The sequence below is a fragment of the Aquimarina sp. AU58 genome (genome assembly GCF_900312745.1).
Classification (GTDB): Bacteria; Bacteroidota; Bacteroidia; order Flavobacteriales; family Flavobacteriaceae; genus Aquimarina; species Aquimarina spinulae.
The window spans coordinates 1-57,671 of the sequence record NZ_OMPD01000011.1 but is presented as its reverse complement, the minus strand read 5'-3'; the positions used below and the strand labels follow the sequence as shown (position 1 = coordinate 57,671).

51 protein-coding genes (1 of these 51 running past the window's edge) are annotated in these 57,671 nt (G+C 32.4%); 30 read left to right on the top strand and 21 right to left on the bottom strand.

Annotated features, from left to right (window positions below; translation table 11 throughout):
- The 3 genes from DK441_RS10195 to mazG all read right to left on the bottom strand — a co-directional run.
- Positions 1-1,520, bottom strand: the 5' portion of a protein-coding gene (locus DK441_RS10195) for a TonB-dependent receptor (protein WP_109098646.1). It extends 1,519 nt beyond the left edge of the window; 1,520 of the gene's 3,039 nt are visible here — the first part of the coding sequence; it begins with the start codon at positions 1,518-1,520; the stop codon falls past the left edge of the window.
- A 571-nt stretch (positions 1,521-2,091) separates the two neighbouring features.
- The gene (locus tag DK441_RS10190; protein WP_160112034.1) at positions 2,092-3,591 is read right to left on the bottom strand and encodes a helix-turn-helix domain-containing protein; all 1,500 of its coding nucleotides are present in this window, start codon (positions 3,589-3,591) and stop codon (positions 2,092-2,094) included.
- Between the two features lie 305 nt (positions 3,592-3,896).
- Positions 3,897-4,670, bottom strand: coding sequence for a nucleoside triphosphate pyrophosphohydrolase (mazG, locus tag DK441_RS10185; RefSeq protein WP_109098644.1), 774 nt, complete (start codon positions 4,668-4,670; stop codon positions 3,897-3,899).
- 90 nt (positions 4,671-4,760) lie between these two features.
- Between mazG and DK441_RS10180 the strand changes: the two genes are divergently transcribed.
- A complete protein-coding gene (locus tag DK441_RS10180) occupies positions 4,761-6,062 on the top strand; it encodes a glycosyltransferase (RefSeq protein ID WP_109098643.1) in 1,302 nt (433 codons plus the stop codon).
- 10 nt (positions 6,063-6,072) lie between these two features.
- Here the strand turns inward: DK441_RS10180 and DK441_RS10175 are convergent, their stop codons facing one another.
- From DK441_RS10175 to ruvX, 8 genes are all read right to left on the bottom strand, one after another.
- Positions 6,073-7,017: a nitronate monooxygenase family protein gene (locus DK441_RS10175; protein ID WP_109098642.1), complete on the bottom strand. Its 945-nt coding sequence runs from the start codon at positions 7,015-7,017 to the stop codon at positions 6,073-6,075.
- A gap of 27 nt (positions 7,018-7,044) precedes the next feature.
- Positions 7,045-8,232, bottom strand: a complete 1,188-nt coding sequence (gene mnmA, locus DK441_RS10170) for a tRNA 2-thiouridine(34) synthase MnmA (RefSeq protein WP_109098641.1) — start codon at positions 8,230-8,232, stop codon at positions 7,045-7,047.
- Positions 8,233-8,344: 112 nt separating this feature from the next.
- On the bottom strand, positions 8,345-9,034 hold the full coding sequence (locus tag DK441_RS10165; RefSeq protein ID WP_109098640.1) for a toxin-antitoxin system YwqK family antitoxin: 690 nt from the start codon (positions 9,032-9,034) through the stop codon (positions 8,345-8,347).
- A 147-nt stretch (positions 9,035-9,181) separates the two neighbouring features.
- Complete coding sequence (gene yidC, locus DK441_RS10160; RefSeq protein WP_074408628.1) at positions 9,182-11,068, bottom strand: membrane protein insertase YidC; 1,887 nt, start codon at positions 11,066-11,068, stop codon at positions 9,182-9,184.
- Positions 11,069-11,159: 91 nt separating this feature from the next.
- Entirely contained in the window at positions 11,160-12,800 is a 1,641-nt protein-coding gene (locus tag DK441_RS10155; protein WP_109098639.1) for a CTP synthase, read from the bottom strand.
- Between the two features lie 205 nt (positions 12,801-13,005).
- Positions 13,006-13,428 carry a DUF5606 domain-containing protein gene (locus DK441_RS10150; protein ID WP_074408630.1) on the bottom strand — a complete coding sequence of 141 codons (423 nt, stop codon included), beginning with the start codon at positions 13,426-13,428 and terminating at the stop codon, positions 13,006-13,008.
- A 206-nt stretch (positions 13,429-13,634) separates the two neighbouring features.
- On the bottom strand, positions 13,635-14,225 hold the full coding sequence (gene def, locus DK441_RS10145; RefSeq protein ID WP_109098638.1) for a peptide deformylase: 591 nt from the start codon (positions 14,223-14,225) through the stop codon (positions 13,635-13,637).
- A 24-nt stretch (positions 14,226-14,249) separates the two neighbouring features.
- Positions 14,250-14,660, bottom strand: coding sequence for a Holliday junction resolvase RuvX (gene ruvX, locus DK441_RS10140; RefSeq protein WP_025667265.1), 411 nt, complete (start codon positions 14,658-14,660; stop codon positions 14,250-14,252).
- A gap of 127 nt (positions 14,661-14,787) precedes the next feature.
- Here ruvX and DK441_RS10135 point away from each other — a divergent pair, with 127 nt between their 5' ends.
- The 7 genes from DK441_RS10135 to DK441_RS10105 all read left to right on the top strand — a co-directional run bounded on the left by DK441_RS10135 (position 14,788) and on the right by DK441_RS10105 (position 22,750).
- A complete protein-coding gene (locus tag DK441_RS10135) occupies positions 14,788-15,603 on the top strand; it encodes a 2,3,4,5-tetrahydropyridine-2,6-dicarboxylate N-succinyltransferase (RefSeq protein WP_109098637.1) in 816 nt (271 codons plus the stop codon).
- A gap of 76 nt (positions 15,604-15,679) precedes the next feature.
- On the top strand, positions 15,680-16,741 hold the full coding sequence (locus DK441_RS10130; protein WP_109098636.1) for a glycosyltransferase family 9 protein: 1,062 nt from the start codon (positions 15,680-15,682) through the stop codon (positions 16,739-16,741).
- Between the two features lie 37 nt (positions 16,742-16,778).
- Positions 16,779-17,546, top strand: a complete 768-nt coding sequence (locus DK441_RS10125) for a glycosyltransferase family 2 protein (RefSeq protein ID WP_109098635.1) — start codon at positions 16,779-16,781, stop codon at positions 17,544-17,546.
- Between the two features lie 154 nt (positions 17,547-17,700).
- A complete protein-coding gene (locus DK441_RS10120; protein WP_109098634.1) occupies positions 17,701-20,076 on the top strand; it encodes a TonB-dependent receptor in 2,376 nt (791 codons plus the stop codon).
- A 12-nt stretch (positions 20,077-20,088) separates the two neighbouring features.
- Positions 20,089-20,958, top strand: a complete 870-nt coding sequence (locus tag DK441_RS10115) for a DUF4249 domain-containing protein (RefSeq protein ID WP_109098633.1) — start codon at positions 20,089-20,091, stop codon at positions 20,956-20,958.
- 11 nt (positions 20,959-20,969) lie between these two features.
- Positions 20,970-22,007 carry a sensor histidine kinase gene (locus DK441_RS10110; protein ID WP_109098632.1) on the top strand — a complete coding sequence of 346 codons (1,038 nt, stop codon included), beginning with the start codon at positions 20,970-20,972 and terminating at the stop codon, positions 22,005-22,007.
- A complete protein-coding gene (locus tag DK441_RS10105; RefSeq protein ID WP_109098631.1) occupies positions 22,004-22,750 on the top strand; it encodes a LytTR family DNA-binding domain-containing protein in 747 nt (248 codons plus the stop codon). The genes DK441_RS10110 and DK441_RS10105 overlap by 4 nt, the downstream gene beginning before the upstream one ends.
- Positions 22,751-22,766: 16 nt before the next feature.
- Here the strand turns inward: DK441_RS10105 and DK441_RS10100 are convergent, their stop codons facing one another.
- The 3 genes from DK441_RS10100 to DK441_RS10090 form a co-directional block, all read right to left on the bottom strand.
- Positions 22,767-23,546, bottom strand: coding sequence for a lipopolysaccharide kinase InaA family protein (locus DK441_RS10100; RefSeq protein ID WP_109098630.1), 780 nt, complete (start codon positions 23,544-23,546; stop codon positions 22,767-22,769).
- A gap of 97 nt (positions 23,547-23,643) precedes the next feature.
- Positions 23,644-24,699 (bottom strand): glycosyltransferase family 1 protein, encoded by a 1,056-nt coding sequence (locus DK441_RS10095; RefSeq protein WP_109098629.1) that lies wholly within the window; start codon positions 24,697-24,699, stop codon positions 23,644-23,646.
- Positions 24,700-24,703: 4 nt separating this feature from the next.
- A complete protein-coding gene (locus DK441_RS10090; RefSeq protein WP_109098628.1) occupies positions 24,704-25,645 on the bottom strand; it encodes a hypothetical protein in 942 nt (313 codons plus the stop codon).
- A gap of 108 nt (positions 25,646-25,753) precedes the next feature.
- Between DK441_RS10090 and DK441_RS10085 the strand changes: the two genes are divergently transcribed.
- Both DK441_RS10085 and DK441_RS10080 read left to right on the top strand, forming a co-directional pair.
- Positions 25,754-26,416, top strand: a complete 663-nt coding sequence (locus DK441_RS10085; RefSeq protein ID WP_109098627.1) for a class I SAM-dependent methyltransferase — start codon at positions 25,754-25,756, stop codon at positions 26,414-26,416.
- Between the two features lie 180 nt (positions 26,417-26,596).
- Entirely contained in the window at positions 26,597-27,238 is a 642-nt protein-coding gene (locus DK441_RS10080; protein ID WP_074408642.1) for a class I SAM-dependent methyltransferase, read from the top strand.
- A 168-nt stretch (positions 27,239-27,406) separates the two neighbouring features.
- Here DK441_RS10080 and DK441_RS10075 read toward each other — a convergent pair whose 3' ends face one another.
- Entirely contained in the window at positions 27,407-28,357 is a 951-nt protein-coding gene (locus tag DK441_RS10075) for a hypothetical protein (RefSeq protein WP_109098626.1), read from the bottom strand.
- Positions 28,358-28,565: 208 nt separating this feature from the next.
- Between DK441_RS10075 and DK441_RS10070 the strand changes: the two genes are divergently transcribed.
- Genes DK441_RS10070 through DK441_RS10045 form a run of 7 tightly spaced genes read left to right on the top strand, consistent with a single transcriptional unit; the run spans position 28,566 to position 34,495 of the window.
- Entirely contained in the window at positions 28,566-29,135 is a 570-nt protein-coding gene (locus DK441_RS10070; protein WP_109098625.1) for an L-threonylcarbamoyladenylate synthase, read from the top strand.
- 7 nt (positions 29,136-29,142) lie between these two features.
- Positions 29,143-30,567 (top strand): CCA tRNA nucleotidyltransferase, encoded by a 1,425-nt coding sequence (locus tag DK441_RS10065; protein ID WP_109098624.1) that lies wholly within the window; start codon positions 29,143-29,145, stop codon positions 30,565-30,567.
- A gap of 35 nt (positions 30,568-30,602) precedes the next feature.
- Entirely contained in the window at positions 30,603-31,619 is a 1,017-nt protein-coding gene (locus tag DK441_RS10060; RefSeq protein WP_109098623.1) for a COX15/CtaA family protein, read from the top strand.
- Between the two features lie 51 nt (positions 31,620-31,670).
- Positions 31,671-32,189 (top strand): hypothetical protein, encoded by a 519-nt coding sequence (locus tag DK441_RS10055; protein WP_109098622.1) that lies wholly within the window; start codon positions 31,671-31,673, stop codon positions 32,187-32,189.
- A 43-nt stretch (positions 32,190-32,232) separates the two neighbouring features.
- Positions 32,233-32,616, top strand: coding sequence for a four helix bundle protein (locus tag DK441_RS26890; protein ID WP_199915413.1), 384 nt, complete (start codon positions 32,233-32,235; stop codon positions 32,614-32,616).
- Between the two features lie 18 nt (positions 32,617-32,634).
- Positions 32,635-33,693: a nucleoid-associated protein gene (locus DK441_RS10050; RefSeq protein WP_109098621.1), complete on the top strand. Its 1,059-nt coding sequence runs from the start codon at positions 32,635-32,637 to the stop codon at positions 33,691-33,693.
- A 28-nt stretch (positions 33,694-33,721) separates the two neighbouring features.
- Complete coding sequence (locus DK441_RS10045; RefSeq protein ID WP_109098620.1) at positions 33,722-34,495, top strand: sulfite exporter TauE/SafE family protein; 774 nt, start codon at positions 33,722-33,724, stop codon at positions 34,493-34,495.
- A 201-nt stretch (positions 34,496-34,696) separates the two neighbouring features.
- Here DK441_RS10045 and DK441_RS10040 read toward each other — a convergent pair whose 3' ends face one another.
- The gene (locus tag DK441_RS10040) at positions 34,697-35,572 is read right to left on the bottom strand and encodes a hypothetical protein (RefSeq protein WP_160112033.1); all 876 of its coding nucleotides are present in this window, start codon (positions 35,570-35,572) and stop codon (positions 34,697-34,699) included.
- A 387-nt stretch (positions 35,573-35,959) separates the two neighbouring features.
- Between DK441_RS10040 and DK441_RS10035 the strand changes: the two genes are divergently transcribed.
- The gene (locus tag DK441_RS10035; RefSeq protein WP_109098618.1) at positions 35,960-36,202 is read left to right on the top strand and encodes a hypothetical protein; all 243 of its coding nucleotides are present in this window, start codon (positions 35,960-35,962) and stop codon (positions 36,200-36,202) included.
- Here the strand turns inward: DK441_RS10035 and DK441_RS10030 are convergent.
- Positions 36,194-37,258 (bottom strand): hypothetical protein, encoded by a 1,065-nt coding sequence (locus tag DK441_RS10030; RefSeq protein WP_109098617.1) that lies wholly within the window; start codon positions 37,256-37,258, stop codon positions 36,194-36,196. The genes DK441_RS10035 and DK441_RS10030 overlap by 9 nt on opposite strands.
- A 250-nt stretch (positions 37,259-37,508) precedes the next feature.
- Between DK441_RS10030 and DK441_RS10025 the strand changes: the two genes are divergently transcribed.
- From DK441_RS10025 to DK441_RS09985, 9 genes are all read left to right on the top strand, one after another.
- The gene (locus DK441_RS10025) at positions 37,509-38,408 is read left to right on the top strand and encodes an ABC transporter ATP-binding protein (RefSeq protein ID WP_109098664.1); all 900 of its coding nucleotides are present in this window, start codon (positions 37,509-37,511) and stop codon (positions 38,406-38,408) included.
- A 4-nt stretch (positions 38,409-38,412) separates the two neighbouring features.
- Positions 38,413-39,249: an ABC transporter permease gene (locus DK441_RS10020; RefSeq protein ID WP_074408654.1), complete on the top strand. Its 837-nt coding sequence runs from the start codon at positions 38,413-38,415 to the stop codon at positions 39,247-39,249.
- Positions 39,250-39,274: 25 nt separating this feature from the next.
- The gene (locus tag DK441_RS10015) at positions 39,275-42,100 is read left to right on the top strand and encodes a T9SS type B sorting domain-containing protein (protein ID WP_160112032.1); all 2,826 of its coding nucleotides are present in this window, start codon (positions 39,275-39,277) and stop codon (positions 42,098-42,100) included.
- 83 nt (positions 42,101-42,183) lie between these two features.
- The gene (locus DK441_RS10010) at positions 42,184-44,667 is read left to right on the top strand and encodes a T9SS type B sorting domain-containing protein (protein WP_109098615.1); all 2,484 of its coding nucleotides are present in this window, start codon (positions 42,184-42,186) and stop codon (positions 44,665-44,667) included.
- A 420-nt stretch (positions 44,668-45,087) separates the two neighbouring features.
- Positions 45,088-45,546, top strand: a complete 459-nt coding sequence (locus tag DK441_RS10005) for a DUF6438 domain-containing protein (RefSeq protein ID WP_109098614.1) — start codon at positions 45,088-45,090, stop codon at positions 45,544-45,546.
- 179 nt (positions 45,547-45,725) lie between these two features.
- Positions 45,726-47,732, top strand: a complete 2,007-nt coding sequence (gene uvrB / locus DK441_RS10000) for an excinuclease ABC subunit UvrB (RefSeq protein WP_109098613.1) — start codon at positions 45,726-45,728, stop codon at positions 47,730-47,732.
- 229 nt (positions 47,733-47,961) lie between these two features.
- Positions 47,962-48,981 carry an adenosine deaminase gene (locus tag DK441_RS09995; protein WP_200822844.1) on the top strand — a complete coding sequence of 340 codons (1,020 nt, stop codon included), beginning with the start codon at positions 47,962-47,964 and terminating at the stop codon, positions 48,979-48,981.
- A gap of 51 nt (positions 48,982-49,032) precedes the next feature.
- On the top strand, positions 49,033-49,377 hold the full coding sequence (locus tag DK441_RS09990) for a 5-carboxymethyl-2-hydroxymuconate Delta-isomerase (protein ID WP_109098612.1): 345 nt from the start codon (positions 49,033-49,035) through the stop codon (positions 49,375-49,377).
- A 131-nt stretch (positions 49,378-49,508) separates the two neighbouring features.
- Positions 49,509-50,024, top strand: a complete 516-nt coding sequence (locus DK441_RS09985) for a flavodoxin family protein (RefSeq protein WP_109098611.1) — start codon at positions 49,509-49,511, stop codon at positions 50,022-50,024.
- A 175-nt stretch (positions 50,025-50,199) separates the two neighbouring features.
- Here DK441_RS09985 and DK441_RS09980 read toward each other — a convergent pair whose 3' ends face one another.
- Positions 50,200-52,584 carry a TonB-dependent receptor gene (locus DK441_RS09980; protein WP_109098610.1) on the bottom strand — a complete coding sequence of 795 codons (2,385 nt, stop codon included), beginning with the start codon at positions 52,582-52,584 and terminating at the stop codon, positions 50,200-50,202.
- Positions 52,585-52,855: 271 nt separating this feature from the next.
- On the opposite strand from DK441_RS09980, the gene DK441_RS09975 reads away from it, so the two are divergent.
- From DK441_RS09975 to DK441_RS09965, 3 genes are read left to right on the top strand one after another with little or no spacing between them, the layout of a single operon-like run.
- Positions 52,856-53,935 carry a sensor histidine kinase gene (locus DK441_RS09975; RefSeq protein ID WP_109098609.1) on the top strand — a complete coding sequence of 360 codons (1,080 nt, stop codon included), beginning with the start codon at positions 52,856-52,858 and terminating at the stop codon, positions 53,933-53,935.
- Position 53,936: 1 nt separating this feature from the next.
- Positions 53,937-54,695, top strand: coding sequence for a LytTR family DNA-binding domain-containing protein (locus DK441_RS09970; protein WP_109098608.1), 759 nt, complete (start codon positions 53,937-53,939; stop codon positions 54,693-54,695).
- A gap of 11 nt (positions 54,696-54,706) precedes the next feature.
- Positions 54,707-55,330, top strand: coding sequence for a DUF2306 domain-containing protein (locus tag DK441_RS09965; RefSeq protein WP_200822843.1), 624 nt, complete (start codon positions 54,707-54,709; stop codon positions 55,328-55,330).
- A gap of 71 nt (positions 55,331-55,401) precedes the next feature.
- On the opposite strand, the gene DK441_RS09960 is transcribed toward DK441_RS09965, so the two are convergent.
- From DK441_RS09960 to DK441_RS09950, 3 genes are all read right to left on the bottom strand, one after another.
- Positions 55,402-55,581, bottom strand: coding sequence for an Arc family DNA binding domain-containing protein (locus DK441_RS09960; RefSeq protein ID WP_074408664.1), 180 nt, complete (start codon positions 55,579-55,581; stop codon positions 55,402-55,404).
- Between the two features lie 3 nt (positions 55,582-55,584).
- On the bottom strand, positions 55,585-56,439 hold the full coding sequence (locus DK441_RS09955) for an SPFH domain-containing protein (protein WP_109098606.1): 855 nt from the start codon (positions 56,437-56,439) through the stop codon (positions 55,585-55,587).
- A gap of 198 nt (positions 56,440-56,637) precedes the next feature.
- Complete coding sequence (locus DK441_RS09950) at positions 56,638-57,075, bottom strand: Hsp20/alpha crystallin family protein (RefSeq protein WP_025667553.1); 438 nt, start codon at positions 57,073-57,075, stop codon at positions 56,638-56,640.
- Positions 57,076-57,671: the final 596 nt, after the last annotated feature.

Below are 57,671 nucleotides of genomic sequence, written 5' to 3'. Positions count from 1 at the left end.
TTATTTGTAGACAGTATTTCTGTACCATCATCTGAAGCAAAACTTTGACCATTTGTAGATTGAAATGGTGCTAATCTACCTGTATTTCTATCTACTGTCTGATATAAATAGTCATAACCAAACTCTGATCTTAAAGTTAGGGATGGCAAAATATCTATATCCCCAAATACTTTGGCTAAAATCCTTCTAATCGAAGTTTTACGAAATGAGTGTTTATCTTGCAGTAAGAAATTAGCATATAACGTTCTGGTACCTGTACCAACAGTACCATTTGGTTCACCATTTAATAGATGAGTTGGTGAGGTAGGCACTTGCGCAATAACTTGTAAAGGCGTAACAAATGCATTATCCCCTGCTATTCTATTAATCACAGTGCTAGAGTAACTTGCATTCACACCAACGCTAAGGCTTTTACTTACATTGTGATCAATATTTGCTCTCATACTATAACGTTTTAAACCGTTACCTCTAATAATACCTTCTGAATCATTAGTTGATCCGGATATAAAACTTACTGTCTTTTCATTTCCACCAGAAATAGACACATTAAGATCATTAATGTAGCTATCCTGAAAAGCCTCTTCTTGCCAATCTGTATCAAGAGTTCTCCAATCCTGATCTCCTTCATATCTTGGCAATCTATTATCTACCCAATCATCGGCAGCAACCTGATCCCCAAATCTGTTGAATGCAGATTCTCGAAGTAATTCTTCATACTGGCTAGCATTTAACCAATCTCTTTTATTCGTTGGTTTTCCAAATGCGGTAGAAAGATCAACAGAAACTTGTGATTTTCCTTCCTTACCTCTTTTGGTTGTAATCAGTATAACTCCATTCGTTCCTTTTGCACCATAAATAGCCGTAGCAGATGCATCTTTCAAAATATCAATTGATGCTATGTCATTTGGATTTACCGTTAATAAAGGGTTCAAATTCGCACCAATCGAGGACGAATTTCTATTATTCATCTCAATTCCATCAATAACATATAATGGTTCCTGAGAAGCCGATATTGAAGAAAGTCCTCTAATAATTACCTTTACTCCCCCTTCTAGCTTACCATTAATTTGTGTAATTTGTACACCTGGCGCCTTGGCTATTAATGCATTTTGCACACTAGGTGTAGAAATACCCCCTATTTGGGCTGCTTCAATTTTCGATACATTACCTGTTAGCAATCGTTTTGATTGTGTACCGAATCCAACCACAACTACTTCTTCTAATACTCCTACATCTTCCTTCAGCACTACATTAATTTCATTTTGCCCCGATACAGTTACCTGCTGGGTAACAAAACCTAAATATGAATACACAAGCACTTCGCCCGTAGCGGCATTAATTGTGTATTGCCCGTCAAAATCTGTTTGTGTACCTGTAGATTTACCTTGTATTATAATATTAACCCCAGGTAATGGTAGCCCTCCTTCTCCCTGAACAGTTCCAGAGATTTGTTGTTGGGCAGACATCATGCCCGATATCAAAAAAGCGAGCACAAATAGTTTGTAATGATGTAACCTCATAAATAGAATTTTTAAAAAAGATTAAACTTAAATAGTTAGTTTTATCACAAAAGGAAGAAAAGAGTCACATGTATAATTACGCTTACATTTTTACGAATTGATATAAAATTTCATAAAAAAACAACATATACTTAATTTATCCATTCTTTTATTTATGATATCATAAATATAAGCATTGTTTACTAACAATCCTCAAGTTTTTGAAAATACACCATATATTGAAAGTGATTTGAGTACTAAAATCAACTTGGTAGATTACATTTTTAATACAAAAAAGATGTTTTTTTACAAGTAAAAAATCAATATTTTTAAAAAAAATCAAAAAAATAAATCATTTGATCTAAAAAAACGCAGAAAAGAGCATATTCTAAAAAATAAATATGAACACTCAAGCCTATTAAAGAGAACTAATACCGATAATAGGGCTATTATTTTCTTTTTTTTGATTCTAAATATCTTTTTTTCAACAGCATATCTTACTGGTTTTCAAACAAATGAACTAGTAAAAATAAGGATAAAAAACGCATCTCAGAAAAGAAAAGAATTCATCTTTTACCTAAGATTTCTTGCACTATGCTACAAATCGTTTTAAATATTCTGAGGGAGTAATTTGGTTGTATTTTTTAAACGATTTGTTAAAAGTAACTTTATTATTAAAGCCTACTTCATAAGCCACATCAATAATATTAAAACCTTTATGCTTCTCTCCTTTTAAAATCTCTTTAGCTTCTTCTATTCTATATTTATTGATTAATTCAAAAAAATTAAGTTCGAAATGTTCATTTATAATCTGAGAAGTATTGTGTCTTGTAGTATCTAGTAATAGTGAAACTTTATGAAGAGTAATATCATTTTGTTTATAAATTTTCTCTTCTTTGAGTAAATACAACAACTTTACTTTAAGTTCTAGTGACAAACTTGGTGTTAGTCCTGATTTTTCGTATTTACTATTTGTATTTTTTAGTATTTTTTCTTCTTTTTCATCTTCCGATTTTACTATTCTTAATTTCCCAAATAGTGAAGGTTGAACAAATGCAGAGTAGCTAATATATAGGACCATAACTGCTAGCGAAACTACCTGTACGTTAAACAAAAATCCACTAGCCAAATGCAATACATTTAAAAATGCATATATCGCATATGACAATATATATACAGCACAAAATATCATTATGTTTCGCTGCCAGTTAATTAGCTGTTTCGAAAAATAGAACTTTTCCTTAACTCTCCGAACATAAACATTAACCATTAAAATACCATAAATTAACAAAGATAATAGCTTAGCAACTGAAATTAAAGTAAGGTATGGTCGTTCATAATGTATAACCATTCTAAGTTTTTCTTCTGCAGGCAATAAATAAACAGGTAACAACAATAGCACCAGAAATATGGTCGGTACCAAGTGTAATAGATCCAAGCGTTTGAACTTATAGTTTTGCGAGGCTCTTTTAAAATAAAAATATATAATAGGACCATATAATAGCCCAAACGTAGAAAACATAAATAATGTATGCGGCCAATAATATTCATAATTCATAAAATACAGTCCCAAATGGGCCATGAAACATGAATTCAGGAGTACAAAAATACTCATTAACAAACTAGCTGTCTTATCCGTGCCTTTACGAAAATTTAATACTATAGTTATAAAAAAACCTACAAAGGAAATATAAAAACAAAAGAGGGCAAGCCAGCCAAATTGTTTTAGATATTTCTCTGCAAGTTGTTTATGAGAATCTGATGTACTTATTTGGTCAAAATTACTATGACCAACAAAAGTTACATCAAGAGTTGATCTAATATACTTTTCAATAAACTCACAAGCTAATTTGGGCTGATCAATTTTAGCATAAGAAAATGCCAGTTCTTTGAATATAGCTGTAGAATCAGTTATTTTTTCTTGTATTACAACTTGATCAGCTTCTGTGGTAAATACAAAATCTGACCTATTAGAAAACTGATCTTTATAAAATAATAGCTTATAAGAATTCTCATCCTCATTTCTCTCACTTGTTCCAATAAAGAAACAATATCCTTTTAAAGGAATGAACAAAATAAAGATGAAAAACAAGTATGTTAATATTGTTCTTCTTTGAGTTAGCCTCACGATTGATTGATGATGAATTTAGCCACTAATTTACGATTTCTTTCTGTTAAAAAATTGTTACAGAAGAGTGTCCCGATAATATTTTACCTAAAAAACCAGTGTCTACAGGTTTTTCAAGACAAAAAAATAAGTAAAAACCATAAAAAAAAAGTGTAAAAACAGTATCTGTTAATCTATTTCTTGTCAAAAAACCAGTTATTTCTATGTTCTAACATACAAATAAAAAACTTGGTAAGAATATATAGGAGTAACAGACCTCATAAATATGATTATAGTTTTTTTGCTTCTTCCCAAAAAACATCCATTTCAGCAAGTGTCATATCTTTAAGGCTTTTATTATTTTCTTTTGCTTTTGACTCTAGATACTGAAACCTCTTTATAAATTTTTTGTTCGTACGCTCTAATGAATCTTCTGGGTTTACCTTAAGAAAACGAGCATAATTAATCATAGAAAAAAGAACATCTCCAAATTCTGATTCTATTTTTTCCTGATCCTCTACTTCTATTTCGTGTTGTAATTCATTAAGTTCTTCTTTAAGTTTTTCAAATACCTGATAAGGTTCTTCCCAGTCAAACCCCACTCCGGCCACTTTATCCTGAATCCTACTTGCCTTTACCATTGCTGGTAAAGATTGAGGAACCCCTTCGAGAACGCTATTTTTTCCTTCTTTAAGCTTTAAATTTTCCCAATTACGCTTTACATCCTCCTCATTATCAACAGTAACATCTCCATAAATATGAGGATGTCTATGAACTAATTTTTCACAAATCTCGTTGGCAACATCTGCAATATCAAAAGCTTTTGTTTCACTCCCAATTTTAGCATAAAACACGATATGTAATAGCAAATCTCCAAGCTCTTTTTTTATTTCTTCCAGATCATTATCCAGAATTGCATCACCAAGCTCATAAGTCTCTTCTATAGTTAAATGTCTTAACGACTGAAATGTTTGCTTTTTATCCCACGGACATTGCTCACGAAGCTCATTCATGATAGTTAATAACCTATCAAAAGCCAGAAGCTGATCTTTTCTTGAGTTCATTTATCTTTTTATTTCAAAAGTAATGTTTTATCAAAAATTAGGTTTAGTTTTAATATATTATAATTTTACCCTCCTAAAAAACATTTCTTAATGACATTGATGTCTCAAAAAAAAATTCTTTTCGCGTGTATACCCGCAGATGGACATTTTAATCCTATGACAGCTATAGCAATCCATCTCAAAACAAAAGGATATGATGTAAGATGGTATACAGGAGAGGGGTATAAAAACAAGCTACATCAAATGGGAATACCGTATTTACCATTTCGAAATGCACAGGAACTTAAAATAGAGGAAATAGATCAAATGTATCCTGATCGAAAAAAGCTAAAAGGAATTGCGCATATTAAGTTTGATATCATTAATCTGTTTATTAATAGAATGAAAGGCTACTATGAAGATATAGCAGAAATATATGACGTTTTTCCATTTGACATTTTGGTATGCGACAACACTTTCCCAGGATCTATTGTTAAGAAAAAACTTAATGTGCCTATTGCTAGCATAGGAGTCGTACCTTTAGCACTTTCTGCACCCGATATTCCTTTATACGGCATTGGTCATCAGCCTGCTACATCATTTTTTGGTAAGAGAAAACAGAATTTTATAAAGCTAATGGCGGACAAACTTATTTTTGACGAAACAAGAGTTGCATATAATCAGTTGTTGCGTTCATTGGGTTTACCCGAAGAAGAAAATCTAACTATTTTTGATATAGCCCCTTTACAATCGGATGTCTTTTTGCAAAATGGGATTCCTGAAATCGATTACCCAAGGTATAGTCTTCCGGCTTCTATAAAATATGTTGGTGCACTACAAGTTCAAACTAATAACAAAAATCAAAAGATAAAAAAAGATTGGAGTGCTATTCTAGACACCTCTAAAAAAGTCATATTGGTATCTCAGGGAACTGTAGAAAAAAATCTAGAAAAGCTTATTATTCCATCACTAGAAGCTTTTAAAGATTCAAATTACATAGTTCTGGTAGCTACAAGCTATACCGACACTAAAGGTTTACAAAAACGATATCCTCAACAACATTATTATATCGAAGATTTTATAGCTTATGATGCTGTAATGCCACATATAGATGTTTTTATTATGAATGGAGGGTATGGCAGTGCCTTACTTAGTATTAAACACGGTGTACCAATGATTACTGCAGGAGTTAATGAAGGTAAAAATGAGATCTGTTCCAGAATGGATTATTCTGGAATCAGTATCGATCTAAAAACAGAAAAACCTCGAGTAGTTACAATACAAAATGCTACCGAGAAAATATTAGGTACAGATAAATACCTAGAAACAATACGAACCATACAGCAACGTATAAATTCTTATAATACACTAAATATCTGCGAGCAACATATTACTTGTCTTATTTCGGAATAAAAAAATATTTTTATAGAGAAACATCGTTCATTTTACACTGTACAGTATTGAATTCTGTGATCATATCTTCTATTATGATTCCAGCAGGCTTGATTTCATGAATTAATCCTGACACTTGTCCTATCTCTAACTCTCCTTCGGTTAGATCTCCTTCAAACATACCTCTTTTTGCTCTGGCACGTCCTAATAGTGTTTTTAACTCATCTACCGAAGGTGCAGTAGTATATAATGCTGCTACATCCTGATAAAATTTATTTTTAAGTAGCCTTACCGGCGCTAACTCCTTTAGAGTAAGTTGTGTATCCCCTTCTTTTGCTTCGACCACCATATTTTTAAAATCGATATGCGAAGATGCTTCCTCACTTGCTACAAAGCGACTTCCTACCTGAACACCATCTGCCCCCAGAGCCATAACGGCATACATAGCTGCACCTGTAGCAATACCTCCAGCCGCGATTAAAGGAACGTTTATTCTTTCTTTAACCATAGGAATCAATGCCAGTGTAGTAGTCTCATCTCGTCCATTATGTCCTCCTGCTTCAAACCCTTCTGCTACCACTGCATCAACACCAGCCTCTTGTGCTTTTAAAGCAAATTTAAGGCTACTTACCACATGTACTACCGTAATTCCTTTTTCTTTAAGGTAGGACGTATATATTTTTGGATTTCCGGCAGAGGTAAATACTATTTTTACATCTTCTTCGATGATAATTTGTATAGCCTCTTCCAAATTGGGATATAACATCGGAATATTTACCCCAAAAGGTTTACTGGTTGCTTTTTTGCATTTTTGAATATGCTCCCTAAGCACATCTGGATACATAGATCCCGATCCTATAAGCCCCAATCCTCCTGAGTTACTCACTGCACTTGCTAATCTCCAACCACTTGCCCATATCATCCCTCCTTGTATTATTGGGTATTGAATATTAAATAGCTCTTTAATTTTGTTCATACTATATAAATATGTGTAGTTTAATTTTTATGAGATCACTCCAGACCCAACTAATTCATCTTCGATATACCATGCCACAAATTGACCTTCGGTTATTGCGCTTTGATCATTTTCAAAAACCACATAAACCCCAGAGTCGACCCTATACAATGTTGCTTTCTCTAACGGTTGTCTATATCGAATTCTCGCCATTACTTCTAACTCTTCATCTATCATTAATTTAAGATCATCTCTCACCCAATGCAGCTCTTCTAAAGCTATAAACAAAGCTTTTCTATATAACCCAGGGTGTCTTTTTCCCTGCCCCGTATAAATAGTATTCGTTTCTACATCGGTTTCTATTACAAAAAGTGGTTCTGGTGTACCTCCAACAGCCAACCCTTTGCGTTGTCCTTTAGTATAGAAATGTGCGCCCTGATGTTTTCCTACTACCTTACCATCATTAATATCATACGTATATTTATTAGATAAAAACTCTAATTCCTCTCTTTTGGATACAAATTGAGGATGTTCTCGGTGATATTTTTTTTCTGAAGGAGATACTTCAATAATATTTCCTTGTTTTGGTTGTAATTTTTGTTGAAGAAATTCTGGCAATCTAACTTTCCCGATAAAGCATAATCCCTGAGAGTCCTTTTTATTTGCGGTTGCTAAACCTTGCGCTTTGGCAATATCTCTAACTTCGGGCTTCAGTAATTCACCTACAGGAAAAAGCGTTTTTGCCAGTTGTTCCTGAGATAGTTGACATAAAAAATAGGATTGATCTTTATTAGGGTCTTTTCCTTCTAATAAACGATATACTTCTTTTCCATCTTTTACAATAGTATCCTTCCTGCAATAATGCCCTGTAGCCACATAATCTGCTCCAAGAGATAACGCAATTTTTAGGAAAACATCAAATTTAATTTCACGATTGCACAATACATCCGGATTAGGTGTACGTCCTTTCTCATATTCATTGAACATATAATCAACTATACGTTCCTTATACTCTTCACTAAGATCAACTGTCTGAAATGGTATTCCTAATTTTTCTGCTACCAATAATGCATCATTACTATCATCTAACCAAGGACATTCATCGGATATCGTAACGGAGTCATCATGCCAGTTTTTCATAAACAAGCCAATAACTTCATATCCCTGTTCTTTAAGTAAATATGCGGCAACACTAGAATCAACTCCACCCGATAATCCTACGATTACTCTCTTCATCAAAAATGCTGTATTTAATCTTTAAAATTTTATGCAAAAGTAATAAATAAAAAAAGCAATGCTAGCGCAATGCTTTATGGTTTTATCTATACCGATATTTTATATATCAATCTTAAAACCCTCTTTTTTGAACCGGGAATAATTTTTGTTCAGAGAGTTTTCCTTCTTTATAGTATTTCCACATACCATCTTTACGTCCTCTTTTATAATTTCCTTCGATAATCAATACTCCGTTTGTGTCATAATACTTAGTAACCCCATGTAATTGATCATTATCATAGGTAAATTCTTTTATAATCACACCCGTATCAGAGTACATAGTTCTTTTTCCGTTTTGCTTGCCATTGATATACGAAGTTTTTTCGGTTAACTGGCCATTTTCAAAATAGGTAAGTTGTTCTCCATCTAATTTTCCAGATTGGTATTGCTCAGTCATCATGATCTTATCGGATCCTTTATGGTAATATTTCCATATTCCTATACGGTTTTTACCAATCATCTGGCCCTCACTTATTACTTTCCTTTTTTGAGTAAAGTATGTAACCCTAACAGTATCGCTACTTTTAGAAAACAACTTAATTGCTGTAGGAGAACTACCTCCGTTAGGTTGATAAAATTTAAATTCTCCTATTTCTTTTCCGTGATCAAATTTTCCTTCATAGCGTAGCTGTTCACTACCTTCATATTTTTTTTGCCATTTACCATGTCGTTTACCATTAGCATCAAATGCATTATATTTTTGACCTAAAACAGAGTAACATATAAAAAAAGATAAACTACAAAATAAAAATATACTTCGCATAACTACAATTTAATTTGGGACATTATTTCAACACATCTAATCTCCAAAAAGTATACCAATATTATAAAATCAAATTCACAAAACGAAGGTTAAATTAAAAAAAAGCTCCTTATTCAGGAGCTTTTCTAAAATATATCAACATTAAGGTTATTTCTTTTTTGTCTTTTGTTGTTGTTCTGCCTGTTCCATTAATTCTTTCATCTTTTTCTGGAACTTACCTTGTTTCTTAGGCTTCTTCTTATTTTCTTGAATTTTGGCATGAATCTTATCTTCATCAATAATCACATTTTTAATGACTAACATAATCCCTATAGTAATTAGGTTAGAAATAAAATAGTATAGTGATAAACCACTCGCATAGTTATTAAAGAAGAACAACATCATTAATGGGGATAAATACATAATAAATTTCATATTAGGCATCCCTGGTTGTTGTGTTTGCATAGTTTGCCCTGTAGTCATCATCATGTAGATAAAAATAGCTACCGATGCCAGTATAGGAAATAAACTGATATGATCTCCATAAAAAGGTATAGTAAATGGCAGCTCTGCTATAGTATCATAGCTAGATAAATCATCTGCCCACAAGAAACTTTTTTGTCGTAATTGAAATGCACTTGGGAAGAAATTGAATAGGGCATAAAAAACAGGAATCTGCATTACTGCTGGCAAACAACCACTCATTGGGTTAACCCCTGCTTTACCATAAAGAGCCATTGTTTCTTGTTGCCTCTTCATTGCATTATCCTTATGCTTCTCATTAATTTCTGTAATCTCTGGTCGTAAAACTTTCATTTTAGCCTGTGATAAATATGACTTGTATGTAACAGGAGATAAAATGATACGTACAATAATCGTCATTACAATAATAGCGATCCCATAAGGTAGAAAACCACTTAAAAACGCAAAAAACGGTATAAACAAATACTTATTTATTATCCCAAAAATCCCCCAACCTAGAGGTACTATCTCATCAAGATTACGTTCATAAGTATTTAAAATTCTATAATCAGTAGGACCATAATACCAATCCATTGAATAATTAAGCTCCCCTCCTTGTAGTTCTAAAGGCATAGAGGCAGAAAATTCTTTGGTTACTTTTATATCTTTATCATCCAACTCACTTGAATTTGCTATATTTTTAGAAGTAAAAGATGCTTTTTTGAATGGAGCATCTGTTAGCAGCACAGAAGTAAAGAAATGTTGCTTAAAAGCTATCCAACTCACATCTTGCTCTTCGTCATCTGCAAATTCTCCTTGTCCTAAATAGTCATCTTTATCACCATCATATTCATATAAAACCTCGGTATATCGATTTTCATATGCTGCACTTTTAGCATGTCTTATCCCTTGCAGTTGCCAATCTAAGTTTACTGTTTGACCACTATTAATTACTTGTTGTAACCCTTGAGATCGAACTGTAAAATCAACCATATACTCATCTGGTTTCAGTTCATATCGATACTCTAGAAATTTGGTATTTGAAACCTTTAGTTTCATAGATAAGATTGTATTCTCTCCGTTTTTGGTTATCGTAGGTTCAAAGAATAAATCTTTTGTATTTAGGATTCTATTATCTGTGGTTCCAAAATTAATATTGAAAGAAGCATTTTTCCCATCCTTAATCAGGTACACAGGAACCGAATCATAGGTTTTAAAGTTTTTTAATAATGCTTCAGAGATATACCCTCCTCTATTATTTACTTTAAGGCTCAAAACTTCATTCTCAATCTTCGTAAATTCATCTTTGGCCGAAGGTAAACTAGCAGAATACGAAAATGCTCCTAATTGTGATTTTGCATTAGATAATGCAACAGAATCTGATGGACTTGCTATGATAGCTTCACTTTCTTTTACAAAATCTGTAGTTTTTTCCTTGTCTGTTTTTGTCTCCGACTCTAACTGTTCTTTTTTAGCTTTTTCTGCCTCAATTTCTTCTGGAGTTGGTTGATTTAGATAGAACATCCAAACGATGATTCCAAAAATAAGTGCAAATCCAATTATCGAATTAAGATCAAATTTCTTTTCTTCCATGTATTGATGTATAAAAAGCCTTTATCTGATTACTCAGAAAGGCTTTTAGAATTATATATTGTTATTTTGTTGTCAATTATCTGGCCAATTGCTATCCTTGTGACACTTTGGCATTCTTATTCTTTTTTGAATATTCTACAGCTGCTCTTATAAAAGCAATAAACAAAGGATGTGGGTTTGCAACTGTACTCTTATACTCTGGATGGTATTGAACCCCAACAAACCAAGGATGATCTGGAATTTCTACAATTTCTACCAATCCTGTTTTTGGATTAACCCCTGTAGTCCTAAGTCCTGCTTTTTCTAATTGTTCTTTATAATTGTTATTATATTCATATCTATGACGATGACGTTCGGCTATCATAGATTTTCCGTATGCTTCAAACACTTTACTATTTTCTTTCAATTCACAATCCCAGGAACCTAATCGCATAGTCCCTCCCATATCTATAATATCCTTTTGCTCTTCCATAATATCAATTACTGGGTGCGGTGTATTTTCATCTACTTCTTTAGAAGAAGCTTCTTTAATTCCCATAACATTACGAGAATACTCAATAACTGCCATTTGCATTCCTAAACAAATTCCAAAAAACGGGAGTTTATTTTCTCTTGCAAATTGCACTGCTTTTATTTTTCCTTCTGTCCCACGTTCACCAAATCCCGGTGCTACCAAAATCCCGTCTAAGTGAGCTATTTCATTTTTTATTGTATCGTTAGTAATATATTCTGAATGTATACTTACCACATTTACTTTCACTTCATTCTCTGCGCCTGCATGAATAAAAGATTCTAAAATCGATTTATAAGAATCTTGTAATTCTACATATTTACCTATAAGTCCAATAGTTACCTGGCATTTTGGATTTTTATGTCTTTGTAAAAAATCATTCCATTTCTCCAAATTAGGTTCATCGTCATCTTGAAGAAGTAATTGTTTAAGAACTACTTTATCCAAGCCTTCTTCTAACATCAAATTAGGTACATCATAAATTGTTGATGCATCGATAGATTCTATTACTGCTTCTTGTCTAACATTACAGAAAAGTGCTAATTTTCTTCTTAAATCATCAGAAAGTTCATGTTCTGTTCTACATACTAGAATATCTGCTTTTATCCCGCTTTCCATCAATGTTTTTACACTATGCTGAGTAGGTTTTGTCTTCAACTCTCCTGCTGCTGACAGGTAAGGGATTAAGGTTAAATGAATAACCAAAGCATTAGCATCTCCTAGTTCCCATTTTAACTGTCGTACAGCTTCTATATACGGTAAAGATTCTATATCCCCAACTGTTCCTCCTATTTCGGTAATTACAATATCGTAATTTCCGCTTTTTCCCAGAATCTGTATTCTTTCCTTTATTTCGTTTGTGATATGTGGAACAACCTGAACTGTTTTTCCTAAAAATTCTCCTCTTCTTTCTTTTTGAATAACACTTTGATATATCCTTCCTGTAGTTACATTATTGGCTTGAGAGGTTGGTGTATTCAGAAAACGCTCATAATGTCCCAGATCAAGATCAGTCTCTGCTCCATCATCGGTTACATAGCATTCACCATGTTCATATGGATTCAAGGTTCCCGGATCAACATTTATATATGGATCCAGTTTCTGAATTGTAACCCTGTATCCTCTTGCTTGTAATAATTTCGCCAGAGAAGCTGCTATAATCCCTTTTCCTAAAGAAGAAGACACACCTCCGGTTACAAAAACATATTTGGTATTAGCCATGTAAACTAAATATTTAGTAAGATTGTATTAAAATTTTGCGCAAAAATACAAAGAAGTCATCAAATCATACATCGAAAATCAATCAATATTATGTAACTTATCCATATTCCTTCAACAACTTAAAAATTTGAAAATGAATTCACAACACATATAAAAAAATAAAATCCTGCCTCACGACAGGATTTTATTATAAAAAATTATGTTCTTATTCTTCTTCTTCAGTAACTTTCTCTTCTTCTGCTTCATCAAAATCTGTCAATCCTTTGGATTGTAAAATATTATACCATTGAATTACTTTTTTCATGTCGCTAGCATACACTCTATCCTCATCATAATCTGGTAGCACTTCGCTAAAATAAGCTTCTAATTTGTCTTTAGATTCTTTATGACTTATAGCTTTTTCGCCATTTTCTTTTTCAAAAATCTTTTTAAAGATTTCCCGTAAAGGAACTTCTTCTGTAAATGTATAAATTGCAATTTCGCTAAGCACACTTACATTGTGCCTTATGCTTACCGACAACCTTTTTCCATCTAATAAAGATTCTGCTAAAAACCCACTTCGAGTTTGAGTTTTTAACTCATATAAACCAGGTTTACCCGAAATTGCTAATATTTTATCTAAGCTCATATATTTTTATCTATTTATGATATATTTCTTTTTAAAGGTCAGATCTGTATTAATGCAGATCGATAAGGAATTTACTCGCTAATTATTTCAATCACTATTAAAATTTTTAAAGCTTGTTCATCTCCCTCACAAAGTTGGCAAATATCAGTAGTTCGTTTTAAAAAATCAAACATTTAACCAACATAAATATCAAAAGTAGCCTGTGATTATCTACCTTTTTTCAGTAAAGGAAATCGCATTCTGTATTCTGAATTAATTTTCCCTTTAGAAATATTTGCTAGTTTTCCTTTTATTAAACGCTTTTTAAGGCTCGATAGTTTGTCTGTGAACAAAACACCTTCGATATGATCATATTCATGCTGAATTACTCTTGCCGCCAGCCCATCATAAGTCTCGGTATGCTCTACAAAATTCTCATCAAAATAGTGAATTTTTATAATTTCATTACGAAATACATCCTCTCGTATTTCAGGAATACTCAAACACCCTTCGGCAAAAGCCCACTCCTCACCTGTTTCTTCTAAAATAGTAGCATTAATAAATACTTTTTTAAAATTCTTTAACCGATCTGCTTCTTCTTTAGATAATTCTTCATCTTCAGAAAAGGGTTCTGCATCAACAATAAATAATCGAATAGGAAGTCCAATCTGAGGAGCTGCTAATCCTACCCCATGTGCATTATACATGGTCTCAAACATATTATCCAGCAATTCTGACAATTTGGGATAATCTTTGGTTATTTCTTTTCCTTTTTTCTTCAATACCGGATCTCCGTATGCTACAATGGGAAGTATCATATTTTGTTTCTTATTTCTAATTATTTATCGATTATACAAATAATCTTGCAGTATAATCGTCGCACTAATCTGATCTACTAATGCTTTATCTCTTCTTTTCTTTTTTGAAATACCACTAGCTATCATTGTATCAAAAGCAATTTTAGAGGTAAAGCGCTCATCAATTCTTTTTACAGGAATATCTGGAAGTAATTTATTCAATTTTTCTAAAAAAGGTAAAATTAACTGTTCGCTTTCTGAAGCTTCTCCATGCAACCTTTTAGGTTCTCCTACTATAAAAAGCTCGACCTCTTCCTTAGACACATAATCTTTTAACCATAATAATAAATCACCAGTATCTACAGTAGTCAACCCAGAAGCAATAATCTGCAACTCATCTGTAACTGCAATCCCGCAACGTTTTCCTCCATAATCAATCGCTAAAATCCGTGGCATTCCTTTTTTTTTGCAAAAATATAATATTATTACAAAACGACACTTATTTATTAATGGTTTCCTAAAATATCTATAATCGATACTTTTTTCGAAGGAAGCTATTATCTTTACCAAAATTTTTTATTCGATGAACCAACTAAAGGAAACCATAGAAAAAGCTTGGGAAAACAGAGAGCTTTTAAAAGAATCAAATACCCAAAGTGCAATACGTGAAGTAATTAACTTATTGGACTCTGGAAAACTTAGAGTTGCAGAACCTGTAGAAGGTGGCTGGCAAGTAAATGAATGGGTAAAAAAAGGAGTAGTATTATATTTCCCTATTCAAAAAATGGAAACTCTAGAAGCTGGAATTTTTGAATATCACGACAAAATTCCATTAAAAAAAGGATATGAAGCCAAAGGAATTCGTGTAGTTCCTAATGCTGTTGCCCGTCACGGGGCTTACATCTCTCCTGGCACTATCTTAATGCCTAGTTATGTAAACATAGGAGCCTATGTAGATAAGGGAACTATGGTAGATACATGGGCAACTGTGGGTAGCTGTGCTCAAATAGGAAAAAATGTTCATCTTAGTGGTGGTGTTGGCATTGGTGGTGTTTTAGAGCCATTACAGGCTGCTCCTGTAATTATAGAGGACAATGCATTTATAGGATCCAGATGTATTGTAGTCGAAGGAGTTCGAGTAGAAAAAGAAGCTGTATTAGGTGCTAATGTAGTATTAACAGCATCTACCAAGATTATTGATGTTACAGGAAGTACTCCTGTAGAAAGAAAAGGAGTTGTTCCTTCAGGGTCTGTTGTAATCCCAGGAAGTTATACTAAGAAATTTGCTGCTGGAGAATTTAATGTACCTTGCGCTTTAATTATTGGAAAACGTAAGGAAAGTACAGACAAAAAAACTTCACTTAATGATGCTCTTCGTGAATATGATGTAGCCGTATAGTGTAAAGCATGGAGAAAGAAACTTGAGCTTGTCTTCTCTTTTTTAGGACAAGCTCAATTATTTTGATCAATAGCATATGAAGATTTTGGTTATTCAACAAAAGATGATTGGCGATGTGCTCACAAGTACTATTATTTGTGAAGCATTACGAAAAGAGCACCCTAATGCTACTATTGATTTTTTGGTGAACTCTAATACTAAATCTGTCATAACAGAAAATCCATTTTTTGATCATATTATAGAATTTAAAAATGAATATCAAAATGACAAAAGGGCCTTTTATGCTTTTCTAAAAGAAATACGAAAGTCTAAATATGATCATGTAATCGATGTATATGGGAAATTAGAAAGCAACCTCATCACTCTATTTTCTGGTGCTTCAAAAAGAGTATCTTTCTATAAATGGTATACTCAGTTTTTTTACACAAAAACCATTAAAAGAAATCTTGCTCCTATTACAAATGCTAGTATAGCAATAGAAAATAGATTACGTTTGGTTTTTCCTGAAAACAGAATCACTTCTGAGATTACAAGACCGAAAATATTTTTAACTAAAGAAGAAAAAGAAAAAGCTCGTGAGTTTTTAGAATCCAACGGAATTGTTACCAAGACGCCGTTAATAATGATTAGTGTTTTGGGTAGTGAAATGAGAAAAACACTTCCTTTTGAGTATATGGCAGAAGCTATAGATGCAGTTGTTAAGAATACAGATGCAAATATTCTTTTTAATTACATCCCAAATCAGGAAAAAGATGCCCGTACAATCTACAACCTTACCATGCCTAAAACGCAGAGGCATATTCATTTTGATGTATTTGCCAAAAGTTTACGAGGATTCCTGGCAATTCTCTCTCATTGCGATGCGTTAATAGGCAATGAAGGAGGTGCAGTAAATATGGCCAAAGCACTTGACATACCTACTTTTACTATTTTTTCTCCCTGGATTCATAAAAAAGATTGGAATATGTTTGAGGATGGAGAAAGACAAACATCGGTTCACTTATCTGATTATATGCCTGAATTATTTTTAAACAAAAGTAATAAAGAACTTAAAAAGAATTCTTTAGAACTTTACCCTAATTTTAAAACAGAATTATTCATTAATCAATTGCATAATTTTTTAAGTAAAAACTTGTAATTTGCATTTTTAAAACCAAATCATCATAGAAAAAGAGATTTTACATAGAGAAAAAGTTACCGCTATAGTCCCCTGCTATAACGAAGAACATAATATCAAAGATGTATTAGAATCAGTTTCATTTGCTGATGAAATTATGGTTGTTGATTCTTTTAGTACAGATAAAACGGTCGAAATCGCAAGAGAATATACAGATTTCATTATTCAAAGAAAATTCGATTATCCTTCGTTTCAAAAAAATTGGGCTATTCCTCAAGCTACGCACCAATGGATATTATTAGTTGATGCTGACGAAAGAGTAACCCCTGAGCTTAAAAATGAAGTGCTAGAGGTATTAAAAGATCCCGGAAAAGATAATTTTGTAGCATACTGGATAAAGCGAATGAATCATTTTATGGGAGAAAGGATACATTATAGCGGATGGAGAAATGATAAAGTTATTCGATTATTTCATAGAGATCAATGTAAATATGATGACAGACATGTACATGAAGAAATTGTTACTCCAGGTAAAATAGGAATATTAAAAAATAAATTTTACCATAACACATACACTACCTTTGACGCTTATATCAATAAATTAAACAGATATGCTTCCTGGCAAGCAGAAGATTATGACAAAAAAACAAAACGATTAACTCCATATCATTTTGTAATAAAACCTTTTTGGGCCTTTTTTAAACATTACATTATACAAAGTGGATTTAGAGACGGTGTTCCTGGTTTAGTTATAGGTTATGTTCAGGCATATGCAGTTTTTATGAGATATGTAAAGCTTTGGTTATTTAGAAAAAATCGAAAATAACATTTAGAGGTTTCTATATTATTTCTCAGAAAAAAAATCTTCTTTTTAAAAAAACCAGGCTTATCAGGTTTTTTCGAGGTTCTTCTTTATTTTAGAATACATAATATACAACAGATATAGTTTTGAATAAAAATTGTTTAAAACTATATCAAATATGAAGAAACAACTTGTATACCTATTTTGTTTATTTTGCTTTGGAAGCTATGCCCAGGAAAAATTTTCAATAAGTGGATATGTAAAAGACAATCTTTCTGGAGAAAAGCTACTGGGAGTTAATATTATTATTAATAATACTTACGGAACTACCACAAACGACTATGGTTTTTATTCTATAAACCTAAAAAAAGGCATTCACCAAATTGAAATTAGCTATTTAGGATATAAAACCATTAGTAAAGAGATTAGTATAGCTCGTAATCAGAAAATAGATTTCGATCTCACCGAAGAATTGGCAGAATTAGATGAGATTATAATTTCTTCTAATACAACTCGAAAGAATATCGAGTCGACCGAAATGAGTGTGATATCCTTAAAAGGAGAAACCATCAAAAAACTACCTGCTATACTTGGTGAGCCAGATGTACTAAAATCACTTCAATTATTACCTGGCGTATCCAGTGTTAATGAAGCTTCTTCTGGATTTAATGTAAGAGGTGGATCTGTTGACCAAAACCTTATACTTCTTGACGAAGCTACTATTTATAATGCCTCTCATCTGTTTGGGTTTTTCTCTGTCTTTAATTCTAATGCTATTAAAAATGCAAAGTTATACAAAGGAGGAATCCCATCAATATATGGAGGTAGATTATCATCGGTACTAGACATAAAACAACGAGAGGGTAATACTAAAGAGTTTGGTGGAGAAATAGGAGTTGGTTTAATTTCGGCAAAAGCACTTATAGAAGGGCCAATATTAAAAGGGAATAAAGAAGAAGCTTCTGGAAGCTATATGCTCGCAGGCAGAAGGTCTTATATTGACTTGTTTACTTTTCTTACCGATGATTTTAAAGATAGTTCGCTTTTTTTCTATGACCTCAACCTTAAATCGAATTACAATATTAATACCAACAATCGTTTATTTTTATCAGGATATTTTGGCCGGGATAAATTCGAGCTAGATAAGTTTTTAGGAACCATATGGGGAAACACGTCAGCATCTTTACGCTGGACTAGTATTCTTAACGAAAAACTCTTTTTGCAAACCTCTGCTATCTACAGCAACTACGATTATAACCTTGATAATTTGAGAACAGGATCTGAGTTTAGATGGAAATCTAGTATTACTAACTATAATTTCAAACCAAGGTTATCCTGGTTTATTAATAACAATAATACTCTTAAAACAGGTATCGATATTACATATTATAATTTCAAACCAGGGAAAATATCCCCTTTTAAAGGCTCTACTATTAATGAGGAAGAATTTAGTCAGAAATTTGGTTTAGAAAATGGTGTTTATGCCGATTTAAAACAAAAACTTTCTAAAGATTTAAGTTTGCAATATGGAGTACGTTGGTCAAATTTCTCAAGGTTAGGAAAGGGAGACATTCGTGAATATAATACAGGAACTCCTCTTACCTATAACGCAGAACAAGATATTTATGAAGAAAACGAAGTTACACAGATCACAAATTATAGCTCTGGAAAACGCATTAAAACATTTAATGGTTTTGAACCTAGAATTTCTATTCGATACCTTTTAAACGAATCTAATTCTTTAAAACTAAGTTATAATAAAATGTATCAATATTTACATCTTATTTCTAATACTACCTCTCCTACTCCTCTAGATGTATGGTCGCCCAGTGGTCCGTATTTATCACCACAATCAGCAGATCAGCTCGCACTTGGATATTTTAAATCTTTTAAAAAAGGGAAATATGATCTAAGCCTTGAAGCTTATTATAAAAAACTAAAAGATGTAACCGATTTTATTGACGGAGCAGACCTTTTATTTACTGAAGAAATAGAAACTCAGGTCGTACAAGGAAAAGGAAGAGCATATGGACTTGAAGTACAGCTTAACAAAAACGAAGGCAAGCTTACAGGATGGCTGAGTTATACCCTCGCTCGCTCTGAAAACAAAGTACTGGGTATTAACAATAATAAATACTACCCCAGCAATAGTGATCAATTACACGAACTAAACCTGGTTGGTTTCTATAAACTTAATAATAGATGGGATTTTGGGGCAAACTTCATTTTTGGCTCAGGAAGACCAGTTACTTACCCTACAGGACGATATACACAAAATGGACTAGTAGTAGCCGATTATAACAATAGAAATGGCAATCGATTACCTACATATCACAGGTTAGATATTTCTGCAACATTAAATCCAAAAAAAGGTAAAAAAGGAAAATGGGTTTTCAGTATTGTTAATCTGTATAACAGGCAAAATGCAGCCTCGATCTATTTCAATGAAATTGGCGAAACTAACAACGTAGAGATCGCTACAGGAATGACACAAGCAACCAAATTATCATTCTTTGGGATCGTACCTAGTATATCATACGAATTCAAATTTTAAAAAATTATTAGCATGAAAAATATAATCACCATACTGTTTACGTTATTAATTATAACCGTTTCTTCTTGTGAAACAGATGTTACTAATGATATCTCTCTAGTCGAAACACCACCTCGACTAGTAATCGACGGAGGTTTGGAACGAAATATCAAAACTCCCGTTACCACACAACAAATAAGATTACTAACCACAGCACCTTTTTTATCTAATAAAGATTTTCCTTTCGTTAGTGATGCTCAGGTTACTATATCTAATGGTACGAATTCCTGGATTTTTGAACATACAAACAATGGATTTTATGAAAACTCAGACATAGTCCTGGAAATCGGAAATACCTATACTATCACAATCTTATGGAAAGGAGAAACATACCAGGGAACCGATACGCTACAGGAAGAAGTACCCAGATTCGATAAGTTTTATTTTGAGTTTGAAGAAGAAACCGTTTTTGCAGACGAAGGATACTTTATAAAATTTGATACAACCGATCCTATTAATGTTCAAAATTTTTACCATTACAGACTCTTCAAAAATAATGAGTTCGTCACCGTTCCCGATCCGGGTAATAGTCAAGTATTGGTTGAATCAGACGAGTTTTTTGATGGAAAACAACGTATTGGGGTTAAACCTAACGAAGATATCTTTTTTGAAATTGGAGATATTGCAACCGCACAGCAATTATCTATATCAGAGCCTTATTTTGATTACCTTAAAGAATTATTTACCCAAACTGGAAATTTAGGAAATCCAATAGTTGGTAATCCTCCTCCGGCATCAATACGAGGAAATTTGATAAATTTAGACAATAGTAACAATCGCGCCCTTGGGTATTTTTATGTAGTAGATGTAGAAGAAGATACTGTAACCATTACTGAAAACTAAAATAGTATACATTGAAAAGTAACAGAATATATTTTTATCTGCTCATCATTCTTTTATTGAATGCTCTTCATCTTATTAGTGAAATCTATGCCGATGGTTTAGAAGAAGGTATCATTGAAACCTTAATTCTGTTACCTGTCAGTTTTTCCTTTACTTTATTTGTCTTTTGGTCAAGATTGTATATCAAAAACACTATTGCAAACAAAATTATAACAAGCAAAAACAAAGTACGCTTTTTAAGTTTTTGGGCTATAGTTATTACAATCAAAACTCTAGTATTAACTTTTATTTTAAAAGGATTTAGTTCTTATTTTTTTAATGATGATGAAGGCCCCGAACCTTTCTTTGATTTAGCTTTTTGGGCAGTATTACTTGCTTGTTTCTCTATAATTGTATTTGTATATTTTATTGAGATTTTTCTTGAGTCTCAAAAAGAAAAACAAGATATTAAAGTAAAGCTAACCCAGTACCAAAGTGAAAAATCTATAGCTCAATATTTGGCCTTAAAGAAACAATTAAACCCCCACTTTCTTTTTAATAGTTTTAATAGTCTTCTGGGTTTAATTAGTATTGACAGCAAAAAGGCTGAATATTTTTTACAAGAACTATCTAATATCTACAGGTATAATTTAACCCAAAGTGAAGAAGTTGTAGTAACATTAAGAAAAGAGCTTAAACTAATATACTCCTACATGTCTTTACAAAAAATAAGGTTTGGAGAACACATAATTCTTGAAGATCATATCGAAGAAGCTAAACTTAATTTTTTACTACCTCCTATGACTTTAGAGTTGTTACTAGAAAATGCCATAAAACATAATGTCATTGAGAGTAATAAACCGTTAAAAATATCTATTATAAGTGAAGGTAATAGCATTAAAGTAATGAATAACTTTCAACCTAAAAATCATCATTATGAAAAGTCATTAGGAATAGGGCTTAAAAATCTAATCAATCAATATAAAATGCTGCATCCAGAAGTTCCGCATTTTAAAATAATCAATGGCAATTATATTGCTTATATTCCTCTAATAGAACCTGAATTATGATAAAAAGTATTATTATAGAAGACGAAAGTATTGCTGCCATTAGATTACAAAACTTAATTCAGGAAGTTAATGACCAAATTATAATCACAAAAGTACTTTCTTCTGTAAACGAATCTATACAATACCTATCTACAGAAAATCCCGATCTCATTTTTTTAGATATTAACTTATCTGACGGGTATTCTTTCGAAATTTTTAAAATACTGGATATTAATGTCCCTATAATATTTACAACCGCCTACTCTGAATATGCTATCAAAGCTTTTGAACAAAATAGTATTGATTACCTTTTAAAGCCAGTTACCAAAGAAACACTACAACGTAGTATAAATAAGTTTTTTTTACTTAATAAAAATCAACTTCCAAAATATAAAGATTTGTTTTTACACAATGATCATGAATACAAAAAACGATTTTTAATAAAGATGAATACCAGTTTAAAAACAATAGATATTAATCAGGTTGCCTATTTTTATACAGACGAAAAATTAACTTTCATTAAACTATGGGATGGTAAGAAAATACCAATTGATTTTTCTTTAAAAAAACTAGAACAAGAGTTAAATCCGTTAGATTATTTTAGAATAAACAGAAAATACATTGTTCATTTAAAATCTATTGGAGAAATGTACTACTCTTCTAAGTCGAGGATAAAAGTAGCTTTAAAACCTGTATCGCACGAGAATAATATATTTGTCGCTATTGAAAAACTAGGAAAATTTAAAAAATGGCTTTCGCTTTAATCATAACCGTTCATTTTTAATCTTCCCGATATTTTTTCTTCCAGAAAAAGATTTTTCTTTTTAACGCTATTTTATCATGATATTTCTTTTGAAATGCTTCAGTAAGTCCCCACATCTTTTGATACAGCATTGATTCATCCTCACCAGTTAACTTGGCATATTCATTCGACATAATTGCAACCATTTCCTTTTTGGGTGTTAATCTCGAAAAATTACGAATCCTGGTTTCCATATCTAAATCCCTAAACTCCATCCTATTTAGATCTACCAAATAAAAATCATATCCAGAACTTGTCTTTACGATCAAGGTATTCCCGGGAGAATGATCTAAAAACAGGATTCCTTTTTCATGAAGATCATACGTAAATCTTGTAAAAGCTCTTAAAATAGCTTCATGATCTGGGTAATCTGGCTCATGTACTAATTCGCGATACGTAAGATCATAATTGAGCAATTCACTAACATAATAGCTTTTTCTAAATAAAAAAAAGGTAGTATATAAATCATAGGCTAATGGGAATGGAGTTTTTATTCCCAGTTCTAATAATCTATTTGCATAATTATAAGACCTTTCCGCCTTTGATTTTCTAAAGAATCGATATACAACCTGATTTATAAAATTAGGAATCTTGAATGATTTGATAGTATACTTTTTACCTTCAATCTCTACAATTTTTATAACATTGCGTTCTGCATCTCCCAATATTTCATGATAATCATCAAAATGCGCTATTGTTTTCTGCACTTCGGTTTCAACTGATTTATAATCTGGGTGTATGATAAATTTACGTTGCATTCTTTATGTATAATAATCTAAACAAAAGTAACTTTTTGATACGGTTCCTCGGTAATTAGTATTTGGGGATAAGACAAACTTAGACACTTAGTATAAATTACAGTAAGGATTTGTATATTTCATTGTATTCTAATGCTGCTGTTTGCCAACTAAATTTTTCTAATTGGGTTTTAATTTTTTCCTCCATTATAAGTCTATTAGACTCAAAATAGGCAATTTTTGTTAAAAACACATCAGCCATATATTCAGCCCCTAATTCTTCCCAATAAAAACATGCTTCTCCTCCTATTTCGGGTAAAGAAGTTTTATTATAAAGAAAAATAGGTTTATTAAAGTTTAATGCTTCAACTACTGGTAATCCAAATCCTTCTCTTGAAGAAGGAAATACAAAAGCAAAACAATTAGTAAACAGCTTCACTTTTGTTTCTTCGGATACAATACCTTTCAAAAAAACTCTATCTTCTAAGTTATTTTCTTTAATTACATTTTTTAAATATAAAACATAATCGCTACTACCTTTTCCTGCAAGAATAAGTTTAAATTTTTCTGGAATGTGATTCATCATCAAAATAAGCTTCTCCAGGTTTTTATAGGGTCTCATTTCCGTAATACAAAAAAGATAATCATCTGTATTCTTTTCAGGGTCAATTAACGAGGTTTCTTTTAAAGAATTGCCATTATAGATTACTTTTTGTGTTTTTGATGCAGTAACATTGAAATGCTTATTCACCTCATCTTTGGTAAAGTGCGATACAAAAACAAGTACTTGTGCTCTATCTATTTTCTTTTGAATAAAATCCTTCGTTTTCTGATCTACTGTATCCTCATACATAAAATTAATATCATGAATCGTTAAAACATATGGGATTTTCTTATTCGAAGGTTCAATTTTACTTAGTTGGTTAGTAGAATGAAATATATAATTACGACCAAAAACACCCAACTGGCGATGTATTGAATAATAGTATTTAACAAAAATATTTTTCTGATTAAATATTGATTTATAACCTCCTTTTTTGGGGGTATAAAAAACATAATTCAGATCGGTATCAATAGATGAAAAAGCTTTAGACAAATGATATGAAAATTGCCCAAAGCCTTTATTTAAGTTTTTTAAGTAATGAAAATCTACAAATACTCTTTTATTCTTCACCTTATTATAAATTTAGAATTCTCTTTATCCAATTATCTATCAGGTACTTTTGATAGATTTCATCTGGTATTTCTTCATATTTATTTTCAAAAAAAGATTTAGGAATTTGAATATCGTTTTTATCTATGATTAAGATATTATTTGGGTTATAAAAATCATAGCTAGCAATAGCTGCATTGGTAGTTATTAGTTTTTTGTTGTTTCCTAAACTTTCAAAAACTCTAAACGATAGTCCATCTTGTCCTTCTCTATGAATATCTAACAATACATTAGAATGAGCTACTAACTCATTAACCTCTTTCATATTTATTCGTTCTGTAACGTACTCTACACTACTTTTAGATTCGATTTTCTTTTTACCGAAACTAACAATTTTATAGGAAACCCCTAACTCATCTAATTGTAATGCAATATTATCTATAACTTTAGATCGTTTACTAAACGTACTTATATTAAAAACCTCTTGTTCTATCGATAGGTTATTTTTGTTTTCTTTAAAAATATAATTTGTTGCAAATTTAAAATTATGGTTTTTTGAATCATTGGGCTCAAAAGTATATACCTCATTAAAAAAAGGTGCTACTAGTAATATTTTTGGTATTCTTTCTATATTATCATTAAAAAATGCTGTCAAATCCTCTGTAAATGAACTTATATTTTTAATAATCTGAGGCAGTAAAAAATTAGCGTTAAGCATTAGAATTTTATCTTGTTTCCCTATTTCATTTAATCGCTTAAGGATTTCTTTATTTAAGTGATTCTTTTTTATATCATACTTAAAAAAAGTTTTCCCAATAAAATTAAAAATTCGATGAAAAACTGTAGGATACTGATACCTAAAAGTGTGAAAGTTTATATGATTAACTTCATATCCCTGCTTTTTTAGACTCTTGGCAATTTCATCGTTAATCCCCAAAACATCTAGACTAATCAGTGTTATTTTCATGTTTAAAATAATAATAGAGACAAACTTACTAAAACTAAAGAATCATATTGCTAAAAAAGTAATTTTTAAAATCAATACATTTGTCAGCATTATATTAAAATTATTATAATGAATTATCTATTTATCATTTTACTTCTTGTGCTATTGGGGATTGCATTTCCTAAAATCCTCAAACTTATTAAACATAAGTCATTATATCCTTTTATGCCCTATAAATATAATTTTAGAAGAAGACGCATAACTTTTTCCAAAACATTGCAGCTTTTAAATGAACGAAATGCAAAAATATTGGTAGAGACAGGAACTTCGAGAAATGGTCTTAAAGCGACTAAAACTGATGGTGGAGCAACAATCGTTTTTGGTAAATGGGCAAAAGAAAATAGTGCAAAATTGCATTCTGTAGATATTAGTAAAGATTCTGTACAAGGGGCTCAGGAAGCAGTACAAGAAGAAAGTTTACAAGATAGTACAACAGTATATCTAGGAGATTCTCTAGACTTCTTAAAGAATTTCAACGAATCTATCGACTTTTTATACTTAGATAGCTATGATTATTCAAAAACCGATATAGAGATTCAAAAGAAAAGTCAGGAACATCACTTACAAGAATTTATCCTGGCTGAAGATAAACTGCATGATAAATCTATCGTTTTAATAGATGATTGCAGACTTCCCGGAGGCGGTAAAGGAAAAACAGTTGTAGAGTATATGCTAAAAAAAGATTGGGAGATTTTAATTAATGCATATCAAATTTTATTAGTAAAAAAATAATCTTTTTTTATAAGGTTTTAAAAAATTACTACACTTCAATTATCTATACTAATTAATGTGATTTTAGTATAGATCTATATATTTGCATGATATTTAGTAATTGCATCCTAAAAATAAAGTGATAATTTCTATTCAAAATGTAATTGCAAAAATTATCATTAACTAAAAAATATTATAATAATGGATTATGATAATAAACCCGAGGGGTACTACAATAATATCAGAAATGAAATGTTTTCTTTTTTTCCAAAAGAAGCAAAAACAGTATTAGATGTTGGTTGTGGAGAAGGTACTTTTGCTGCTTTTATTAAAGAAAAACACAATACTGAAACCTGGGGTATTGAATTAATGCCAGAGCATGGAAAAAAAGCCGAAAAGGTGCTCGACAAAGTTTTTATTGGTGAATGTGAAAAATTTATTGATGAGCTACCAGATAATCATTTTGATGTGATCTACTTTAATGATGTATTAGAACATCTTGTAGATCCATATTGGGTGCTAGAAAAAATTAAAAACAAACTATCACAAAACGGTGTCATTATAAGCTCGATACCTAACATGAGATACCATAGTGCTTTAAAAAATCTGGTACTTAAAAAGAACTGGGAATATGAAGAACACGGTATAATGGATAAAACACACTTGCGATTCTTTACTGGTAAGAGTATTGCAAATATGTATACGAGATTAGGGTATAAAATAGTACTTCATAAAGGTATTAATAAAACAAAATCTATTAAGCCATTTCTATATAATATTCCTTTTCTATTTACAGCAATGGATATGAGATATCTACAGTATGCTACAGTTGTTAAAAAGTAAGATCTAAGAAAGAGATGACTCATCTGCTTTCCTTGGATAATAAGAGTATCCATATTAACATATCACTTACTCTAAAACACAAAGGGTATTTTATATATAAATTAATAAAGGGTTCCAATGTTGGAACCCTTTATTTTTAAATTCTATCTAATTTTAGCGTCGATCAAACTACCAATTAATTCGATCTCTCCATCGGTTACGTTCTACATCGCCATACATCTTCTCTGTTATGGTTCCGCTTACATTAATATCCCAATGAGCACCAGCTATTGGTCCTGGAGCAGTGACAGAATTAAGAAGTAATGTTTGATGAGTAGCACAAGAGGATGAAAATACAACAGAACGATTATTAACATCACTTGGATGAGGTGAAACCGGACCATTATGATTTCTTAAAAAAGAGTTATTACTTAAATTAATTGAAATTTCTCTTCTTTCTCCAGAAAGTCTCCATCTTCTACGTTTAGGGTTATACTCTAACTTTACTCGTAAGAATATTCTATAGGTATCTACCCGAAAAGGTCCTCCTGTATTTAAATGTTCTGCATAAACTTCATGCACATATTTAAAAGCTCGAGGAGAAGTTCCTTGAACGTTACCCGAACCGCAATTCTCTACATATCTTTGTTTTCTAAATTCATATTGATTATCCACAACAACTGTTTTTGCCGCACCTATTCCTATCTCATTACCAGGCACTCCTTTCGGATTAACTCGGGTATAGGATACAGAACCAACTTCTTTAAGGTTTTCTATATTAGATTTTTGAGCTGCAATCCCTTCTTCATCAAGTTCATAAAATTTACCAGCATTAAACCAAATGATTTTTCCATCTAATTCAAACTCATTATCATTATTCAAAATCCCTTGAATTGCAGGTGAAACCTCCAGGTCTCTATCAAATGAGAAAAAAGAGTTCATTTCTAACTCCTCCATACCTAATTTTGAAAACTTAGAATAAAGATCATTAAATTCATTCCAATCTTTAAAAGAAAATCTATCCGTTTTTGATTCAATAGCTGACTCGATGTTTGTCTCTTCTCCAGTAGAATTGACATCTCCTTTTTCGCAAGAAATGATTACTGTCATCATGAACAGTAAAAAAATGATTTTTTTCATAATATTAAGGTTTTAAGATTATTTTTGCACAAAATAATTTCTGTCATGCATTCAGAATTTGTATAATGAAATTGGCCAATTCATAAATGAATGTTTTCAACAATAAGCATGTTACTGGCAAAAACAATAATTACAACTACTTTAACTTTTCTTACAAAAGAAATTTTAAAGTAATACCATTTCATAATCATCTATTAATTCAAAACTAATGTCTGATCAAATCATAGAAATCCAAAATGCAATCAACACATTAAAAAAAGGAGGGATTATTCTCTATCCTACCGATACGATTTGGGGTATTGGTTGTGATGCTACTAATGCAGAAGCAGTTGATAAGGTATATGCCTTAAAAAAACGGGAAGAAAGCAAATCCATGATTTGTTTGGTTAGTGATTTTAAAATGCTGCAACAATACATAGAAGAAGTTCCGGAAGTAGCCTATGATATTCTAAAATATGCTTCAAAACCTACTACTATTATCTATGACAGGCCTCTACATGTGGCAGAAAATATTATTGCAGATGATAATACATTAGGTATTCGAGTGGTAAGAGATCCTTTTTGCGGAAAACTAATTAGGAAGCTTAAAAGACCTATCGTCTCAACTTCTGCTAACATTAGTGGTATGCCTGCTCCAAAAAACTTAAAAGAAATACCTGCTGCAATTTTGGAAGGCGTAGACTATGTCGTAAATTTGCCCCTACAAAAAAAAGGAGCTAAACCTTCTTCGATTATTAAAATAGGAGGAGATAGTACCGTAAAAATTATTAGGAAGTAATTGATTCATGTCGGAAATCAAAAATTATAAAGAAGCATTACAACATCCAATTTTTGATACAATTGCCAAAGCATCAGCAAATCTAAAACTAGACAGCTATGTTATCGGTGGATTTGTAAGAGATCATATATTGCAAAGAAAAACTGCTAAAGATATTGACATTGTTGCTGTTGGCAGCGGTATAGCATTAGCAAAAGAAGTCTCTAATCTTTTACCGGGTAATCCCAAAGTACAGATTTTTAAAACCTATGGTACGGCAATGCTAAAAACTGAGGATATTGAGGTAGAATTTGTTGGAGCACGAAAAGAATCTTACTCTGAAAATAGTCGCAATCCCACCGTAGAAAACGGTAGTTTAGAAGATGACCAGAATAGACGGGATTTTACAATTAATACTCTTGCTTTACATCTATCACCAGAACATTACGGAGAAATACTGGATCCTTTTAATGGTTTAGAAGATCTTAAATCAAAAATAATCCGTACTCCTCTAGATCCTGATATTACGTATTCTGATGATCCTTTGCGAATGATGAGAGCAATTCGTTTTGCTACTCAACTCAATTTCAAAATAGAATCCACCTCGCTAGAAGCTATTGCAAAAAACAAAGATCGAATTAAGATCATTACCAAAGAACGTATCATTACCGAATTACATAAAATTATTTTAAGTGATAAACCGTCAACAGGTTTTAAATTACTAGAACAAACAGGTCTTTTGGATTATATTTTACCCGAACTTATTGATTTAAAAGGTATAGACGAAGTCGAAGGACAACGACATAAAGATAATTTTTACCACACCTTAGAGGTGGTAGATAATATTGCCCAAAACACAGATGATCTCTGGTTACGCTGGGCAGCTTTACTTCATGATATTGGTAAAGCACCTACCAAAAAGTTTAGCAAAAAAGTAGGATGGACTTTTCATGGTCATGAATTTGTGGGTTCAAAAATGGTATTCAAACTCTTTAAGCGTTTAAAAATGCCTTTGAATGAAAAAATGAAGTTTGTTCAAAAAATGGTATTAATGAGCTCCAGGCCTATAGTAATAGCTTCAGAAGTTACAGATTCTGCGGTTCGAAGACTGGTATTTGATGCAGGAGATTATATTGAAGAGTTAATGACGCTTTGTGAAGCCGATATTACTACCAAAAATCCAAAACGCTTTAAAAAGTATCACAATAATTTCAAGATTGTAAGGCAAAAAATGATTGAAGTTGAAGAACGAGATCATGTTCGCAACTTTCAACCTCCTGTTACCGGAGAAGAGATTATGAATACTTTTAATATCAAACCCTCTCGTGAAATAGGAATCATAAAAGAAGCCATAAAAGAAGCAATTCTAGAAGGCGAAATTCCTAATGAGCATGAAGCAGCTTATGAGTATATGGTAAAGAAAGGTGAAGAATTAGGGTTAAAAAGTAACTAAGATTTTCTATATCAAAAATTTGTATTAGCAAAAAAATGAAAAAAGACAATAAAAAGGTAATATACTGGTTGCTCACAGGCTGTCTATTGATTTTTATTATGGTTGTTGTTGGTGGAATTACCAGACTTACTCATTCTGGACTATCAATCTCTAATTATAAGTTAATTTCAGGCACTATTCCTCCTATGAGTGAAACAGAATGGAATGCTGCATTTGATTTGTACAAACAATACCCCGAATATCAAAAGATAAACCATCAATTTACTCTCGAAGATTTTAAAGATATTTATTTTTGGGAATGGTTACATAGAGTTATCGGAAGATTTATAGGTATCGTATTTATTATTCCATTCGTATATTTCTTAATCAGGAAACAACTTACGAAACCCACTATAAAAAAATCCATAATACTTATGCTATTAGGAGGCTTTCAGGGATTTCTTGGCTGGTTTATGGTAAAAAGCGGGTTAATCGACAGGCCCGATGTAAGTCATTATCGACTTGCCATGCATCTTACTGCAGCATTTATAACCTTTGCGTATACATTTTGGGTAGCTCTAGATCTTATATATCCAGACAAAAAACAAATAGACATTAAATTTAGAAATCTAATTCGATGGGGATTGGTAGTTCTTTTACTTCAAATTATATATGGTGCTTTTGTGGCAGGATTAGATGCTGGCTTGCTACACAATCATTGGCCATTAATGAATGACAGAACTTTAATTCATGAATCTGTTTATATAGAACAATCTCCTTTAATCAAGAATTTTGTAGAGGGAAAAAGCGGAGTTCAGTTCATACATCGCTATCTGGCTTATATCGTTGTAGGACTTATTGCCTTTATCTGGTATAGAAGTAAAAGAATTAAAAAAAACAATACTCAATCTAATTCATTAAATACATTAGTAATTATCGTATGTATCCAGTTTTTGCTAGGAATATTTACATTAATTTTTAGAGTGCCCATAGTATTAGGGGTATTACATCAAATTGTTGCTTTTTTCTTATTAGGGGCAATGACTTTTTCATTACATCGTTTTAGTAAATAACAATGCATTTATAGTATCTTTGCATTTCCAAATTAATTAATTAATTTAATAATGATATACCGTTTCAGAATTATCCTGGATACAGAAGAAGATGTATTTAGAGATATTGAAATAGAACAAGATGCTACTTTAGAGCAGTTTCATAATGTAATAACCCAATCTTTTGGTTTTGACGGAACAGAAATGGCTTCTTTTTACATTAGTGATGATCAATGGAATCAAGGAGAAGAAATATCATTATTTGATATGAGTGATGGTAATCAGCCTGTTAGATTAATGAATGAAACTACTCTTATTGATGTGGCTCATGAGGCTTCTCCCAAGTTAATCTATATCTATGACTTCTTAAACATGTGGACGTTTTTGGTAGAACTTGCTGAAATTGCTGAATATGAAAACGGAAGAGAATACCCAAATGTAATGTATATTCATGGTCAAATACCTGATCAGGCACCTGATAAAGAGTTTAAAGCAGACGAATTAGACGACTTTAATGAAGAGGGTGAAAATAAAGATTTCATGGATCTTGATGAATATGAAGATTTGGGGTTTGATGAGAATTGGAATTAATTTAGATAACAAAGTTTCATAGAAGCAAAGCCACAAAGTATATATGAGTACCTTCAGAAATTTAAAAATATGGCAAAAAGCTATAACCCTTGTTACTAAGATATACCAGGAAACTAAAGGTTTTCCTCAGGAAGAAATTTACGGTCTTACATCTCAAATAAAAAGAGCCTCAATTTCTATTCCTAGTAATATTGCCGAAGGCTATGGAAGAGAAGGAAAAAATGATTATTTAAAATTTCTTAATATTGCTATGAGTTCACTTTTTGAGCTACAAACGCAATTAGAAATTGGAAAAAACTTGAATTTTATATCTGAAAACAACTTCATTGCTATTTATGAAGACACTAGGGAATTAGAACGGATGCTTTCAAGCTTTATTAAAACCATTAAAACCTCAAAACAAACTACAAACTCTGCTACTCAGTAGCTTTGAAACTTATAAAAAATGATCAACTTATATAGCACTCAAATCGAATCATTATCGGTTCACCGGGTTGGAAACAAGAATAAAAATGAAAATATATTCTTGTCAGAATCGCCATATGTCCTTAATGACGAATTAACTGCACTTCTAAAAGAATATTTTTTTAAGCCTTTTAGAGAAAAGGAAGAGAATTATTTTCAATTTGCTAATGAAGTAGATATAGAATTTAATCCACTGTTTAAAATTGTAACCGAAATTTTTGAACACCCTTCTTCAGTTCATGAAAAATCTAAACGAATTGCTTCATTATTGTATGAGCAATCACAACATCCACATATTAAAAGTGGTGAGGTATATGTCACTTATTTAGACAATGTGACTATCGACAATGAAAAAGTTGATGCTATAGGTATCTTTAAATCAGAATTAAAACATGATTTCCTTCAGTTTGAAGAAAAAGAAGTTGATATCGAATTATTAATCCAACAAGGTGTAAACCTGAATAAGCTTGATAAAGGCTGCTTAATTTTTAATCACAAAAAAGAAGAAGGTTATAAAATCCTTTCTGTAGATTCTAATCGATACGATACAAAATACTGGTTAGAGCATTTCTTAGGTGTAGAGGCCTTTGCTGATGAGAATTTTTACACTAAAAAATACATGAAATTCTGCCAGGATTTTGCAAAAGATGTAGTGCTTCCTGCCGAAGATAAAAAAGAAGAAGTGATGTTTATGAATCGTGCTGTAAACCACTTTGCCAAAAATGATGAATTTGAAGAGTCTGCATTTTTAAATGATGTAATTGATAATCCTGATTTGATTCCAGAATTTAAGCATTACAAATCAGAAAAAGCACCAAAATATCAAATCGAAGACCTTACCACCTTTCCTATCGCTAATAATGCAGTAACTGCTGCTCGCAAAAAGATGAAAAATGTCATCAATCTAGACACTAATGTGCAGATAAAGATGGATTTCATTAACCCAGAGTCTGCGGAAAAATTTGTAGAAAAAGGATGGGACGAAGAAAAGCAAATGTATTACTACTTGGTATATTTCAATAAAGAACAAAAGACCTAAGAAAGCAAAAAGCTAATAACCATCTATTATGGATTTTATTCTGGTCGGTATTATAGCTTTATTAGGATCAGGATTAACATTTTTTTCTGGTTTTGGGTTAGGTACATTATTGATGCCGGTATTTGCAATATTCTTTCCTATAGATATTGCAATCGCTCTTACGGCAATAGTACACCTGCTTAACAATTTGTTTAAACTAACTCTTGTTGGTAAAAAAGCTAATTTGCAAGCAGTATTGCGTTTTGGGTTACCTGCTATTGTATGTGCCTTTTTTGGCGCATATACATTAGGAAAACTTACCTATATCGACCCCTTATTTAGCTACACTATTTCTAATACCCTATATGAAGTCACAGCAGTAAAATTATGTATTGCTATAGTATTAATCTTTTTCTCTCTATTTGATCTTATTCCAAAGTTGAAACGATTAGAGTTTGATATCAAATATTTACCTTGGGGTGGCGCACTAAGTGGCTTTTTTGGAGGATTATCGGGGCATCAAGGAGCATTACGAACAGCTTTTTTAATTCGGGCAAAACTTAGTAAAGAAGCTTTTATAGCCACAGGAGTTATTATTGCTTGCTTTATTGATATCTCGAGACTAACTATATATGCCAAAGATCTTTTACAATTAGGTGATCAACTTAATTACCCTATGCTTATAGTTGCAACATCAATGGCTTTTATTGGAGCTTACATCGGGAATAAGTTTCTTAAAAAAATCACCATACATACGATTCAAATAGTGGTAGGAGTTTTATTAATTGTTTTTGCACTACTTCTGGGAATTGGTATTTTGTAAATCTGATGTTAGATCAAACGGAAGAGATTGAAATACATAGGTCTTACGTTTTTTTTCGTTTCTTACCTCTGTTCATATCTTAACATTAAGCTTTTATTTTGTAGAGACTTTCACAACACTGAAGAAAAGCAAAAAATTTGTGTACCCCGAATAGGAGTACACAAATAAAAAAGTGTGATTCTATTTTTGTTTCAATCGATGTTAATCAAATGGGTTATCAAAAGTATCTGGCCCTTTCTGATAGAAGAGTACTTCTCCTCCTACTTTTCTATTATCATTCCATACATCCCAATCACAATGAAACTCTATCCCCCTTACTCTTTGTTTAAACCACTTATTTGAAATATAACCAGACGATACCTGAGTTCGAGGTGAAAGAGTTATTTGTCTAATCTCTTTGAAATGATTTCCTTCACCTTCAGTTACGCTAAACTTAACCTGTCTGTCATAATCACAGTTTCCAACCTTAAAGCGAAGTCCTCTGCAAGACTTCCTTACAGTCCAATTATTATGTGTATCCGGACCAGCATTCCAATTAAAAGGTGTATAATTAAAGTAATACGCTGTACCTGAATTGGTTGAACTATTGACCCATACTCTTTTCCCTCCTGTAAGGAAGCTATTACATTGCGATAACTGAACAGGAACAGGTGAAGCAGCTCGATTTTTTAATTTTGACATTGTTGATGCTGATATTCTTATGGGGCTTTTATGGTTCTCTATCATTTTTCTGGTAGAGATCAACTTTTGTAAATCTTCAGATTCGGGTGAATCCATAAATGCTTTTGGTACTGCAACATGGTCTTCTGTAAGTAATAAAAATCGCTTAAGACAGCCATCGTTCTCGTCAAAATCAATTATTTCATTGTCCATCGAACCTCTTTCTTCGTAATAAAAACCCTCGCCATTAAATTCGAATGTTACAGTATTGTTATTGGGCAGCTGCAATGTTGCCAAAGTTTTCCATCCTAATTCTTCAGTTTCAGGTTCATGCATGATCTCATCGTGATCTGTACAACTCAACAGAAATAAACATACACCCAGGGGTAAGGTGTTTTTAATCAATAATTTCCTCATAGTTTTACCATTGGTAAAGTTTAAAATGTTTGACAACATGGTTAAATTTTTAAAATTAAAATCTCCTAAACTTTTATAGACACTCAGGGATATGTCTTTATGATTTCACTATATGTTTTTAAAGTAACATCTAGTTTTCAAATATTTGCCAAACCTAGGGAGCTATCGATATTATATTGTCCTGATTCTTTGAGTTTTCAAGAAATAAGGACAGTTTTGTAAACTTTATAAGGCTCTAGAGCGAGGTTACTACAGTTACTTGGATAGAAATTTTAAAACTGCTTAATTAATCTATTACCGACTTAAGGTTCGATAATCTCAAAATACCATCTTCATTTTTCAAATACAGGCCTATTACAAAATCAATATTTACTTAATCTTTAAACTATGAAGAAAAGTATATTTCTATCAGTATCTTTTGTATTGGTGTCATTAATCAGTATTGATCTAAACAACACTTTTCCAACTACGGGTAATGTAGGAATTGGAACGACCACTCCAGACCAAGCACTTTTGGCTAGAGAAGAAGATAAAATAAATCAAATGTCTGAGATGGGAGGTTCGATGTACAATTCCAAGATTGACTTCGGACCTCTAACTTCTTACTTAAGACATAACTCATCACTCTAGTAATCGTCTCATATTTACATTTTCATAATTACGTCGTACAAAATCCATTGCCGTTTTAAGAACTTCACCCATTGATTTGCTGCGACGAAATTTTAAATCCAAGGTAAAATTATAGAGGTGTTCTCTAAGTTCTTTCAGGTTTTCTTGGGTAGAGATACGATCTGCACACATACATTCAACCAAATTTTCATAACGGGATCTCGATGTTAATACTCGTTTTGCCAAAATAGACCGTTCTTCTTTTTTATATTGTTCGATAGAACTTAGCTGTAACTTGCTCATAACAATATCTACCATATCAAAATTCTCTTTAAAAAACTGAGGTTGATATACTTTTAGTTTTCCTTCATAACATTGCTGATCAAAATCAATAGCTCTTATCTTATATTCTACATGGTCAAAATCGTGAATAGGAATAATCACATAGTTATAAGACCGCATATCTCCTAGCAATCGCATTTGGCAACGCTCATTAAATTTCACAAATTCTTTTGCTATCTGTGACTTAGCCTGGTCACTTAAATCAGGTAAAAAGTCCTTAATAAATACATCCCCAGGAATCCCTGCAATATGTTCTTCAATAAGTGTATTTTTATATACCAAAAAGTTAATTCTATTTGGTGAAAACATATGCTCTAATTCTAATCCATAAATACGTGAAGCATCTGCCTTTTTTACGTAGATATATGTATAGTTATCATTAAGGATATTTCTAACTTTTATTCTAAAAGGCTTTGAGTTTCCAAAAGTACAATAGTCTATAGCATCGATATTAAGAAACTCAATAGCATCTTCATTACCATCAGAATGCAGAATTGTATATACTTTTTTAAGGCTGGATTCTATTTCTGGTCGCTCATGCTCTTCATAATACACCCGTACCCATAGCGTATCCTCATCCTTGCTATCATAAACAACTATAGAACCCGAAAACCTAAGTAAATCATCATAAAATACCGGAATCTTAATTTTACGATTACATTCTTTCAGATATGCATCCAGCTTGTCGTTGATAGGATATGTTGGTTTTTTCTTCGACATTAATTTTTCGTCCATAGCAGTCCTTTTTGTAAAAAAGCAATTTACAAATTTCGGGTGTACAAATCACTTTTAAAAAAAATTGCTGAATACCGTTTAGTAAACAATAGTCTACAATAAAAAACATATGCGTACATTCAATAAACAACCATTTACATCAAAAAAACATACACTTAGATTCAACAAACAATCAACAACTATCAACTTTCTTGTAACAAAACCCTATACTTGTCGTCTTGTTTTATATAACCACCAAAAACAATTACAATTGGAAAATATCCTCACCTTAAACAATCTCACCAAAAAGTTTGGAGCACTAACAGCTGTCAAAGACCTCTCTTTTACTATAAAGAAAGGAAATGTGTATGGTATTCTTGGTCCAAACGGAAGTGGTAAATCTACTACTTTGGGTATCGTACTTAATGTTGTTAACAGTACCTCTGGTGAGTTTATCTGGTTTGATGGCAATACATCAACTCATGATGCACTAAAAAAAGTTGGAGCAATTATAGAACGCCCAAACTTTTACCCATATATGACTGCGGCCCAAAACCTTAAATTGGTATGCCAAATTAAAGGGGTCGACAGCAGTAAAATTGATAAAAAACTTGAAGTCGTAGGGTTATTAGATCGAAAAAACAGTAAGTTCAGAACGTTCTCTCTCGGAATGAAACAGCGATTAGCCATTGCTTCTGCCTTATTAAATGATCCTGAAATATTAATCCTTGACGAACCTACTAACGGGTTAGACCCACAAGGGATACATCAAATTCGTGAAATCATCAAAAAAATTGCCTCTAAAGGAACTACAATACTCTTGGCATCTCACCTACTCGATGAAGTAGAAAAAGTATGTAGTCACGTAGTGATTATACGAAAAGGTGTAAAACTGTATTCTGGACCTGTAGATGAGATGAATGCAAGTTACGGGTTTTTCGAACTGAAGAGTGATCAAAAATCTGCATTAACAGAATGGTTATCTAAGCATGATGATTTTAAAAATTTCAAAGAAGAAGATGGGAAAGTAATTGCATTTTTAGCACACGAGCTGGATGCAGAAAGTCTTAACAGGCAATTATTTAAAGAAGGAATAGTTCTCACGCACCTTGTGAAACGAAAAGAAAGTCTAGAAGAACAATTCTTACAATTAACCAACAATTTAAACTAAAGCCATGTTACGACTACTAAATATAGAATTTCAAAAACTAAAATATAATAAAGCCGCAAAGGTAATTACGATAACGTACTTTATATTAATAACCTTTATCGCTTTAATCGCATCTATAGAATTTAATTTTGCCGGTGTAAAATTTAGAATAGCCGATCAGGGGATTTTCAATTTTCCATATATATGGCATTTTAATACGTATATAGCTGCATGGTCTAAACTATTTTTGGCTATTGTTATTGTTTCTATGATGGCCAATGAATACAGTCATCGAACCTTAAAACAAAATCTAATCGATGGGCTAAGTAAAAAAGAATTCATTAGTTCTAAGTTTCTAACCGTTGGTGTCTTTGCCTTGATCTCTACCCTATTTTTATTCGTAGTATCTATGATTTTGGGATTAAGCTTCTCTGATTATAATGAGTTTTCTATCATATTCTCTGACCTGGAATATGTTCTGGCGTATTTCATAAAACTAATTGGTTTTTTTGCTTTTTGTATGTTCCTCGGGATTTTTGTAAAGCGTTCTGCCTTTGCCCTTGGGTTTCTATTTATCTGGTGGGTTGTAGAAAATATTATATTCGCATTGCTAAAGTTTAAACTATTTAGAGGAACCGAAATTGCAGATAACATCGTACAGTTTTTTCCTTTAGAATCTATGGCAACCTTGATTAATGAGCCTTTTACGCGTTTAAATTTTATTCAATCGGCTGCAAGTCAATTAGGAGAAACTTTTCAAAGAGATTATACTGTACATTGGTATGAAATCTTAATCGTATTGGTTTGGACAGTTGTTTTTATATATCTATCTTATTACTTACTTAAAAAGAGAGATTTATAATATATTTGGGCTTCAAAGCTCGACTATGCGATACATCTATGTAGTTTTTTTTGCTTTATTCTTTCACTGTCCATTGTTATATAGTCAGGGAGAAGCTAACAGTTGGTATTTTGGTCAGAATGCAGGTATAAGTTTCAATACAACGCCACCTACAGCACTTACTAACGGTAGAGTGAACACACTTGAAGGATGTACTACAATATCTGATGCAACAGGAAATTTATTATTTTATACCGATGGCATTACCGTTTGGGATCGATCGCATGCTATTATGCAAAATGGTACAGGGTTAAAAGGTGACCCTTCTAGTACCTCTTCTGCACTAATTGTTCCTCAACCAAACTCTCCAAATCTGTATATTGTTTTTACTGTAGATGAACCTCATCATGACAACGCTGATAATGATCCTACTACTTTTGATGGAGATGGGGTAAACGATGGATTTATGTATTCTATTGTAGATATGTCTTTGAACGGAGGAAATGGAGCTGTAGTTACTGGCCAAAAAAACATTCCTTTAATTACTTACAATACTTCAAATGGCCTAGAAAGTCGATACAAATGTTCAGAAAAAATTACAGCTGTAAAAAGTGATGATTGTGATTCATTTTGGGTAATTACACATTTTGTAGATACATTCTATGCTTTTAAAGTTGATCAAACCGGAGTTAACACAACACCTGTTACTTCTCGCATTGGGGTTACCGTTCCTCTTTCTGGGTATCGGCGTAATGCTTTAGGATATATTAAAGCTTCACCAGATGGTGATAAATTAGCTGTAGCACATTTTGGTTTTGCAACTGTCACAGCAGGTAACGGACCAGGAAAAGTTTTACTTTACAATTTTGATAATACCACCGGAACTATTAGTAATGAGATCGAGTTAAGCAACAGCAATTCTCCTTATGGAATAGAGTTTTCTCAAACCGGGCAAAGACTATATGCTACTTTCGATATTGGAGATGAAGGAAATGGACAAAGTTTTTTAATGCAATATGACCTCTCATTACCGGATAATCAAATTGCAGCAAGTGGAACGAGAATTCTTAATCAAAATAATCAAAGTACTTTTTCTTTTAACGCAGGAGCTATTCAACTCGGTCCAGATGGTAAGATTTATCGAACGCTATATGATTTCAACACCCAAAGAGGTGATTATCTTGGAGTTATTCAAAACCCCGAAGCAGCAGCATCCAATATAGTATATAACGAGCAAGGAGTACGTGTTAATACAGATGGTTCTAGAAGTGCTCTTCTTGGGCTGCCTCCTTTTATTCAATCTATTTTTGCACAAAATATTGATATCATCAATAATGGAGATCCTAATAACGTTAATCTTGCTTTATGTGAGGGAGATACATATCGATTGTCTTATCAAAATATCCCAGGTGCCAGCTATACCTGGTTTGTAGACAACAATCAGATTGCTAATGCTGTTCATTTTTTAGATATTACAACAACAGCCAACTACAGATTAGAAGTTGATCTTAATGATGGTAGCTGCCCTCTCATTGGCGTTGCTAATGCCACTTTTTTCGAAGTCCCGACTGCTATTGCTTCTACACTAGTACAGTGTGATGCGTATCAAACTATTGGAGATAATATTACGTTGTTTGATTTACATCTTGCAAACGATCAGCTTACCGGCGGAAATAATCAATACACAACCCAATTCTTTATAGATCAACCTTCTGCACAAGCAGGAACACCAAGAATCAGTAATGAAAATGTATTTCAAAATAATCAAAATAATCAACAGGTATATGCGCGGGTAATTAATAGCAACAATACAAATTGTTTTGACATCACAACTGTTACTTTAGAGGTGAGCTCTACCGATGTAAACGATGCCGAGTTACGAGTTTGCGATGATGATGGTATCGAAGATGGGTTTGCCGTTTTTGATCTAACTGAAGCAAATCAACAGGTATTATCAGGAATTACTACCCCCGGATTAACGATTACATATTATGAAAATACAGAAGATGCATTATTAAACAGGAACCCTATTACAACCACTACCAATCGTACACAAAACACTCAAGGTGATGATATTGTTTATGCAAAAGCTGAAGAAAATGGAGGAGAATGTTTTGGAATAAGCAGTGTACGTTTATTTGTAGTCCCGTTACCCAATATCGAACCTGATTCTGAGTATTTCTTATGTCAAAACGAAACAAATGTCGAAATCGATGCTGGCCTACCAACTAATGGTAATCTCAATGATCTTACAATCTTATGGTCGACAAATGAGTCTACAGAAACGATTTTAGCAAATCAACCCGGAAATTATACTGTAGAAATTACAAACCAACAAACCGGGTGTTCTAAATCCAGAACAGTAACTGTAATTGCATCCAGTGTAGCGACTATACAGTCTATCGATATCAATGACGCAAGAGATAATAATACCGTTACCATTAATGCAGAAGGTTTGGGTAATTATGAATATGCAATAGAGATAAATGGAGTTTTGAGTGCATATCAGGATGACCCAACCTTTATCAATGTACCTCCAGGGTTTCACAGGGTGTATGTAAGAGACAAAAACGGATGTGTTCCTGTAACCTCTCGGGATATTTCGGTGGTTGGATTTCCAAAATATTTCACTCCAAATGGAGATGGTTTTCATGAAACCTGGAACGTAGAAGGAATATCAAACCAGATTATGGGTAATTCACTAATCTTTATATTTAATCGCTACGGAAAACTAATCAAGCAGTTAAGAGCAGGTACCCCCGGATGGGATGGGACCTTTAATGGGCAACTAATGCCTTCTAGCGAATATTGGTTTCGTGTAGAATTAGAGGATGGTAGAATTCTTACCGGAAGTTTCTCTCTTATTCGTTAACTATATTTACCATAGAGTTTATAGAGAATATTAAACTAGTTCTCTATTTATTAGTATCTTGACCGACAATATAAATACCCCAAATGAAAAAAAAATTACTTTTAACTTTACTTCTTACTTCTGTATTTTTTATCGGTTATTCACAAAACGAACCTACCGATTGTGTTAATTCTATTATTGTTTGCGGAGATACTAATCTAGAGCTAAACTCTAACGGTGTAGGTACCAACGATTTTGCATTACCTGGTAACAATGCTCCTGCTTGTTCTTTTACAGAAAGTCAAAGTTTATGGTTACGAGTTAATATTGTTCAATCAGGAACACTAGCATTCACCATAACACCAGAATCCTCAAGCACTGCCGAAGATTATGATTTTGCAGTTTACGGACCTAATGTTACATGCTCTACTTTAGGTAGTTCTATTCGATGCTCCTCTACCAATCCTCCAGCGGCTGGAATCTCTACCTTAACAGGGCTCAATAGCACTGAAACGGATCTGAGCGAAGGTCCCGGAAATCTCGGAAATGGGTTTGTACGTGCCATAGATGCCGTAGCCGGAGAAGAGTATTTTATTTTAATTGATAATTTTTCTCAGAATGGAGGTTTTGACCTTACATTTACCGGTACAGCAGTACTTCCAGATAGCCCTGTTAATACTGCAGGCACTACGGTAAATCTTGATCTTACAGAATGTGATGTCATTGGAAACTCTGGTGACGGAAGAACAAATTTTGATTTAAATAGTAATACAGCTGCTATATTAGGAACACAAACCAATACAGCAATCTCATATCATAATACCGAAGAAGATGCCAGCATTAACAATTCACCCTTAGCCAGTCCTTATCTAAGTACTCAAAATAATGAAACCATACATGTACGCATAGAAAATACAATTACTGGTTGTTTTATCATTGATACATTCACATTGATAACCATTCCTGGGCCGCAAATAACCACTCCTTCCCCATTCACGGTATGTGATAATGCCAATGATGGGAATGATACAAATGGATTTGTTTCTTTTTTACTTAGAGATAAAGACAATGAAATTCTTAACGGACTAGATCCTGCTATCAATATCATAACATATCATTCGTCTCTGACTGATGCAAATACTGGAACTGGTATTATAGATAAAAACGCTCCTTTTACAAATACTGTGAATCCTCAGACGATTTTTGTTAGAGCACAATATGCCGCAACACAACCATGTATAAATACCATTAGTATTGTTCAATTTAATTTAGAAGTAAACCCCTTGCCTGTAGCAAATGCCATTTCTTTAATACAATGTGATGAATTCATGGATCCAACAGATGGCATCACTCTTTTTAATCTTAATGAAGCTAGTAATCAGATTACGGGAAGTACAACAAATAGATCTGTATTATTCTTTGAAGATATCGCATCTGCAAATGCAGGTACTCCGGCTATTACAAATACAACTACATACCAAAATACTGCGATAAATCAGCAATTATTCGTTCGTGTTACAGATGATCTTAATGGATGTTTTAGGGTTTCAACTTTAGACTTGGAAGTAAGTGTTACATCTGCAAATGATGCAATTTTAAGATTATGTGATGATGACGGTACAGAAGATGGGTTTCGTGAATTTGATCTTTCACTGGCTAATCCACAGATACTGCTTGGCATAACTACACCTAATTTAACAGTTATGTATTATCAAACTATAACAGATGCTTTAAGTGAATCTAATCCTATAACAACAACAACTAATACCACCTTATTAACACAAGGACAAGATATAGTATTTGCTAGAGTAGAAAACCTCAATCAATGTTTTGGTATTAATCAAGTACAATTATTTCTTAATCCTTTACCTAATATTGAACCTGAAGCACAATATTTCTTATGCCAAAACCAAACAAACATTGAAATAGATACAGGTTTATTATCTGGTAGTAATGCTAATGATTTCACTTTTCTATGGTCTACTAATGAAACTACTCAAACCATTTTTGTGAACCAGCCAGGAACATATACAGCTCAAGTTACCAGCACACTTACAGGATGTTCCAAATCCAGAACAGTATCTGTAATTGCATCAAGTGTAGCGACTATACAGTCTATCGATATCAATGATGCAAGAGATAATAATACCGTTACCATTAATGCAGAAGGTTTGGGTAATTATGAATATGCAATAGAGATAAATGGAGTTTTGAGTGCATATCAGGATGACCCAACCTTTATCAATGTACCTCCAGGGTTTCACAGGGTGTATGTAAGAGACAAAAACGGATGTGTTCCTGTAACCTCTCAGGATATCTCGGTGGTTGGATTTCCAAAATATTTCACTCCAAATGGAGATGGTTTTCATGAAACCTGGAACGTAGAAGGAATATCAAACCAGATTATGGGTAATTCACTAATCTTTATATTTAATCGCTACGGAAAACTAATCAAGCAGCTAAGAGCAGGTACCCCTGGATGGGATGGGACCTTTAATGGGCAACTAATGCCTTCTAGCGAATATTGGTTTCGTGTAGAATTAGAAGATGGTAGAATTCTTACCGGAAGTTTCTCTTTGATTCGATAATAATATTAATATATCCGATTTATTCTTAGAATTGATTATACCTAAAATTTTATACAAATATTTCCATCAGGAATCACACTGTAAAAATGATAATATATGATTCCCTTTTACAGATTCATATCTAAAAAACACACCTAGAATCTCTAAATCTAGAGATTATCATTATAAAATATTTTTAGGTTTTCTATCTTCTTTTTATTGATAATAAACAACAAAGAATTTCCTTTTAAAAAAATTACTAAAACTGATTTACTCCCCTTACCAACAAAAAAAGCTTTGTTCCTACAACAACTTCACAGCTTATTTTTTCTACTTATAAAAAAGGAATTTGCAAAAAAGTTATAAGTAAATAAAAATAGGGTATTCTAAAAGTTTACTGTTGTATAAAAAGACACCTAATTTTTTAAAACTTATCACATAATGGCTATACATTATAAAATAACAAAATATAAGTCACTACTAATACTAAGTTTAATATTTGTCCTTATTGGTTGTCAAAGTAATAATAGTTATAGCGAACCACATAATAACTCTATAACATTTATCACAGGAGAATGTTTTGGAGCATGTCCTGCTTACAAGTTTGTCTTGCCTATAAAAGGTAATGCAATATTTATTGGTGAAAAAAATGTAAAAATCATAGGCCATTCTACTGTAGCAATCTCTCAAAAAAAAGTGATTGAAATTTATGATAAGTTTCTTGAGTTAGATTTTAAAACTAAAATATATAACCCAAATTTAAGGGATTTGCCACAAAAGAAATTGATATATTGTAATGATACTATTAGCATTAAAGGAACTAAAAATATTCCTAAAGAACTTATATTTCTTATTAAAGAAATCGAAAACACTGTCAACAAATACGTATTTAACAAATAAATATTTACCTAAATTCAAAATCGTGCAAAAAATATTTTTGTTTAACTTTTAGATTGAATTATTAATACTTGTAAAAGGTTTCTAAAAAAACAAGCGACCTTTTAATTGTTAAATGTCATGATTATTTAAAAATAAATGGTTTTGGATTCAGTATCTTTATTGTGAAAAAGAAAAGATACATGAAGTTCGAATTGGAATCAGAATTCAAACCCACTGGGGATCAACCAGAAGCAATACGACAATTGGTTGAAGGTATTGAATCTAACGAAAAATATCAAACGCTTTTAGGCGTAACAGGATCAGGAAAGACTTTTACTGCTGCTAATGTAATTCAACAAGTACAGCGACCAACTTTAATATTGGCGCATAACAAAACATTGGCCGCCCAGCTTTTTTCTGAGTTTAAACAATTTTTTCCTAAGAATGCTATAGAATATTTTGTTTCCTATTATGATTACTACCAGCCAGAAGCTTATATTCCTACTTCGGGAACCTATATCGAAAAAGATTTATCAATCAATGATGAGATTGAAAAGCTACGTTTAAGCGCCACTTCTTCGCTCTTATCCGGAAGAAGAGATGTTTTGGTTGTCGCTTCTGTATCTTGCTTATATGGTATTGGTAATCCTGCAGAGTTTAAGAAGAATGTGATTTCGATACAATCAGGACAGTTTGTATCCAGAACAGCTTTATTACATCGCTTGGTACAAAGTTTATATTCGAGAACTGAGGCTGAATTTAAACATGGAAATTTTAGAATAAAAGGAGATACCGTTGATATTTTCCCAAGCTATGCCGATGATGCATTTAGAGTACATTTCTTCGGAGATGAAATTGAAGAGATCGAATCTTTTGATGTACAAACCAATACTGTTGTTGAAAAATATGATCAATTGAACATTTATCCAGCCAATATGTTTGTAACCTCTCCCGATATATTACATAATGCAATTGATCAAATTTCGCTTGATTTAGGAAAACAGGTAGAATACTTTAAAGAAATCGGAAAACCACTGGAGGCAAAGCGACTAGAAGAACGCACTAATTTTGATCTGGAAATGATTAAAGAACTTGGTTACTGTTCTGGTATTGAGAACTATTCTCGTTACCTCGATGGCAGAAACCCAGGTACACGACCATTTTGTTTACTCGACTATTTTCCTGATGACTATTTAATGATTATTGACGAAAGTCATGTCACTATACCTCAGACACACGCCATGTATGGCGGTGATCGCTCCAGGAAAGAAAACCTGGTAGAATATGGCTTCAGACTTCCTGCAGCAATGGATAATAGGCCTTTAAAGTTTGAAGAACTCGAAGCGATCCAAAATCAGGTTATGTATATCAGTGCTACACCTGCAGATTATGAATTACAAAAAAGTGAAGGAACCTATGTAGAACAAATCATTAGACCAACAGGATTATTAGATCCTGTAATAGAAGTTCGCCCTAGCTTAAATCAAATTGATGATCTCATCGAAGAGATGCAAAAGCGAATTGATTTAGACGAGCGTATCCTTGTTACCACACTAACCAAAAGAATGGCAGAGGAATTAACAAAATATCTAACTAGAATCGATATTCGTTGCAGATATATCCACAGTGATGTAGATACATTAGAACGGGTAGAAATTATGCAAGATCTACGAAAAGGTATTTTTGATGTATTGATAGGAGTAAACTTATTGCGAGAAGGGTTAGATCTTCCCGAAGTATCATTGGTAGCCATTCTGGATGCTGATAAGGAAGGTTTTTTAAGAAACAAAAGATCATTAGTACAAACCGTTGGTAGAGCAGCAAGGCATGTAAACGGAAAAGCAATTATGTATGCAGATAAAATTACAGATAGCATGCAAAAAACTATTGATGATACAGAATACCGACGACAAAAACAAATAGCTTACAACACTAAACATGGCATTACACCAACTGCAATTAAAAAGTCCCTGGATAATGCCTTAGCTGGTAAAAAAGTAGAACCTTATACTTTTGAAAACGCTCCTACCCTACAAGCTGCTGAAGAAGAAACAGCCTACTACACCAAAGAACAATTAGAAGTACGAATCCGTAATGTTCGTAAGGAAATGGAAAAAGCCGCTAAAGAATTAGATTTTATGACTGCAGCACGATTGCGAGACGAGATCAAAATGTTGCAAAATAAGATACAGGATCAAAAAGTGTAATTTTTGCGATATAATTATAGAAGAGATTTAAACTTTTTTGATTCTGGCGAAAAATAGTTATTTTTTGATCAATTAAAGTCTTTTTCTTACTTCGTAGCAGTGCTACGAAGTAAGAAAAAGACAAAAACTAAGTGAAAAAGAGCATTTTTATAGCGAATTGAAAAAAGTTTAAATTACTTCATAGTGTAGATCTTGAGATGATCATGCTATTAAAAAACATAAGACTATTATGAGTAATATTTCAATTGAAAAATTTATTGAAGGCATACCTAAAGTAGAACTTCATCTACATATCGAAGGAACATTCGAACCTGAGTTGATGTTTAAAATTGCAAAAAGAAACAATAAAGAAATCAAATACTCTACAGTCGATGAGTTAAAAAGAGCGTATAGTTTTAATAATCTTCAGGAATTTCTTGACATCTATTATGCTGGTGCCAATGTATTGATCGAAGAACAGGATTTTTATGACCTCACTTGGGCGTATCTTACCAAAGTCCATACACAAAATCTTGTGCATACAGAGATTTTTTTTGATCCTCAAACCCATACCGATAGAGGTATTTCTTTTGACACTGTTATTAAAGGGATTTATCGTGCATTAGAGGATGGGAGAGAAAAACTGGGGATTACCTACAAGTTGATTCTATCTTTTTTACGGCATCTAGATGAGGCTTCGGCTTTTGAAACATTACAACAAGCTTTACCTTACAAAAAATGGATTAGTGGAGTTGGTCTGGATTCTTCTGAAGTAGGAAATCCACCTTCAAAATTCGAACGTGTTTTTGCTAAAGCAAAAGAAGAAGGTTTTATAACAGTAGCTCATGCAGGAGAAGAAGGGCCTGCAGAATATATCTGGGAAGCTGTTAATCTATTAAAAGTAACTCGTATTGATCATGGTAACCGATGTCTAGAAGATGATAGATTAGTAAAACAACTAGCAAATTTACAAATACCACTAACATTATGCCCTTTATCTAATCTTGAACTGAAAGTGATTAACGATTTAAAAAAATATCCTTTACCAGAAATGATGGATAAAGGTTTATTAGTAACAATTAATTCTGATGACCCAGCCTATTTTGGAGGATATATGAACGAGAATTACATAGGCATTGCTCAAGCACTAAATCTTTCTAAAAAGCAAATTACAGAATTAGTTAAGAACAGCTTCAAAGCAAGCTGGTTATCTAACAAAGAAAAAGAAAAAAAGATTGCACAGGTTGAAACGTATTTTCAAAATAATTAGACTTCCATACGTGTATAGAAAGCAAGAATTAAACCTTTAATAAAATAGTACATGCCGCATTTCATATTAGATTGCTCCGAACACATCATTCAATTAAAATCACCCGAAGAAATCATACAAGCTGTATACAATGCGGCCGATGCTACCGGGCTTTTTACCGCTGGAGATATTAAAGTAAGAATCAACCCCTTTAAATACTACACTGTAGGAAATACAAAAGATGACTTTATTCATGTTTTTGGTAATCTGATGGAAGGTAGAAATGATCATCAAAAAGCTGATCTTTCTAAAAAAATAGTCAGCACGTTAAAAACAATATTTCCCGATGTACCTATTCTTTCTATTAACCTTAGAGAGTTTGAAAAATCATCCTATTGTAATAAAACAATGGTATAATCAACTTTAAAGTATCGGTTTTTCTTCTGTTTTTAAATTAGATTATCAAATACTATAGGGTAAAATTTGCCCCTTATTTGATAAGTGATATAAACAAAATAGCTTTGCTCTATAATCTTTAAACCCAGAATATGAGAGGCGTAATACTACAAGGAAGTTCGAAAAGTAATGGAAATACTAACAAAATAGCATTATTTATAAAAGAAAGAACCGGATTCGATATTATAGATTTGAAATCTAAAAACATAGGACCTTTTGATTATGATTTTAAGAATAGGGATGATGACTTTCTACCCACAATAAAAGAGATCGTTGAGAACTATGACACTCTTATTTTTGCCACACCAGTATATTGGTATACAATGAGTGGAATCATGAAAACTTTTATGGACAGGATAACGGATTGTATAAAAATTGAAAAGACAACCGGAAAAAAGTTAGTAGGAAAAAAGATGGGAATGATAAGCTGTGGTTCTGGATCAGAATTAAAGACAGGCTTTACAATGCCATTTATAGAAAGTGCACATTATCTTGGTATGGAGTATTTAGGAGATATCCATACATGGATAGAAGACGAGAATATTCCAAAGCAATTAGAGAACGATATCAATGCTTTTATTTCTGAAAAGATAAAAAAAAGGACGTAAACAAAAGAGGCTGTCTAAAAAGTACATTATTTAGACAGCCTCTTTGCAAAAAAATTACATACAATACTTGTAGATAGGTTTACTTAGTGTTCAAAATATTCCTCATGATCTCTAAATGATGCTTGTTATACACTTCTATACTATGCATTGCCTTATTAATGAGATATAATTTTGTTTAAAATTGAAAACGGTATCCAAAATCAGGAAAGAACCCAATTTGATCTACTTGATCCACCTGGTTAGTTAAACGATTATAACGACGCGTAAAAATATTCTCATTATTCGTTACATTTTGAAGATCAACATAAAACTGGTGAGAACGTTTTTTTGATTTACTATTGATTTTGTATCCAAATTTAACATCCCATCTAAAATAGTCATCATTTTGCTCACTAAAAGCCAAATCTTCTCTTAACACCTGGAAACCTGCTGATTGTGAAGCTTCCAAATTAACAGGGGTAAAATATCTCCCCCCCGATACGGTTAGCTTAGTGTCAAAAAATAATACATCTTTCTTGGCCTTGCCAATAGTAAATTCTTTTCCGGCAAGAAGATTTACTACATATCCATTATTAAAAGGTGTATTTCGTTCTATACCATCACTTCCTTCATATTTACTTTCGAATAGCGAAGTGGTTAACAATCCATAATATCCATCACTAAAAAACTTCTCTAAAGTCAGTTCTATCCCCTGATTAAAACCGGTACCTTCATTAACCAGAGATACCCTATCGTTTTCGAATCCAAAATTTGCTCCTTCTGTCAAAGAAGAATAACTTGACGAAAAAGGTTCTACCGCAGCCTTACTAACATCTTGATAATATACCTCAACTTTACCTCTCCAGCCTTTACTAATTCTTACATCATAACCTAATACATAATGATTACTTCTCACAAAATCAAGATCCAGATTGGTCTGTACCAATTCTCCATTAACGTCTTCATTTAAAAACAATAATGGTAAAGGAACTGGTTGATGATGCAATCCATATCCAAAACTAAAACGATGATTCTGATTAACCTTATAAGAAAGTCCTGCTCTGGGTTCAAATACAAATTGTTCATTCAGCGTACTATACTGACCGTGTAATCCAGCGTTTAGTGTTAATTTCTCGGTAAGTCTAAACTGCCCCTGAATATAGGGTTGAATGATACTTAGATTTTCGTCTATATCTGTAAATGTAAAAAGATCAGGATCACCATCACCATCATTATCAGGTTGTTTTGTACGATCTCGTTCTACAGACTCTATTCCAAAATTTTCTACCAAAACTCCTGTTCGTAATGTACTTTTACTACTCAATTTAGAGTTAAAAAGCGTAGAGAACGTGAGGCGTGATTCTGCATTATCGGCTTCAGTATATTTTATAATACGTTCTTGCGGAGTGTTTTTTTCAATAAAGCGATCTGCTTTAAATTCATTAGTTGCAAAAGACCCAGCTACTGTTGTTCTTAAAAAAGAGGATGAACCAATATTGATCTGGTGTTTAAGACCAATCACCCCAAAACCAGAGTCTGCCTTAGAATTTTCATCTTCGGCAGCAAATAGATCATCCTCATCAATATCATCTCCAAGAAATTCAATATCAGAAAAACCAATAATCCCGAACAATGAAAAGTTACCTAGTTTACTTTTTCCAAAATCTACATTAAATGAAACATCATAGTAATTTGGTGTAGCCGATGTTCCTCCTGCTCCTATCCCCAGGAGACTTACTAACGAATATCTTCCGGCCACCAAAAACGAACCTTTATTTTTACCCAAAGGCCCTTCTGCCATTGCTTCTACTCCTGTAAAAATCCCTACCTGACCAGTATATTCATAATCATCTACATTACCTTTTCTAAATCCAAGATCAAATACTCCTCCTATTGCATTTCCATATTCTGCAGGGAAAGCCGAAGTAATAAAATCTGAGTTTTTTAACAGATTAGGATTTAAAGCAGAAACTGGTCCTCCTGTCGTTCCCAGGGTAGAATAATGATTAGGGCTTGGAATGGGCACTCCTTCTACCCGCCATAGTAATCCAACAGGAGAATTACCTCGTATCACAATATCATTTCTACTATCATCGGGAGAAGAAACACCCGCAAAATTTGCTGCCAAACGACCAACATCGCTCCTTCCTCCCGAAAAACGGGTTACTTCTTCGACGCCAAACTGTCTGGCCGAAACAGATGTAAGTTTATTTATGGCCTGAGCTTTGCTTGTTTCTGATGTAATAATAACTTCATCTAACCGATCAAAAGCTTCTATTAGTGCTATATTAACTGCTGCATCCTTACCAGAAGTTACTACAATATTCGGTATAGTAATCGATTCGAATCCAATGTAACTTACCCGTATCATTTGACGACCAAGCGGTACATTTTCTAATGTAAAATACCCATCTATATCCGTTATCACCCCGATAGCTTGTTCTACATTTAATAACTCAATTGTAGCTCCTGGTAAAGGGTTTTCTGATTGTTTGTCAACAACAAGACCTTTAATGATTCCTGTTTGTGCATTTGCTATGTATCCTAGTACAATAATAAATGCAAAAGTGATTTTTCTCATGATTTGACTCCTATTTTGTTCAAATCTGTGACTTCTTTTTTAACTCTTAAAATTTAAAATACCCAGCTGGTATTTTTACTCTTGAAATGTCAAAAACAAATCTGAATAGTATAAAATGGAGTAGTGTCCTATGTTATCAAATCAAACGTTATTTAAAACAATTCAGCATCTTATCTGACGATTGAATATGTCTAAAAATGATTATTGCATATCAGTTATGTATCTTTACCTATACTATTAAAAAGGATACATCTATTATTGACTTTTACATATGATATCTAAAGCATACATAAAGAAGTTTACATTTCGCTTTATTGTTATAAACGTGGTTTATTTCCTTATTAAATCGACCATCGACCATAGCGGTGATGTCACAGAATTTGATGCAACTAGTTTATTTTATTATTTGACTGCCTTTTTTCTTTTCATATTCACCTGGGAGACCAATGATTGGTTAATACGAAGAGAGGTCAAATCTAATGAAGGTAAAAGTCTGGATCTAAATAATGGTATGAAGATTATTGCTATAAATATGGCGATTTTTATTCCTATAGCTGCTTCATTATATTATTTGGCGATTTTTGAATTTAATCATATTTGCGAAATTAATGCTGATAAACCCTGGTTACGATTTAGAATAGATTTTTTTAGAGCTACACTCTTAGGTTTTGCCGTTGTTATTTTTAATCTCTTTTATCATTCTCTAAAACAGAAAAAAGAAATGGAAAATACAATGGACAAACTAAAAAAAGAAGTCATGACGTCTAAATATAAGTCCTTGAAAAATCAAATTAGCCCCCATTTTTTATTCAATAGCTTAAATACACTTACGTCATTAATGTATCAAGACAGAGACCTGGCATCTGATTTTGTATCCAGATTAGCAACATGTTATAGATATATTCTGGATAACCGTGAAGAAGATCTGGTTAGCCTGGAAAAAGAATTAAGTTTTCTTGATTCTTTTATATTTATGATGAATGTTAGGCATGAAGGCGCGCTTAGTATAACCACTCATATTTCGGTTAATCCAAAAGAATATGTAATTCCTACCTTATCGTTACAAATGCTCGTAGAAAATGCCTTAAAACATAATTATTACTCTAAAGAAATACCTTTGGAGATTAGTATTATTTCTATAGAAAAAAGTAGTATTCTTATTCAGAATAATTTACGGGTAAGAAAACAAAAAGAAGAATCAACACAATTAGGGCTTAAAAATATTAAAAAGAGGTACTCCTTTTATACAAATCAAGAAGTATTAATAGAAACAGAGCATGAATACTTTAAAGTTACTCTCCCTCTATTAACCAAAGATATAAAAGAAGTTACCATGGTAAAAGTTTCATAAAATGACTGCTGTAATTGTTGAAGACGAAAATATAGCCTCTAAGCGTTTGGCAAATCTCATCGAAGAGTTAGCTCCAGAAATAAAGATTGCCGGTCAAATCACTTCTGTCGAAAACGGAAGACATTGGTTTGAGAATAACCCACTCCCCGATCTAATATTTCTGGACATTCAATTAAATGATGGATATGGATTCGATATTTTAGACACACTAGAAGATCACCCTCCTATTATATTTACTACGGCATATAACGAATATGCCATAAGAGGTTTTAAGTATAATGGATTAGATTACCTTCTAAAACCAATTGATAAAAAAGATTTAAAAAACGCTCTCGCCAAATACAAAAAGAGTTTTACAGAGTCTGGTAAATCGATAGATGATGTAAAATTCGAACGCATTAAAAACTTGTTTGTAAAAGAATACAAACGCCGTTTTATGGTTAAAGTCGGAAATCAATTTAACACTTTTAATGTTGACGATATTGCTTATTTTAAGTCCCATGAAGGAATTATTTTTTTGCATTCCCACACAGGAAAGCAATATCCTATTGAATACACTATAGATCAACTTGAAGAAATTCTAGATCCTATTCATTTTTTTAGAATTAATAGAAAGTTTATGATTTCTGTTAAAGCTGTAGTTGAGATTCATAGTTATTTTAATAGTAGATTATTATTGAAATTAAAGCCTGTGAATGATGAACAGATTATTGTTTCCCGGGAGCGGACTTCTAATTTTAAAAAGTGGCTGGATCTTTAATTTCACAGATGATGAAAAAAATTATCAAAGTCATTTTAGCTTTATTAAGTACTATAATAGGCCTCTATCCTTTTGTATATCTCTTTGTGAATCGAAAATTTGGTTTATTAAGTTCGAAAAGTAGTGACTTACTTGCCGATACCATTTGGAATATTGCTTTTTATAGTCATATCTTTTTTGGGGGTGTCGCACTACTGATAGGTTGGATTCAGTTTAATAAAAAAATAAGAATCTCTCGATCAGAATTGCATAAACGTATTGGAAAAACCTATGTGATTATGGTCTTTATAAGTGGAGTTTCGGGAATTTATATTGGCTTCTTTGCTACAGGAGGAATTATTGCATCTCTTGGGTTCATATGCTTAGGAATACTTTGGATATATACTACTGTTAAAGGATACTGGTATGCCAAAACTGTCCGGATATCCCAACATCAAACTATGATGTATTATAGCTATGCAGCCTGTTTTTCTGCAGTAACACTTAGAATATGGTTACCTATACTCCATACATTTATTGGAGATTTTATCATTGCATATCAAATAGTAGCATGGCTTTGCTGGATCCCAAATCTTATTTTCGCATATTATCTTGTAGGCAAAATCAAATCCAGGTTAGTTGTAAGTTCTATTTAAATATCACTATAAAAAATGCTCCCGGTATATCAGGAGCATTTTCACAATAGCAAATATTTAAAATCTATATACTATTCTTCAGAATCGTTAGACTTTTTTTTAGATTTCAAACGCTTAGCATCTTTAAGACTTTTATGTATCATCCATTCTAGTTGCCCATTAACACTTCGAAACTCATCATCAGCCCATTTTTCAATCGACTTAAAAGTTTCTGGGTCTATTCTTAGAACAAATGATTTTTTCTTACTCATAAATTACGAATGTAATGTCCCAGTATTAATTACTGGTGTTGCTTCTTTATCACCGCACAGAACCACCATTAAATTACTTACCATAGATGCTTTTTTATCATCATCAAAATCTATAATATCATCTGCAGATAATTTGGTTAAAGCATCTTCTACCATACCAACAGCTCCTTCTACTATTTTTTTACGCGCTGCTACGATAGCTACGGCTTGCTGTCTTTTCAACATTGAGCTTGCTATTTCCGGGGCATATGCCAGGTATCCAATTCTGGCTTCCAGAACTTCTATTCCGGCAATGGCTAAACGCTCTGTTATTTCATTTTCTAAAGCTTCATTTACTTCATCCATACCAGATAGTAATGTTACCTCCTGTTGCCCATCAGCAAAATTATCATACGGATAAGAGCCTGCAAGTTTTCTTACGGCTGCATCTGTTTGTACTCTTACAAATTCTTCGTACTGATCAACATCAAAAGCTGCCTTATATGTATCTGCTACTTTCCACACCAAAATTACATTAATCAAAATTGGATTACCAATTTTATCATTCACTTTCACCCGTTCGCTATAGAAATTTCTGGCCCTCAAAGAAATTCTTTGTCTGGCATAAAAAGGATTCGCCCAAAAGAAACCGTTATTCTTTACTGTTCCTTTATATGCCCCAAATAACACCATTACTTTAGAACTATTAGGGTTTACAATAAAAAAACCTTTAATGATAAACAATATCACCATTATAAGAATTATAAATAAGGGATTTCCACTTAGAAGCAAACCAGTAACCATCCCCATTACAACTAACATAAGTAGACCTAACATTAGATAACCACTACTTGCTTTTATATTTTTCTCGTATTTCATAATAATATCATTTTGATATCACAATAATACAAATATTTTTTCAATATTCTGAGAAATGACTAAAAATTAACTATTTAAAGAGATCAAAATACCTTAGTTGATTTATTTTATTTTAGACCTGGATTAAAAAACAAAAACACCCTTTACTATAAAGAGTGTTTTTGAAACATTAACTAACTAAATCTCAAATCAATCAAATCATGAAATCTCAATCAACCTTTTTGGTTGTACTTTTGCTTCCTCTTTTTTAGGAAGTTTTACCAATAACACTCCGTTTTCATATGAAGCTCCTATTTTGTTACCATTTACTGCTTCGGGGAGACTAAATGAACGTTTAAATGCATTGTATCCAAATTCTTTTCGTGTGTACTTTCCTTTTTCATCTTTAGTTTCTTTTTCTGATGTGCTCTCAGAAGAAATGGTAAGAACATCATTATTCAGTTCAATACTAAAGTCTTCTTTGGTAAGTCCTGGTGCAGCTAATTCTACCACAAAATCTTCATCTGTTTCTTTAACATTAACTGCTGGAGTATTTACACCTATTTTATTAATATTAGATGTTCCTCCAAGCCAATCGGTAGTAAAGAAATCATCAAAAAGGAAAGGTAATCTGTCTGTTTTTTTTAGTAAACTCATTGTATATTTTTTTAAGGTTATTCAAAATTTCAATTACAATGAGTATATAGCAATTTGGGTTCCGTTTTAATTTTCACGACATTTTGTCATTAAAACACATTCAGTTAATGACATTTTGTCAAAATATCTTTTTATAAGAATGACAAAACATCTTAACCATAGCATCTTGAAGCCTATTTTTTTTGAGAAGTACGATCATAACCCCTATAAAAGCTTCAACATTTAAAAAGCCAATAATCAATCTCTTGATCAGAAAACATCCAAGTACAAAAAAAGATCCCACTCTATAGTGGGATAATTCGACCTAGTAAACTCAATTCGCTTTCAGTTTTTGAGAGCATCCAGATTCAAAAAAAAAAAAAAAAAATCCCACTCTACAGTGGGATAATTCGACCTAGTAAACCCAATTCCCTTTCAGTTTTTGAGTTTTCCTTTATACACATCTGAAGACGCACACGAACGAAAAAGTTTAGATTTCGGTTGCCGCCGTATCATTAAACAACAAAAACAATAGTAAGTCTACAGCTCACCCATCATGAACACTCACACACTCATCTACACAGCTGCGTACTCTTGCTCTACTTCGCTCGTTGCAT

What these genes read in the sequence shown, in the direction of transcription:
- mazG (WP_109098644.1), bottom strand. Translation starts at nt 4,670, where the DNA reads ATGAACTCAAGAAAAGATCAGCTTCTGGCTTTTGATAGGTTATTAACT.
- DK441_RS10180 (WP_109098643.1), top strand. Translation starts at nt 4,761, where the DNA reads ATGACATTGATGTCTCAAAAAAAAATTCTTTTCGCGTGTATACCCGCA.
- DK441_RS10175 (WP_109098642.1), bottom strand. Translation starts at nt 7,017, where the DNA reads ATGAACAAAATTAAAGAGCTATTTAATATTCAATACCCAATAATACAA.
- mnmA (WP_109098641.1), bottom strand. Translation starts at nt 8,232, where the DNA reads ATGAAGAGAGTAATCGTAGGATTATCGGGTGGAGTTGATTCTAGTGTT.
- DK441_RS10165 (WP_109098640.1), bottom strand. Translation starts at nt 9,034, where the DNA reads ATGCGAAGTATATTTTTATTTTGTAGTTTATCTTTTTTTATATGTTAC.
- yidC (WP_074408628.1), bottom strand. Translation starts at nt 11,068, where the DNA reads ATGGAAGAAAAGAAATTTGATCTTAATTCGATAATTGGATTTGCACTT.
- DK441_RS10155 (WP_109098639.1), bottom strand. Translation starts at nt 12,800, where the DNA reads ATGGCTAATACCAAATATGTTTTTGTAACCGGAGGTGTGTCTTCTTCT.
- DK441_RS10150 (WP_074408630.1), bottom strand. Translation starts at nt 13,428, where the DNA reads ATGAGCTTAGATAAAATATTAGCAATTTCGGGTAAACCTGGTTTATAT.
- def (WP_109098638.1), bottom strand. Translation starts at nt 14,225, where the DNA reads ATGATACTTCCCATTGTAGCATACGGAGATCCGGTATTGAAGAAAAAA.
- ruvX (WP_025667265.1), bottom strand. Translation starts at nt 14,660, where the DNA reads ATGCCACGGATTTTAGCGATTGATTATGGAGGAAAACGTTGCGGGATT.
- DK441_RS10135 (WP_109098637.1), top strand. Translation starts at nt 14,788, where the DNA reads ATGAACCAACTAAAGGAAACCATAGAAAAAGCTTGGGAAAACAGAGAG.
- DK441_RS10130 (WP_109098636.1), top strand. Translation starts at nt 15,680, where the DNA reads ATGAAGATTTTGGTTATTCAACAAAAGATGATTGGCGATGTGCTCACA.
- DK441_RS10120 (WP_109098634.1), top strand. Translation starts at nt 17,701, where the DNA reads ATGAAGAAACAACTTGTATACCTATTTTGTTTATTTTGCTTTGGAAGC.
- DK441_RS10115 (WP_109098633.1), top strand. Translation starts at nt 20,089, where the DNA reads ATGAAAAATATAATCACCATACTGTTTACGTTATTAATTATAACCGTT.
- DK441_RS10105 (WP_109098631.1), top strand. Translation starts at nt 22,004, where the DNA reads ATGATAAAAAGTATTATTATAGAAGACGAAAGTATTGCTGCCATTAGA.
- DK441_RS10100 (WP_109098630.1), bottom strand. Translation starts at nt 23,546, where the DNA reads ATGCAACGTAAATTTATCATACACCCAGATTATAAATCAGTTGAAACC.
- DK441_RS10090 (WP_109098628.1), bottom strand. Translation starts at nt 25,645, where the DNA reads ATGAAAATAACACTGATTAGTCTAGATGTTTTGGGGATTAACGATGAA.
- DK441_RS10085 (WP_109098627.1), top strand. Translation starts at nt 25,754, where the DNA reads ATGAATTATCTATTTATCATTTTACTTCTTGTGCTATTGGGGATTGCA.
- DK441_RS10080 (WP_074408642.1), top strand. Translation starts at nt 26,597, where the DNA reads ATGGATTATGATAATAAACCCGAGGGGTACTACAATAATATCAGAAAT.
- DK441_RS10075 (WP_109098626.1), bottom strand. Translation starts at nt 28,357, where the DNA reads ATGAAAAAAATCATTTTTTTACTGTTCATGATGACAGTAATCATTTCT.
- DK441_RS10070 (WP_109098625.1), top strand. Translation starts at nt 28,566, where the DNA reads ATGTCTGATCAAATCATAGAAATCCAAAATGCAATCAACACATTAAAA.
- DK441_RS10065 (WP_109098624.1), top strand. Translation starts at nt 29,143, where the DNA reads ATGTCGGAAATCAAAAATTATAAAGAAGCATTACAACATCCAATTTTT.
- DK441_RS10060 (WP_109098623.1), top strand. Translation starts at nt 30,603, where the DNA reads ATGAAAAAAGACAATAAAAAGGTAATATACTGGTTGCTCACAGGCTGT.
- DK441_RS10055 (WP_109098622.1), top strand. Translation starts at nt 31,671, where the DNA reads ATGATATACCGTTTCAGAATTATCCTGGATACAGAAGAAGATGTATTT.
- DK441_RS26890 (WP_199915413.1), top strand. Translation starts at nt 32,233, where the DNA reads ATGAGTACCTTCAGAAATTTAAAAATATGGCAAAAAGCTATAACCCTT.
- DK441_RS10050 (WP_109098621.1), top strand. Translation starts at nt 32,635, where the DNA reads ATGATCAACTTATATAGCACTCAAATCGAATCATTATCGGTTCACCGG.
- DK441_RS10045 (WP_109098620.1), top strand. Translation starts at nt 33,722, where the DNA reads ATGGATTTTATTCTGGTCGGTATTATAGCTTTATTAGGATCAGGATTA.
- DK441_RS10040 (WP_160112033.1), bottom strand. Translation starts at nt 35,572, where the DNA reads ATGAGGAAATTATTGATTAAAAACACCTTACCCCTGGGTGTATGTTTA.
- DK441_RS10035 (WP_109098618.1), top strand. Translation starts at nt 35,960, where the DNA reads ATGAAGAAAAGTATATTTCTATCAGTATCTTTTGTATTGGTGTCATTA.
- DK441_RS10030 (WP_109098617.1), bottom strand. Translation starts at nt 37,258, where the DNA reads ATGGACGAAAAATTAATGTCGAAGAAAAAACCAACATATCCTATCAAC.
- DK441_RS10020 (WP_074408654.1), top strand. Translation starts at nt 38,413, where the DNA reads ATGTTACGACTACTAAATATAGAATTTCAAAAACTAAAATATAATAAA.
- DK441_RS10015 (WP_160112032.1), top strand. Translation starts at nt 39,275, where the DNA reads ATGCGATACATCTATGTAGTTTTTTTTGCTTTATTCTTTCACTGTCCA.
- DK441_RS10010 (WP_109098615.1), top strand. Translation starts at nt 42,184, where the DNA reads ATGAAAAAAAAATTACTTTTAACTTTACTTCTTACTTCTGTATTTTTT.
- DK441_RS10005 (WP_109098614.1), top strand. Translation starts at nt 45,088, where the DNA reads ATGGCTATACATTATAAAATAACAAAATATAAGTCACTACTAATACTA.
- uvrB (WP_109098613.1), top strand. Translation starts at nt 45,726, where the DNA reads ATGAAGTTCGAATTGGAATCAGAATTCAAACCCACTGGGGATCAACCA.
- DK441_RS09995 (WP_200822844.1), top strand. Translation starts at nt 47,962, where the DNA reads ATGAGTAATATTTCAATTGAAAAATTTATTGAAGGCATACCTAAAGTA.
- DK441_RS09990 (WP_109098612.1), top strand. Translation starts at nt 49,033, where the DNA reads ATGCCGCATTTCATATTAGATTGCTCCGAACACATCATTCAATTAAAA.
- DK441_RS09985 (WP_109098611.1), top strand. Translation starts at nt 49,509, where the DNA reads ATGAGAGGCGTAATACTACAAGGAAGTTCGAAAAGTAATGGAAATACT.
- DK441_RS09980 (WP_109098610.1), bottom strand. Translation starts at nt 52,584, where the DNA reads ATGAGAAAAATCACTTTTGCATTTATTATTGTACTAGGATACATAGCA.
- DK441_RS09975 (WP_109098609.1), top strand. Translation starts at nt 52,856, where the DNA reads ATGATATCTAAAGCATACATAAAGAAGTTTACATTTCGCTTTATTGTT.
- DK441_RS09970 (WP_109098608.1), top strand. Translation starts at nt 53,937, where the DNA reads ATGACTGCTGTAATTGTTGAAGACGAAAATATAGCCTCTAAGCGTTTG.
- DK441_RS09965 (WP_200822843.1), top strand. Translation starts at nt 54,707, where the DNA reads ATGAAAAAAATTATCAAAGTCATTTTAGCTTTATTAAGTACTATAATA.
- DK441_RS09960 (WP_074408664.1), bottom strand. Translation starts at nt 55,581, where the DNA reads ATGAGTAAGAAAAAATCATTTGTTCTAAGAATAGACCCAGAAACTTTT.
- DK441_RS09955 (WP_109098606.1), bottom strand. Translation starts at nt 56,439, where the DNA reads ATGAAATACGAGAAAAATATAAAAGCAAGTAGTGGTTATCTAATGTTA.
- DK441_RS09950 (WP_025667553.1), bottom strand. Translation starts at nt 57,075, where the DNA reads ATGAGTTTACTAAAAAAAACAGACAGATTACCTTTCCTTTTTGATGAT.